This window comes from Curtobacterium sp. NPDC098951 (assembly GCF_044759965.1).
GTDB lineage: Bacteria > Actinomycetota > Actinomycetes > Actinomycetales > Microbacteriaceae > Curtobacterium.
Window position 1 is genome coordinate 388,495 of the sequence record NZ_JBIWAG010000003.1, and the last position, 57,037, is coordinate 445,531.

At 69.4% G+C, this 57,037-nt stretch carries 60 protein-coding genes (2 of these 60 running past the window's edge); 52 read left to right on the top strand and 8 right to left on the bottom strand.

The features are described 5' to 3' along the window. The 6 genes from ACIQUC_RS10865 to ACIQUC_RS10890 all read right to left on the bottom strand — a co-directional run. Window positions 1–79: the 5' portion of an Nramp family divalent metal transporter gene (locus ACIQUC_RS10865; RefSeq protein WP_402266638.1), read on the bottom strand. It extends 1,172 nt beyond the left edge of the window; only the first 79 of its 1,251 coding nucleotides appear in the window; it begins with the start codon at window positions 77–79; its stop codon lies off the left edge, out of view. A 114-nt stretch (window positions 80–193) separates the two neighbouring features. After that, window positions 194–889 (bottom strand): CGNR zinc finger domain-containing protein, encoded by a 696-nt coding sequence (locus ACIQUC_RS10870; protein WP_402266641.1) that lies wholly within the window; start codon window positions 887–889, stop codon window positions 194–196. Between the two features lie 47 nt (window positions 890–936). Continuing rightward, on the bottom strand, window positions 937–1,413 hold the full coding sequence (locus tag ACIQUC_RS10875; RefSeq protein WP_402266644.1) for a SprT-like domain-containing protein: 477 nt from the start codon (window positions 1,411–1,413) through the stop codon (window positions 937–939). Beyond that, on the bottom strand, window positions 1,410–2,249 hold the full coding sequence (locus tag ACIQUC_RS10880; RefSeq protein ID WP_402266647.1) for a hypothetical protein: 840 nt from the start codon (window positions 2,247–2,249) through the stop codon (window positions 1,410–1,412). Before ACIQUC_RS10880 ends, ACIQUC_RS10875 begins: the two co-directional genes overlap by 4 nt. Before the next feature lie 133 nt (window positions 2,250–2,382). Beyond that, complete coding sequence (locus ACIQUC_RS10885) at window positions 2,383–3,144, bottom strand: hypothetical protein (protein WP_402266650.1); 762 nt, start codon at window positions 3,142–3,144, stop codon at window positions 2,383–2,385. 200 nt (window positions 3,145–3,344) lie between these two features. After that, window positions 3,345–4,187 (bottom strand): spermidine synthase, encoded by an 843-nt coding sequence (locus tag ACIQUC_RS10890; RefSeq protein ID WP_402266653.1) that lies wholly within the window; start codon window positions 4,185–4,187, stop codon window positions 3,345–3,347. A 132-nt stretch (window positions 4,188–4,319) separates the two neighbouring features. Here ACIQUC_RS10890 and ACIQUC_RS10895 point away from each other — a divergent pair, with 132 nt between their 5' ends. The 6 genes from ACIQUC_RS10895 to rpoC all read left to right on the top strand — a co-directional run bounded on the left by ACIQUC_RS10895 (window position 4,320) and on the right by rpoC (window position 15,375). Beyond that, window positions 4,320–4,829 carry a hypothetical protein gene (locus ACIQUC_RS10895; RefSeq protein WP_402266656.1) on the top strand — a complete coding sequence of 170 codons (510 nt, stop codon included), beginning with the start codon at window positions 4,320–4,322 and terminating at the stop codon, window positions 4,827–4,829. Next, the gene (locus ACIQUC_RS10900; RefSeq protein ID WP_402266659.1) at window positions 4,826–6,043 is read left to right on the top strand and encodes a sensor histidine kinase; all 1,218 of its coding nucleotides are present in this window, start codon (window positions 4,826–4,828) and stop codon (window positions 6,041–6,043) included. Before ACIQUC_RS10895 ends, ACIQUC_RS10900 begins: the two co-directional genes overlap by 4 nt. Then, window positions 6,040–6,711, top strand: a complete 672-nt coding sequence (locus ACIQUC_RS10905; RefSeq protein WP_402266662.1) for a response regulator — start codon at window positions 6,040–6,042, stop codon at window positions 6,709–6,711. Before ACIQUC_RS10900 ends, ACIQUC_RS10905 begins: the two co-directional genes overlap by 4 nt. A 368-nt stretch (window positions 6,712–7,079) precedes the next feature. Further along, window positions 7,080–7,607: a hypothetical protein gene (locus ACIQUC_RS10910; RefSeq protein WP_022906903.1), complete on the top strand. Its 528-nt coding sequence runs from the start codon at window positions 7,080–7,082 to the stop codon at window positions 7,605–7,607. A gap of 355 nt (window positions 7,608–7,962) precedes the next feature. Beyond that, window positions 7,963–11,451 (top strand): DNA-directed RNA polymerase subunit beta, encoded by a 3,489-nt coding sequence (gene rpoB, locus ACIQUC_RS10915; RefSeq protein WP_402266665.1) that lies wholly within the window; start codon window positions 7,963–7,965, stop codon window positions 11,449–11,451. Window positions 11,452–11,493: 42 nt separating this feature from the next. After that, window positions 11,494–15,375, top strand: coding sequence for a DNA-directed RNA polymerase subunit beta' (gene rpoC, locus ACIQUC_RS10920; RefSeq protein WP_402266668.1), 3,882 nt, complete (start codon window positions 11,494–11,496; stop codon window positions 15,373–15,375). A 146-nt stretch (window positions 15,376–15,521) separates the two neighbouring features. Here rpoC and ACIQUC_RS10925 read toward each other — a convergent pair whose 3' ends face one another. Then, window positions 15,522–15,917, bottom strand: coding sequence for a VOC family protein (locus ACIQUC_RS10925; protein ID WP_022906901.1), 396 nt, complete (start codon window positions 15,915–15,917; stop codon window positions 15,522–15,524). A 78-nt stretch (window positions 15,918–15,995) separates the two neighbouring features. On the opposite strand from ACIQUC_RS10925, the gene ACIQUC_RS10930 reads away from it, so the two are divergent. The 20 genes from ACIQUC_RS10930 to ACIQUC_RS11025 all read left to right on the top strand — a co-directional run bounded on the left by ACIQUC_RS10930 (window position 15,996) and on the right by ACIQUC_RS11025 (window position 37,674). Next, window positions 15,996–17,018, top strand: a complete 1,023-nt coding sequence (locus ACIQUC_RS10930) for a GNAT family N-acetyltransferase (RefSeq protein ID WP_402266671.1) — start codon at window positions 15,996–15,998, stop codon at window positions 17,016–17,018. Window positions 17,019–17,226: 208 nt separating this feature from the next. After that, window positions 17,227–18,897 (top strand): GspE/PulE family protein, encoded by a 1,671-nt coding sequence (locus ACIQUC_RS10935; protein ID WP_402266674.1) that lies wholly within the window; start codon window positions 17,227–17,229, stop codon window positions 18,895–18,897. 16 nt (window positions 18,898–18,913) lie between these two features. Beyond that, a complete protein-coding gene (locus ACIQUC_RS10940) occupies window positions 18,914–20,584 on the top strand; it encodes a PilT/PilU family type 4a pilus ATPase (RefSeq protein WP_402266677.1) in 1,671 nt (556 codons plus the stop codon). Beyond that, entirely contained in the window at window positions 20,584–21,807 is a 1,224-nt protein-coding gene (locus tag ACIQUC_RS10945; RefSeq protein WP_022906897.1) for a type II secretion system F family protein, read from the top strand. The genes ACIQUC_RS10940 and ACIQUC_RS10945 overlap by 1 nt, the downstream gene beginning before the upstream one ends. Window positions 21,808–22,000: 193 nt before the next feature. Next, on the top strand, window positions 22,001–22,432 hold the full coding sequence (locus ACIQUC_RS10950; RefSeq protein WP_402266680.1) for a type II secretion system protein: 432 nt from the start codon (window positions 22,001–22,003) through the stop codon (window positions 22,430–22,432). Between the two features lie 75 nt (window positions 22,433–22,507). After that, window positions 22,508–23,971, top strand: a complete 1,464-nt coding sequence (locus tag ACIQUC_RS10955; RefSeq protein WP_402266683.1) for a prepilin-type N-terminal cleavage/methylation domain-containing protein — start codon at window positions 22,508–22,510, stop codon at window positions 23,969–23,971. Continuing rightward, window positions 23,968–24,672 (top strand): type II secretion system protein J, encoded by a 705-nt coding sequence (locus ACIQUC_RS10960; protein WP_022906894.1) that lies wholly within the window; start codon window positions 23,968–23,970, stop codon window positions 24,670–24,672. Before ACIQUC_RS10955 ends, ACIQUC_RS10960 begins: the two co-directional genes overlap by 4 nt. A gap of 47 nt (window positions 24,673–24,719) precedes the next feature. Next, window positions 24,720–26,549: a hypothetical protein gene (locus ACIQUC_RS10965; RefSeq protein WP_402266687.1), complete on the top strand. Its 1,830-nt coding sequence runs from the start codon at window positions 24,720–24,722 to the stop codon at window positions 26,547–26,549. Continuing rightward, on the top strand, window positions 26,516–27,391 hold the full coding sequence (locus tag ACIQUC_RS10970) for a prepilin peptidase (protein WP_022906892.1): 876 nt from the start codon (window positions 26,516–26,518) through the stop codon (window positions 27,389–27,391). The genes ACIQUC_RS10965 and ACIQUC_RS10970 overlap by 34 nt, the downstream gene beginning before the upstream one ends. A gap of 36 nt (window positions 27,392–27,427) precedes the next feature. Continuing rightward, window positions 27,428–28,480: a type IV pilus assembly protein PilM gene (gene pilM, locus ACIQUC_RS10975; protein ID WP_402266691.1), complete on the top strand. Its 1,053-nt coding sequence runs from the start codon at window positions 27,428–27,430 to the stop codon at window positions 28,478–28,480. After that, the gene (locus ACIQUC_RS10980; protein ID WP_022906890.1) at window positions 28,477–29,211 is read left to right on the top strand and encodes a hypothetical protein; all 735 of its coding nucleotides are present in this window, start codon (window positions 28,477–28,479) and stop codon (window positions 29,209–29,211) included. Before pilM ends, ACIQUC_RS10980 begins: the two co-directional genes overlap by 4 nt. Continuing rightward, window positions 29,208–29,921 (top strand): hypothetical protein, encoded by a 714-nt coding sequence (locus ACIQUC_RS10985; RefSeq protein ID WP_402266694.1) that lies wholly within the window; start codon window positions 29,208–29,210, stop codon window positions 29,919–29,921. Before ACIQUC_RS10980 ends, ACIQUC_RS10985 begins: the two co-directional genes overlap by 4 nt. A gap of 176 nt (window positions 29,922–30,097) precedes the next feature. Continuing rightward, complete coding sequence (locus ACIQUC_RS10990) at window positions 30,098–30,796, top strand: hypothetical protein (RefSeq protein ID WP_402266697.1); 699 nt, start codon at window positions 30,098–30,100, stop codon at window positions 30,794–30,796. 25 nt (window positions 30,797–30,821) lie between these two features. Then, window positions 30,822–31,280 (top strand): DUF6121 family protein, encoded by a 459-nt coding sequence (locus tag ACIQUC_RS10995; protein WP_022906887.1) that lies wholly within the window; start codon window positions 30,822–30,824, stop codon window positions 31,278–31,280. Between the two features lie 34 nt (window positions 31,281–31,314). After that, entirely contained in the window at window positions 31,315–32,463 is a 1,149-nt protein-coding gene (locus tag ACIQUC_RS11000) for a hypothetical protein (protein ID WP_402266700.1), read from the top strand. Window positions 32,464–32,877: 414 nt separating this feature from the next. Next, entirely contained in the window at window positions 32,878–33,246 is a 369-nt protein-coding gene (gene rpsL / locus ACIQUC_RS11005) for a 30S ribosomal protein S12 (protein WP_017885540.1), read from the top strand. A gap of 4 nt (window positions 33,247–33,250) precedes the next feature. Continuing rightward, window positions 33,251–33,721, top strand: coding sequence for a 30S ribosomal protein S7 (gene rpsG, locus ACIQUC_RS11010; protein WP_022903294.1), 471 nt, complete (start codon window positions 33,251–33,253; stop codon window positions 33,719–33,721). Between the two features lie 87 nt (window positions 33,722–33,808). Beyond that, window positions 33,809–35,923: an elongation factor G gene (gene fusA / locus ACIQUC_RS11015; protein WP_022906885.1), complete on the top strand. Its 2,115-nt coding sequence runs from the start codon at window positions 33,809–33,811 to the stop codon at window positions 35,921–35,923. A 133-nt stretch (window positions 35,924–36,056) separates the two neighbouring features. Further along, complete coding sequence (gene tuf / locus ACIQUC_RS11020; protein WP_022906884.1) at window positions 36,057–37,244, top strand: elongation factor Tu; 1,188 nt, start codon at window positions 36,057–36,059, stop codon at window positions 37,242–37,244. A 172-nt stretch (window positions 37,245–37,416) separates the two neighbouring features. After that, window positions 37,417–37,674, top strand: a complete 258-nt coding sequence (locus ACIQUC_RS11025; RefSeq protein WP_022906883.1) for a hypothetical protein — start codon at window positions 37,417–37,419, stop codon at window positions 37,672–37,674. Window positions 37,675–37,737: 63 nt separating this feature from the next. On the opposite strand, the gene ACIQUC_RS11030 is transcribed toward ACIQUC_RS11025, so the two are convergent. Continuing rightward, on the bottom strand, window positions 37,738–38,325 hold the full coding sequence (locus ACIQUC_RS11030) for a GNAT family N-acetyltransferase (protein ID WP_402266706.1): 588 nt from the start codon (window positions 38,323–38,325) through the stop codon (window positions 37,738–37,740). A gap of 248 nt (window positions 38,326–38,573) precedes the next feature. On the opposite strand from ACIQUC_RS11030, the gene ACIQUC_RS11035 reads away from it, so the two are divergent. The 26 genes from ACIQUC_RS11035 to map form a co-directional block, all read left to right on the top strand. Beyond that, window positions 38,574–42,254: an Ig-like domain-containing protein gene (locus ACIQUC_RS11035; RefSeq protein ID WP_402266709.1), complete on the top strand. Its 3,681-nt coding sequence runs from the start codon at window positions 38,574–38,576 to the stop codon at window positions 42,252–42,254. Between the two features lie 99 nt (window positions 42,255–42,353). Beyond that, complete coding sequence (locus tag ACIQUC_RS11040) at window positions 42,354–43,328, top strand: DNA topoisomerase IB (RefSeq protein WP_402266712.1); 975 nt, start codon at window positions 42,354–42,356, stop codon at window positions 43,326–43,328. A gap of 80 nt (window positions 43,329–43,408) precedes the next feature. After that, entirely contained in the window at window positions 43,409–44,221 is an 813-nt protein-coding gene (locus tag ACIQUC_RS11045) for a DarT ssDNA thymidine ADP-ribosyltransferase family protein (RefSeq protein ID WP_402266715.1), read from the top strand. Between the two features lie 521 nt (window positions 44,222–44,742). After that, window positions 44,743–45,051, top strand: a complete 309-nt coding sequence (gene rpsJ / locus ACIQUC_RS11050) for a 30S ribosomal protein S10 (RefSeq protein WP_022903286.1) — start codon at window positions 44,743–44,745, stop codon at window positions 45,049–45,051. Window positions 45,052–45,064: 13 nt separating this feature from the next. Then, window positions 45,065–45,718, top strand: coding sequence for a 50S ribosomal protein L3 (gene rplC / locus ACIQUC_RS11055; RefSeq protein WP_022906340.1), 654 nt, complete (start codon window positions 45,065–45,067; stop codon window positions 45,716–45,718). A 2-nt stretch (window positions 45,719–45,720) separates the two neighbouring features. Beyond that, window positions 45,721–46,380, top strand: a complete 660-nt coding sequence (gene rplD / locus ACIQUC_RS11060; RefSeq protein ID WP_031261771.1) for a 50S ribosomal protein L4 — start codon at window positions 45,721–45,723, stop codon at window positions 46,378–46,380. Next, window positions 46,377–46,676, top strand: coding sequence for a 50S ribosomal protein L23 (rplW, locus tag ACIQUC_RS11065; protein WP_022903283.1), 300 nt, complete (start codon window positions 46,377–46,379; stop codon window positions 46,674–46,676). The genes rplD and rplW overlap by 4 nt, the downstream gene beginning before the upstream one ends. 19 nt (window positions 46,677–46,695) lie before the next feature. Then, entirely contained in the window at window positions 46,696–47,535 is an 840-nt protein-coding gene (gene rplB, locus ACIQUC_RS11070) for a 50S ribosomal protein L2 (protein ID WP_022906342.1), read from the top strand. 11 nt (window positions 47,536–47,546) lie between these two features. Further along, window positions 47,547–47,828 carry a 30S ribosomal protein S19 gene (gene rpsS / locus ACIQUC_RS11075; RefSeq protein ID WP_022906343.1) on the top strand — a complete coding sequence of 94 codons (282 nt, stop codon included), beginning with the start codon at window positions 47,547–47,549 and terminating at the stop codon, window positions 47,826–47,828. Window positions 47,829–47,853: 25 nt separating this feature from the next. After that, window positions 47,854–48,246, top strand: a complete 393-nt coding sequence (gene rplV, locus ACIQUC_RS11080) for a 50S ribosomal protein L22 (RefSeq protein ID WP_022906344.1) — start codon at window positions 47,854–47,856, stop codon at window positions 48,244–48,246. Then, a complete protein-coding gene (gene rpsC / locus ACIQUC_RS11085; RefSeq protein WP_022906345.1) occupies window positions 48,246–49,043 on the top strand; it encodes a 30S ribosomal protein S3 in 798 nt (265 codons plus the stop codon). The genes rplV and rpsC overlap by 1 nt, the downstream gene beginning before the upstream one ends. A gap of 2 nt (window positions 49,044–49,045) precedes the next feature. Continuing rightward, on the top strand, window positions 49,046–49,465 hold the full coding sequence (gene rplP, locus ACIQUC_RS11090; RefSeq protein WP_022906346.1) for a 50S ribosomal protein L16: 420 nt from the start codon (window positions 49,046–49,048) through the stop codon (window positions 49,463–49,465). Beyond that, window positions 49,465–49,785, top strand: coding sequence for a 50S ribosomal protein L29 (rpmC, locus tag ACIQUC_RS11095; RefSeq protein WP_022906347.1), 321 nt, complete (start codon window positions 49,465–49,467; stop codon window positions 49,783–49,785). The genes rplP and rpmC overlap by 1 nt, the downstream gene beginning before the upstream one ends. Further along, window positions 49,785–50,069 (top strand): 30S ribosomal protein S17, encoded by a 285-nt coding sequence (gene rpsQ / locus ACIQUC_RS11100; protein ID WP_022906348.1) that lies wholly within the window; start codon window positions 49,785–49,787, stop codon window positions 50,067–50,069. Before rpmC ends, rpsQ begins: the two co-directional genes overlap by 1 nt. A 31-nt stretch (window positions 50,070–50,100) precedes the next feature. Further along, on the top strand, window positions 50,101–50,469 hold the full coding sequence (rplN, locus tag ACIQUC_RS11105; protein WP_017885523.1) for a 50S ribosomal protein L14: 369 nt from the start codon (window positions 50,101–50,103) through the stop codon (window positions 50,467–50,469). Window positions 50,470–50,472: 3 nt separating this feature from the next. Then, window positions 50,473–50,832 (top strand): 50S ribosomal protein L24, encoded by a 360-nt coding sequence (gene rplX / locus ACIQUC_RS11110; RefSeq protein ID WP_022906349.1) that lies wholly within the window; start codon window positions 50,473–50,475, stop codon window positions 50,830–50,832. Further along, window positions 50,832–51,422 (top strand): 50S ribosomal protein L5, encoded by a 591-nt coding sequence (gene rplE / locus ACIQUC_RS11115; RefSeq protein WP_022906350.1) that lies wholly within the window; start codon window positions 50,832–50,834, stop codon window positions 51,420–51,422. The genes rplX and rplE overlap by 1 nt, the downstream gene beginning before the upstream one ends. 153 nt (window positions 51,423–51,575) lie before the next feature. After that, window positions 51,576–51,974 (top strand): 30S ribosomal protein S8, encoded by a 399-nt coding sequence (rpsH, locus tag ACIQUC_RS11120; protein ID WP_022906351.1) that lies wholly within the window; start codon window positions 51,576–51,578, stop codon window positions 51,972–51,974. Between the two features lie 6 nt (window positions 51,975–51,980). Continuing rightward, a complete protein-coding gene (rplF, locus tag ACIQUC_RS11125; protein WP_031261772.1) occupies window positions 51,981–52,517 on the top strand; it encodes a 50S ribosomal protein L6 in 537 nt (178 codons plus the stop codon). Window positions 52,518–52,519: 2 nt separating this feature from the next. Next, window positions 52,520–52,894, top strand: a complete 375-nt coding sequence (rplR, locus tag ACIQUC_RS11130; RefSeq protein ID WP_031261773.1) for a 50S ribosomal protein L18 — start codon at window positions 52,520–52,522, stop codon at window positions 52,892–52,894. After that, window positions 52,891–53,691, top strand: a complete 801-nt coding sequence (gene rpsE / locus ACIQUC_RS11135) for a 30S ribosomal protein S5 (RefSeq protein WP_402266728.1) — start codon at window positions 52,891–52,893, stop codon at window positions 53,689–53,691. Before rplR ends, rpsE begins: the two co-directional genes overlap by 4 nt. Then, window positions 53,691–53,876, top strand: coding sequence for a 50S ribosomal protein L30 (rpmD, locus tag ACIQUC_RS11140; RefSeq protein ID WP_022906355.1), 186 nt, complete (start codon window positions 53,691–53,693; stop codon window positions 53,874–53,876). Before rpsE ends, rpmD begins: the two co-directional genes overlap by 1 nt. Then, entirely contained in the window at window positions 53,873–54,337 is a 465-nt protein-coding gene (rplO, locus tag ACIQUC_RS11145; RefSeq protein WP_022906356.1) for a 50S ribosomal protein L15, read from the top strand. Before rpmD ends, rplO begins: the two co-directional genes overlap by 4 nt. Window positions 54,338–54,484: 147 nt before the next feature. Further along, on the top strand, window positions 54,485–55,807 hold the full coding sequence (gene secY / locus ACIQUC_RS11150) for a preprotein translocase subunit SecY (RefSeq protein WP_022906357.1): 1,323 nt from the start codon (window positions 54,485–54,487) through the stop codon (window positions 55,805–55,807). Further along, window positions 55,804–56,394, top strand: a complete 591-nt coding sequence (locus tag ACIQUC_RS11155) for an adenylate kinase (RefSeq protein WP_402266733.1) — start codon at window positions 55,804–55,806, stop codon at window positions 56,392–56,394. Before secY ends, ACIQUC_RS11155 begins: the two co-directional genes overlap by 4 nt. Window positions 56,395–56,455: 61 nt before the next feature. Further along, window positions 56,456–57,037: the 5' portion of a type I methionyl aminopeptidase gene (gene map, locus ACIQUC_RS11160; RefSeq protein ID WP_042723668.1), read on the top strand. The gene runs 198 nt beyond the window's last position; the window shows 582 of its 780 coding nt (coding positions 1–582); the start codon lies at window positions 56,456–56,458; the stop codon falls past the right edge of the window.

Consider the following 57,037-nt stretch of genomic DNA (forward strand, 5'->3'; position numbering starts at 1 on the left):
CCGGGCCGAGGAGCGTCAGGCCGGCGGCGCGTTTCCGGGACGTCGTCGCCTCGGCAGGGCGGGTCGCGGTGTCGGTCATGGGGACCAGTGTGCCAGAGGATTCGGCGTGCCGAATCCTTGTTTTCGAGGCGCGCACGAATCGGTGCGCATCTGCGCGGAGCGGCGCGGAGCAGACCGGGAGGCGCGGGTCTCGTCAGACCGCCGCGCGCCGCGCCCGGTGCGCCCGCACCTTCGCCCGGTTCCCGCACCGCTGCATCGAGCACCACCGTCGGGTGCCGCCGCGGGACGAGTCGTAGAACACCAGCGCGCAGTCGTCGGCCGAGCACCGGCTCAACCGCGTCGGCTGTCCGTCCGCGGCGACGTCGTCGAAGCCGACCTCGGTGAACAGCGCCACCGCGTCACGTGCGACGCTCGACAGCGCCTGGGCCAGTCGCACCCGGTTCGCTCCGGCGCGACGCCGCCCGCCCGGGAGGCTCGGCGGCACGTCGGGCAACGCCGCGAACAGGTTGACCGTGTCGATGTCGTCGGGCGCCGGTCGGGAGCGGCCGGTCCCGGCTCGGAGTCCCGCGGCCACCGCCGTGCGCTCCGCCGCGGTCGACGCGGGACCCGGAGCGGCTGCGACGGCCAGCCGGGCGATCGCCGCGCGGAGGGCACGGGCGTCCTGCAGCTCGCGGGCCGTCGCCCCGACGTCGATGGGCTCGGTGTGGTCGCTCAGCCACTCGTCGAGGTCGGCCGGGGTCACCAGCAGCTCGCCGAGCTGCGCGCGCGGGCGACGGTCGTCCGGGTCGTCCGCGAAACCGCCGGTGTGCGCGAAGTCGAGGGCGATCCGTCCGGCGTCGAAGAACCAGGTGGAACCGGTGTCCGTGCGGATGTGCTGCCCCGTGTGCATCCGCCCAGGCTAACGGGTTACCGGCGCGCCTCCGCCAGCGATCGGCATCATGCGGTAGCCCGGCGCTCCTCGGGGGCACGGCGGTTCCACGAGATCACGTTGCGGGCGTCGAAGCGTCGGGAGCACCTCGCGCACGCCAGCGGTCGCGTCGGGGTGCGGTAGCGGAAGTGCTCGTGGCCGGCGGGACACGTGCCGATCCACGGCGCGAGTTCGCTCGCCACGGGACCGTCGTACAGGCGTGATCCCGTGTACCCGATGGCCTTCGCGGTGCGGCGCCAGGCCGGCCCGTGCCCGGCGCGGGCACCGGCCAGTGCGTGCGCGATCTCGTGCAGGAGCACCTGGTCGACGTCGTCGTCGGAGAACCGCACGGCCAGGTGCCGACTCACCGTGATGCGCCGGCGGGCGAAGTCGCACTGCCCTGCCCGGGTCTTCGCGTGGTCGAAGCAGAACGACCAGCTGCCCGTTCCGAGGTGCGCGGTCATCAGCCGCTCCGCGCGGGACCGGACGGCCTCGAGCGTCGTCACCGGTCGTCGTCGGGTTCGTCGCGTCCGGCCTGGCCCTTCTGCGCCGCTCGTGCGGCGATGCGGCCCCAGAGTTCGTCGGCCTCGGTCCGGGCGGCGTCGGGCGCGCCGAGCACACGACGTCGGACCGGCGGGGTCTGCTGCGCCGGCTCCGGGGCGCGGGGTGCCACCGGCTCGTCCTCCTCCGCGCGGCGAGCGGCGACGTCGCGGGCGGTGCGGGGCTTGTCCTCGACGCGGGGCTGCGCGACCGAGGCCCGGAGCGCCGCCTCGACCGCCGTCCGCAGCGCCTCGGTGCGCTCCGACGGGGCACCGGCCTGACGGAAGGCCTGGTACGCCCGGGACAGCGCGGCACGGGCCTCGTCGAACCGGGAGAGCTCGAACAGCGACCAGCCCTCGAGCTCGGCCGCCGCTCCCTCGAGCTCCGGCCACTCCTCGGTCCGCGCGGTGTCCCGCGCCATGGCGGACTCGACCGCAGCGCGCTCGTACCGACCGAGGTCGTGGAGCACGTGGGCGCGACGGATCCGCGCGGACACCTTGTCGGAGCGCTCGCCGGTGAACATCGTCAGCCGGAAGACCTCTTCCGCGATGACGAGGGACTCGTCGAGCCGACCGAGCAGGCGGAGGAGTTCGGCGCGTTCGGCCAGGGCGTCGGTGCTGCGGCTCTGCCCGAGGTCGCGCAGCCGCTGCTGCACGGCGTCGGCGTCGACCGCGGGGCGCAGGCTGATCGGAGCGAAGGTGCTGCCGGGGCTGACGCCGGCCGTCACGGGCGCCGCATGACGCGGTTCCCGGGCGCGGTCGGTGCGGTCGGGCTGCTGGCGGTCGTCGGGCGGGAGGGACATCGGTTCGAGGGTAGCCGCGCTGTCCCGAGAGCGAGCGGTGCCACGCGCACGGGGGGCACGGACGTGTCCTCGGTCGAACGGCGACGGCCCGCCGTGCGGGTGCACGACGGGCCGTTCCGGGACCACGCTCGGATCAGGGCGCGACGCCCGAGTTCGCGACCGAGACGGCGGCGACCGCTCCGTAGGTGACGAAGAAGGCGATGGGACCGAGCACGGCGAGGATGAGCCCGAAGACGCCCCACGCGCGACCGCGCTTGGTGACGATCGCGATGATGCCCTGCACGATCGCCCAGATGCCGAGGACCGAACCGATCACCGCGATCACGCCGCTGATCAGGATCGTCGGGGAGCTCGTGACGTCGTCGAACGCCTGCGGGTCCGTCGTCGACCCGCCGTTCTGGATCATGTCCTCGAACGCCCGGCTGTCGACGATCGCGGAGCCGAAGAAGTAGCCGCCGACGATCCCGAGGGCGAGGGCGATCAGTCCGAGCAGGAACGCCACGACACCGACGGTCTTCTTCTTGGCCTTCGGCTCCTCGTAGCCCTGCCACGACGGGGCACCGGCGCTCGCCGGAGCCGCCGCGTACGGCTGCTGGCCGTACTGATCGTGCCCGTGCTGGGGCTGGCCGTACTGCGTCGACCCGTACTGCGGGGTGTCGCCGCGGCGCGGCTCGCCCTGCTGGTCGTGGTCGCCCCAGCGCGGAGCGTCGGCCTGCGGTGCCTGCTCGCCGTACCGCGGTGCCGGCTCGCCGTACTGCGGTGTCGAGGCGGGCGCGGGATCGACGCGCTCGCCGTAGCGGGGCGCGTCGTGCGCGGGCTGCTGCGGCGCTCCGCCCCAGCTCGGCGCCTGGCCGTCGCCCGTCCGGTCCTCGTTGCTCCGGTCGTCGTTCGTCATCAGGGTTCCCCTTGCTCGGTCGCGCACCTGCGCGGTCGTTCAGACCCATCCTGGCAGGGACACCCTCCGCGTGTGCGGGACCGGCCCGATCGCGCCCGGAGCGCCCAGGGCCGAGCACCCAGCACCCAGCACCCAGCGCCCAGCGCCCAGCGCCCAGCGCCCAGCGCCGCCAGCGCGCCCGCTGCGGGGGCCGACCCGTCTCAGCCGCCGAACACGCTCCGGTTCGGCTCCGGCGACGCCACCGCGGTCTGGTCGGTGACGATCGGCGCCCCGGCGACGAACGCGCGCAGCTCGGCCCCGTGCACGACCTTCGCCGGCATCGGGTCCGACGAGTACCGCCGCGGCATGTCCGCCACGGGCAGGTCCGTCGGCGACCCGAGGAGCACGATGTTCCCGAACCGCCGCCCCTTGAGCATCCCGGTGTCCGCGACGGCGGCGACCGACGGCAGCACCGCCTGCAGGGTCGATGCCTGACCGCGGGCGAACGCCAGCCCGGCACCGTCCGCCACGTTCACGGCGACGATGCCGGTGGGCGACAGGAAGGCCGCGACCTCGCGGTAGAACTCGATGCTCGTCACGTGTGCGGGGATCTGCGAGCCGCCGAACACGTCGACGACGGCGAGGTCCACCGTGCCGCGCAGCCCGGCGGGGAGCTTGCCGAGCACCTCGCGGGCGTCGCCGTACCGCACCCGGATCGAGGCCCCACGGGGGAAGGGGAGCGCGTCCCGGACGTGGTCGACGAGGTCCCGCTCGAGCTCGATGACCTGCTGTCGGGACCCCGGCCGCGTCACCGCGACGTACCGGGGGAGCGTCAGGGCACCGGCGCCGAGGTGCAGGGCCGTGACCGGGCCGTCCGGCAGCAGGTCGATCGCGTGCCCGATCCGCCGGATGTACTCGAACGCCAGGTGCGTCGGGTCCTCGAGGTCGACGTGGGACTGCGGCGTCCCGTCGACCACGAGCGTGAAGGACCCCGGCCGGTGCCGGTCCGGCTCGACCACCGCGTACCCCGCACCGATCCGGAACCCGTCGAACGCATCAGCCATGGCACCAATCGAACACCACCTGGATCCCCACCCGGGTCCCCACCCCTGGTTGGTGGGCGGACGGACGCTCGCGAACGAGGCTGGTCCCACCGGTCGGGAACGGCCCGCCGGACCCCCACCGGAAGGACGATCATGTCGGTCCAGCTCCTCGCGAACATCCTCATCGGGATCGCCCTGGTCGCGTTCCTCGGCTACCGCCAGGCGACCTGGCAGTACCTCGACCCGACCCGCATCTGGCGCACACCGCTGGTCATGGCGGTCGTCGGCGTGGTCGTCCTCACCCAGACCCGATCGACGATCACCACGACGGACGTGGTGCTGCTCGGCATCGAGGCCCTCGTCACGGTGGGCGTCGGCCTCACCATGGGCAGCATCACCCGCTTCCGCACGGTCGGCACCCCGGACCGCAAGGGCCGCACGATCCAGTCCCGCACGGGTGCGCTCGGAGCCGTGCTGTGGATCGTGCTCATCGCGGTGCGCATCGGGCTCGACGTACTCGGTGGCCACCTCGGTGCCCACCTCCTCACCTCGACCGGCACGATCCTGCTCGTCCTCGCCCTGAACCGCGCCGCCCGCGCCCTCGTCATCGACGGGCGGATCCCCCGCGGCGACCGCCGACCGAGCGGCATGATGGTCCGGTGACCCTGCTGACCGGCAAGGACGAGACCGACCTCCCCGGAGGCCGGTCCCGTTCCGGTGCCGCCTGGGGACTGAACGGCCTCGGCATCGCGATCGTCGCGTTCTGGTTCGTCCGGAACGGTGTCCTGCTGCACCACCCGGCGTGGGTGTGGATCCTCGGTGCCGTCGCGCTCGCCGCGTGGGCCCTCCGCGAGTTCGGTCGGACGCCCCGGGTCCTCCTCGTCGCCGGCGTCGTCATGATCGCCGCGGGGTCGGTCGTCGTGGTGCCGACGGACTCGCTCATGATCGTCCCCGTGATCGTCGGGGTCGTGCTCATCGGCGCGAACCTCCGCGTCCCGGTCTGGACGAGCGCCGTGGCCGCGCTCGCCGCGATCGTCGTCATCGCCGTCTCCGCGTCGATCGCGCACGCCTCGGTCCAGTTCGTCCTCGGGACGAGCGGTGGCCTGCTCCTCGGGGTCCTCATCGGCTTCAGCCGCCGACAGCTCCGGATCGCGGCGGACCGGGCACGGGCTGCCGAACGGGAGCAGCAGCGCGCCGAGCTCCTCGCCGACCGGTCCCGCGCGGCCCGCGACATCCACGACGTGCTGGCGCACTCGCTCGGCGGCCTGGTGCTCCAGCTCGACGCGGTGGAGGCCCTGCTCGAGGCCGGCCGGGTCGACGACGCCACCCGGCGCGCGGCCGAGGCGCGGGCGCTCGCCGCGGACGGACTGGCCGAGGCGCGACGCGCGGTCCACGCCCTCCGCGACGATGCCGGGGCGGATGCGGGGACGGACGCCGCGACGGACGTGCCGCCCCCTGCCGAGCCGAGCCGCGCCTCCCGTCCGGCGACCGGGGACGCACCCGACCTGGACGCGCTCGTCGCGGCTCACCGCTCGTTCGGCGGCGAGATCGTGACGCAGGGGGACACGGCGCTCACGGCCCTCGACGCGGCGCACCGCGCCGCCGTGGTCCAGGTGGTCCGGGAGGCGCTCAGCAACGCGCGCAGGCACGCACCCGGCCGTCCCGTGTCCCTGTCCGTCATCCGGGACGGCGACGCCGTGGACGTCGTGGTCGCGAACCCGCTGTCCGGCGGCGGGCACGGGCTGCTCGGGATGCGGGAGCGCTTCGCCGAGCTCGGCAGCGGTGCCGCGGTCGAGGCGGACCGGTCGGACGACGAGTTCGTCGTGGCGATGCACCTGCCCGTCGACCGGCTCGCGGTCGAGGGGGACCGGTCGTGACCATCCGCGTGCTCGTCGTCGACGACCAGGCCATCGTGCGCGACGGCCTGGTGACGGTGCTCTCGCTCGTGGACGACCTCGAGGTGGTCGGCCAGGCGTCCGACGGGGCCGAGGCGCTCGACCAGGTGGCGCGGCACGCGCCGGACGTCGTGCTCATGGACCTGCGGATGCCCGGCGTCGACGGTCCCGCCGCGACGGCGCGCATCACCGCGGAGCACCCGGGGGTCGCGGTGCTGGTCCTCACGACCTTCGCCGACGACGCCTCGATCCTGACCGCGCTGCATGCCGGTGCGCGCGGGTACCTGACGAAGGACGCCGGCCGCGCGGAGATCGCGACCGCGATCCGCGCGGTGGCCTCGGGGCAGTCGACCTTCGACGCAGCCGTGGGTGCGCGGCTCGTGGCGCAGCTCGCGGGCGGCGGCTCGCTCGCGGCCTCGCCGGGTCCGGGGCCGGCGTCGTCGCCGGACGCCGGGCTCCGTGACCGGTTCCCGGCGCTCACCCCGCGCGAGGCCGACGTCCTCGAGCGCATCGCCGAGGGCCGGTCGAACCCGCAGATCGCCGCCGAGCTGTTCCTCACCGTGCCGACCGTGAAGTCCTACGTGAACCAGGTCTTCACGAAGCTCGGCGTCCGCACCCGCGCGGAGGCCGTGGCCCGCGTCCTGCGCTGACCCGGCTCCGCGTTCCCGGCTCGTCCGCAGCCCGCCCCGGCGCCTCCCGAGGCCTGCGAGTGGATGCGTGCACATGGACGACCAGCGGACGCCAAGGGTCGTCGCCTACCGTTCACCGGGTCGTCACCTCGGTGCGTCGAACCGTGCAGTGCCCCACACCCCACGGTTCCGCACCCCGCTCGTGACCGCGGCGTGACCGTCGGGCAACCCCACTGCCCGTGGTGTGCGCGCCGTCGGCGTGCGCCGGGCTCCCCGCTCTCCTGCGCGCCGCCCGTGGCCTGCCCGCCGTCGCGCGACCACCGATCACACAGCGTGCGTCATGGAGTCCATGGGCACGCACGGACCCGATCCCGCGAGGAGCCGACCCCATGACCGACACCGTGAGCGTCCCCACGTCCCGGCTGACCACGACCCACCGACCCACGCCGACGACCCGCGCCCTGCGACCGTCCGCCCACGCCGAGCGCGAGTACGCGCCGACCTGGATGCGTGCGGTGGGGGCGGTCCTGCTGGTCGGCGGACTCGGGCTGACCGCGGCGGTGCTCGGCTGGCCGGGGGACGCGCCGGAGGCGTCGCTCCTGGTGCCGGCGCTCGTCGGGATCGCGGCCGGCTTCCTCCTGCTGGTCGCACGCTCGGGCTACGACGTCACGGACACCCACGTCGTCCTGCGCTTCCGGCCGCTCCCGGCCCGTCGGATCCCGCGCGACCGGATCGTCGACGTGCGACTCGTCGAGGCGGACGCGTCGACGTACGGCGGCATCGGCCTCCGGATCGGCCGCGGCGTCCGCGCGCTCATCCTCACGCCGGGCCTCGGGATCGAGTTCACCGACGACCGTGGACGCGTGACGTTCGTGCGGACCCGGCAGCCCGAGCGAGCCTTCCGCGCGCTCCGCTGACGGGCGCTCGGGCGGGAATGCCGAGGTCGTCCACCGGCTTATACACGGCACTGCCGAATTCGGTCAAGCCAGGACTGGACATCCGCGACGAGGCCGACCTATGATGGCAGTTCGCGCTCCCTGGCATCCGTGTCGTCATATTGCGGTCGACGCAGCGTTCTTCCAGAACGTGCCCTGGTGGTGCCGGTCCCGTATATGTCGGCGGGTCCCGTCCACCCAGATCATCGCACACGTGCACAGCTCACCGGCCGTCGCGTGATCGCGTGTCTTCGAGGGGTGCGCCGAAGCGTCAATCCACTCACCTACGTGCTGCTCGTCAGTACCGGCCCGACGGGGCCTACCGGAGGTCAAACCCTTGGCTGCTGCGCCCAACGCATCCACCAACCCCAAGAACGGTCGCAACCACTCGCGACTCTCGTTCGCCAAGATCACGGACACCCTCACGGTTCCTGATCTGCTCGCACTCCAGACGGAGAGCTTCGACTGGCTCGTCGGCAACGACGTCTGGAAGGCCCGCCTGGCCGAAGGTCAGGAGCAGGGTCGCACCGACCTCGCGCTGCACTCCGGCCTCGAGGAGATCTTCGAGGAGATCTCCCCGATCGAGGACCTCGGCGAGACGATGCAGCTCGGCTTCACGTCGCCCGAGCTCGAGGACCCGAAGTACTCCATCGACGAGTGCAAGGAGCGTGGCAAGACCTACGCCGCCCCGCTCTACGTCAACGCCGAGTTCATGAACCACATGACCGGTGAGATCAAGACGCAGACGGTCTTCATGGGCGACTTCCCGCTCATGACCGAGCGCGGCACGTTCATCATCAACGGCACCGAGCGCGTCGTCGTCTCGCAGCTCGTCCGCTCGCCGGGCGTGTACTTCGAGCGCCAGCAGGAGAAGACGTCCGACAAGGACATCTACTCCGCTCGCGTGATCCCGTCGCGTGGTGCGTGGCTGGAGTTCGAGATCGACAAGCGCGACCAGGTGGGCGTGCGCATCGACCGCAAGCGCAAGCAGTCGGTCACGGTCTTCCTCAAGGCGCTCGGCATGACGAGCGAGGAGATCCTCGACGAGTTCAAGGGCTTCGCGTCGATCGAGTCGACCCTCGAGAAGGACGCCATCCTCACCAAGGAAGAGGCGCTCAAGGACATCTACCGCAAGCTGCGTCCGGGCGAGCAGGTCGCCGCCGAGGCCGCGCGCGCGCTCCTCGACAACTTCTACTTCAACCCGAAGCGCTACGACCTCGCCAAGGTCGGCCGCTACAAGGTCAACCGCAAGCTCGGCATCGACGCGCCGCTCAGCGACTCGGTCCTGACCGTGCAGGACATCGTCCGCACGATCAAGTACCTCGTCTCGCTGCACGCCGAGAAGACGAACCTCGACGGCGTCCGCGACGGCGAGCCGGTGCAGCTGCGCCTCGACGTGGACGACATCGACCACTTCGGCAACCGTCGCATCCGCGCCGTCGGCGAGCTCATCCAGAACCAGGTCCGCACCGGTCTGTCCCGCATGGAGCGCGTCGTCCGCGAGCGCATGACCACGCAGGACATCGAGGCGATCACGCCGCAGACCCTGATCAACGTGCGCCCCGTCGTCGCCGCGATCAAGGAGTTCTTCGGGACGTCGCAGCTGTCGCAGTTCATGGACCAGAACAACCCGCTCGCGGGCCTGACGCACAAGCGTCGTCTCTCGGCCCTCGGCCCGGGTGGTCTGTCCCGTGAGCGCGCCGGCGTCGAGGTCCGTGACGTCCACCCGTCGCACTACGGCCGCATGTGCCCGATCGAGACCCCGGAAGGCCCGAACATCGGCCTGATCGGCTCGCTCGCGTCCTTCGGTCGGATCAACTCGTTCGGCTTCATCGAGACGCCGTACCGCCGCGTCGTGAACGGTCAGGTCACCACGACCATCGACTACCTCACGGCCTCGGAAGAGGACGACTTCGTCGTCGCCCAGGCGAACGCGCCGCTCACCGACTCCTTCCACTTCCAGGACGACAAGGTGCTCGTCCGGAAGAAGGGCGGCGAGGTCGAGCTCGTCGGCAAGGACGAGGTCGACTACATGGACGTCTCGCCGCGCCAGATGGTGTCGGTCGCGACCTCGCTCATCCCGTTCCTCGAGCACGACGACGCGAACCGCGCCCTCATGGGTGCGAACATGCAGCGCCAGGCCGTGCCGCTCCTCCGTTCCGAGTCGCCGCTCGTCGGCACCGGCATGGAGGGCTACACCGCCATCGACGCCGGTGACGTCGTCACCGCCGACAAGGCCGGTGTCGTCTCCGAGGTCTCGGCCGACGCCGTGACCCTGCAGCTCGACGAGGGCGGCACGCAGACCTACTACCTGCGCAAGTTCGACCGCTCGAACCAGGGCACGAGCTACAACCACCGTGTGGTCGTCTCGGCCGGCGAGCGCGTGGAGCAGGGCGAGGTCATCGCCGACGGCCCCGCGACGGAGAACGGCGAGCTCGCGCTCGGCAAGAACCTCCTCGTCGCGTTCATGCCGTGGGAGGGCTACAACTACGAGGACGCGATGATCCTGTCGCAGAACCTCGTGAAGGACGACACGCTCTCCTCGATCCACATCGAGGAGTACGAGGTCGACGCCCGCGACACGAAGCTCGGCAAGGAAGAGATCACCCGCGACCTCCCGAACGTCAGCCCGGACCTCCTGGCCGACCTCGACGAGCGCGGCATCATCCGCATCGGTGCCGAGGTCCGCCCCGGCGACATCCTCGTCGGCAAGGTCACGCCGAAGGGCGAGACCGAGCTGAGCGCCGAAGAGCGCCTCCTCCGCGCCATCTTCAACGAGAAGTCGCGCGAAGTCCGCGACACCTCGCTGAAGGTGCCCCACGGTGAAGAGGGCACGATCATCGGCGTCAAGGTGTTCGACGCGCAGGACGGTGACGACGAGCTCGGCTCCGGTGTCAACCAGCGCGTGGTCGTCTACATCGCCCAGAAGCGCAAGATCACCGCGGGTGACAAGCTCGCCGGTCGTCACGGCAACAAGGGCGTCATCTCGACGATCCTGCCGGTCGAGGACATGCCGTTCCTCGCCGACGGCACCCCCGTCGACATCGTGCTCAACCCGCTCGGCGTCCCCGGCCGCATGAACTTCGGCCAGGTCCTCGAGATCCACCTCGGGTGGCTCGCGAAGCAGGGCTGGAACGTCGAGGGCATCCAGGAGTGGGCGTCCGCCCTCCCCGAGGCCGCCCGCAGCGCCGAGCCCGGCACGAAGGTCGCCACCCCGGTGTTCGACGGTGCGTACGAGCGCGAGATCGAGGGCCTCCTCGACTCGACCCTCCCGAACCGCGACGGCGAGCGCCTGATCGGTTCGTCCGGCAAGGCGCAGCTCTTCGACGGCCGCTCCGGCGAGCCGTTCCCGGAGCCCGTCTCGGTCGGCTACATGTACATCCTCAAGCTGCACCACCTGGTCGACGACAAGATCCACGCCCGTTCGACCGGTCCGTACTCGATGATCACGCAGCAGCCGCTGGGTGGTAAGGCGCAGTTCGGTGGACAGCGCTTCGGCGAGATGGAGGTGTGGGCGCTCGAGGCGTACGGCGCCGCCTACGCCCTCCAGGAGCTCCTGACGATCAAGTCCGACGACATCCTCGGCCGCGTGAAGGTCTACGAGGCGATCGTCAAGGGCGAGAACATCCAGGAGCCCGGCATCCCGGAGTCGTTCAAGGTCCTCATGAAGGAGATGCAGTCGCTCTGCCTGAACGTCGAGGTCCTCTCGGCCGACGGCCAGGCGGTCAGCCTCCGCGACACGGACGACGAGGTCTTCCGTGCCGCTGAAGAGCTCGGCATCAACATCTCCTCGCGGTTCGAGTCGTCGTCCGTCGACGACATCTGATCCCGCCCGTACTCGTAACGAATCCAGCTAGAGAGAAGAACATTGCTCGAAGCAACTTCATTTGACGCACTGCGGATCGGTCTCGCCACGGCCGAGGACATCCGCCAGTGGTCGTACGGCGAGGTCAAGAAGCCGGAGACCATCAACTACCGCACCCTCAAGCCCGAGAAGGACGGTCTGTTCGGCGAGCAGATCTTCGGTCCGTCCCGCGACTGGGAGTGCGCCTGCGGCAAGTACAAGCGTGTCCGGTTCAAGGGCATCGTCTGCGAGCGCTGCGGCGTCGAGGTCACCAAGTCCTCGGTCCGCCGTGAGCGCATGGGCCACATCGAGCTCGCCGCGCCCGTCACGCACATCTGGTACTTCAAGGGCGTCCCGTCGCGCCTCGGGTACCTCCTCGACATGGCGCCGAAGGACCTCGAGAAGGTCATCTACTTCGCGGCGTACATGATCATCGACATCGATGAAGAGGGCCGCCACGCGGACATGCCGGGTCTCGAGAACGAGATGCGCCTCGAGATCAAGAACCTCGAGGGGCAGCGCGACTCGATCATCGCCGACCGCCTCAAGAAGCTCGAGGACGACCTCGCAGCGCTCGAGGAAGAGGGCGCCAAGGCCGACGTCAAGCGCCGCACCAAGGACACCGCCGAGAAGGAGATGTCCCAGGTCCGCAAGTCGTTCGACGAGGACATCATCCGCCTCGAGCGCGTGTGGGAGGACTTCCGCAACCTCAAGGTGGGCGACCTCAAGCCCGAGGACGCCGTCTTCCACGAGCTCCAGGACCGCTTCGGGATCTACTTCGACGCCTACATGGGCGCCGAGGCGATCAAGCTGCGGCTCGAGGCGTTCGACCTGGCCGCCGAGGCCGAGGCGCTGCGCCTGCAGATCGCCGAGGGCAAGGGCCAGAAGAAGATCCGCGCGATCAAGCGTCTGCGCGTCGTCAGCTCCTTCCTCGCCACCGGCAACTCGCCGGCCGCGATGGTGCTCGACGTCGTGCCGGTCATCCCGCCGGAGCTGCGCCCGATGGTGCAGCTCGACGGTGGCCGCTTCGCCACGAGTGACCTCAACGACCTCTACCGTCGTGTGATCAACCGCAACAACCGTCTCCGCCGCCTGCTCGACCTCGGTGCCCCCGAGATCATCGTGAACAACGAGAAGCGCATGCTGCAGGAAGCGGTCGACGCGCTGTTCGACAACGGTCGTCGTGGTCGTCCGGTCACGGGTACCGGCAACCGCGCCCTGAAGTCCCTGAGCGACATGCTCAAGGGCAAGCAGGGTCGTTTCCGCCAGAACCTGCTCGGCAAGCGCGTCGACTACTCGGGCCGTTCGGTCATCATCGTCGGCCCGCAGCTGAAGCTGCACCAGTGCGGTCTGCCCAAGCAGATGGCGCTCGAGCTCTTCAAGCCGTTCGTGATCAAGCGCCTGATCGACCTGTCGCACGCGCAGAACATCAAGTCGGCCAAGCGCATGGTCGAGCGTTCGCGTCCGCAGGTGTGGGACGTGCTCGAGGAGATCATCCGCGAGCGCCCCGTGCTGCTGAACCGTGCGCCGACGCTGCACCGTCTGGGCATCCAGGCGTTCGAGCCGCAGCTCGTCGAGGGCAAGGCCATCCAGCTCCACCCGCTCGTGTGTGCTGCGTTCAACGCGGACTTCGACGGTGACCAGATGGCCGTGCACCTGCCGCTGTCGGTCGAGGCCCAGGCCGAGGCCCGCATCCTGATGCTCGCCTCGAACAACATCCTCAAGCCGTCCGACGGCCGCCCGGTGACCCTGCCCGCACAGGACATGATCATCGGTCTGCACCACCTCACGACCGTCCGCGAGGGCGCCGTGGGTGAGGGCCGTGCGTTCTCGTCCGTCGCCGAGGCGATCCTCGCGAAGGACCAGGGCACGCTGCACCTCAACGCGCTGGTGAAGATCCGCATGGCGGACGTCCACTTCGCCGAGGGTGAAGCACCCGAGGGCTACGAGCAGGGCGACACCGTGCTGCTCGAGACGACCCTGGGCCGTGCGCTCTTCAACGAGACCCTCCCGGCGAACTACCCGTTCGTCCAGAAGGTCACCGACAAGGGCGTGCTCTCCGCGATCGTCAACGACCTCGCCGAGCGCTACTCCAAGACCGAGACGGCCGCAGCGCTCGACCGGATCAAGGACGCGGGCTTCTACTGGGGCACGCGCTCCGGTGTGACCGTGGCGCTCTCGGACGTCGTGACGCCTCCTCGCAAGAAGGAGATCATCGCGGGCTACGAGGTCCAGGCCGCCAAGGTGCAGGGCGAGTTCGACAAGGGTCTGATCACCGACTCCGAGCGTCGCGCCGACCTGATCAAGATCTGGACCGAGGCCACGAACGAGATCGCGCAGGAGATGCGCGACAACTTCCCGGTCGACAACACCATCAACCGCATGGTGTCGTCCGGTGCTCGTGGTAACTGGCTCCAGGTCCGCAACATCGCCGGTATGCGTGGTCTGGTGAACAACCCGAAGGGCGAGATCATCGCCCGCCCGATCATCAACTCGTACCGCGAGGGCCTGACCGTGGCGGAGTACTTCATCGCCACGCACGGTGCTCGCAAGGGTCTTGCCGACACCGCGCTCCGGACCGCGGACTCCGGGTACCTCACCCGTCGTCTCGTGGACGTCTCGCAGGACGTCATCATCCGCGAGGACGACTGCGGCACGACGCGGGGCCTCGAGCTCCCGATCGCGACCGTGGGCGCCGACGGCAAGCTGGTCCGCGACCCGCGCGTCGAGAACACCGTGTACTCGCGCACCCTGGCCACCGAGGCCGTGGACGCCGAGGGCACGGTCGTCGCCGAGGCTCGGGAGGACGTCGGTGACGTGCTCCTCGAGAAGCTGCTGGCAGCCGGTGTCGAGAGCATCAAGGTGCGCTCGGTCCTGACCTGCGAGTCGAGCGTCGGTGTCTGCGCGAAGTGCTACGGCCGTTCGCTCGCCACGGGCAACCTCGTCGACATCGGCGAGGCGGTCGGCATCATCGCCGCCCAGTCCATCGGTGAGCCCGGTACCCAGCTGACGATGCGTACCTTCCACACGGGTGGTTCGGCGTCCGCCGACGACATCACCCAGGGTCTGCCGCGTGTCACGGAGCTCTTCGAGGCGCGTACCCCCAAGGGCGCGTCCCCGATCGCCGAGGCCCCCGGCCGCGCCACGATCGAGGACACCGACAAGGGTCGTCGCATCATCCTCACGCCGGACAACGGCGACGAGCCGTTCATCTACCCGGTGCTGAAGCGTGCGACGCTCCTCATCGAGGACGGGCAGCGCGTCGAGCTCGGCGAGCAGTTCATCGCCGGCACCGTCGACCCGAAGGAAGTCCTTCGCGTCAAGGGTGTGCGTGAGGTCCAGAAGCACCTCGTCAACGGTGTGCAGGACGTGTACGGCTCGCAGGGCGTGCCGATCCACGACAAGCACATCGAGGTCATCGTGCGCCAGATGCTCCGCAAGGTCACCGTCGTCGACCACGGCGACACCGACCTGCTCCCGGGCGAGCTCGTGGACCGTTCGCGGTACAACGAGCTCAACCGTGCGGCGCTGCAGGAGGGTCGCAAGACCGCTTCCGCTCGCCAGGAGGTCATGGGCATCACGAAGGCGTCCCTCGCGACCGAGTCGTGGCTGTCCGCCGCGTCCTTCCAGGAGACCACCCGCGTCCTCACGCAGGCGGCCATGGAGGGCAAGCAGGACCACCTCGTCGGCCTCAAGGAGAACGTCATCATCGGTAAGCTCATCCCCGCCGGGACGGGCCTCAGCCGGTACCGTGACGTGGACGTGAACGCGACGGAAGAAGCGAAGGCGGAGCGGTACCCCAACCGCATCTTCGCGGACGACTCGTCGTTCTCGGACGCCGACCTGAGCTTCGTCGACTTCGACAGCTTCTCGTCGGACGACTTCACGCCGGGCACCTACAACTGAGCCTGAGCTCCACCGGAACGGCCCCCGCATCCTCGGATGCGGGGGCCGTTCCCGTCGGTGGCGGTCCGTCGTGACCCGTCGTCGGACGGGAGGCGCGGTGCGGGCCGGCACCGCGCCTCCCGTCTGTCAGGTGGTGGCGTGACGGTTCAGACCGCGCGGTCCGCCCCGTTGTCGCGACCGGAACCGCGGCCGGTCTCGTCGACGAGGGAGAACAGGCTGAGGACGTTGCCGTCGGGGTCGCGGACGTCGAACCAGTCCACGGCACCGTCGACGCACTCCACCGGGCCGATGTCGATGCCGAGCGCGCCGATGCGCGCGTGCTGTGCGGCGACGTCGTCGACGCCGAAGCGGACGCTGACCGGGTTCTCCTCGGCGTCGGGGTCCTCGTAGAGCTGGATCCAGATGCCGCCGACCTCGTACTCGGCGATGCCCTCGTCGGGCTCGAGGTCCGGTTCGGCGCGTTCGAACACGGCGCCGTACCAGAGGCAGGACGCCTCGATGTCGGTGACGGGCAGCCCCACGGTCACACTCGTGATGTCCATGACTCATCTTGTCCCGCACGGGGCCGCACGTCGAGGACTTTCCGCCGTCGGTTCCGCGACTCCTGGCAGGCTGGGCGGATGGCAACGCTGCGCGAACGGATCACCGCCCCGGCCCACCTCGAGCTCCCGGTCCCGATCGCCGGGCTGACCTTCCGAGCGGCGACCCGTGACGACCTGCCCGCGGTGCACGGTCTCGCGGTGGCGGCCGCGGCGGTCGACGACCCCCACGCTCGTCCCTCCACAGCGAGCCTCGAGCGGACGTTCTCCACGGAAGGGCTCGACCTCGAGCGCGACACGCTCGTCGGCATCGATCCTGGTGGGCATGTGCAGGCCTACGGCATCGTCATCGACGTCCCCTCCCGGGTCACCGCTGCTCGGGTGGTGCTCGAGGGTACGGTCCATCCGGTGCTCCGCGACCGGGGGATCGGCCGACGGGTGCTCGCGTGGCTCGTCGGACGCGCCAGACAGCGACTCGCCGCGCTCGAGGTCGACCTGCCGGCGACGATCTCGATCGGCGCGCCGCAGGGGTCCGGCGCCCTCCGGCTGGCGGCCCGCGCAGGGCTCGAGCCGGTCCGGCACTGGGTCGACATGCAGGTCGTGTTCGACGAGCGCGGCGACGTGGAGCTCCCGCCGATGCCCGTCGGGTACCGGCTCCGCCCGATCACGCCCGACGACATCGAGCCGCTCCGGCACGCGAAGAACGACGCCTTCCGCGACCACTGGGGATCGCAGCCGATGGTCGCGTCCGACTGGCACGGGTTCCTCACGGCACCGATCGCCCGGCTCGACCTCGGCCGGGTCGTCGTCGACCCCGTCGGCACGATCGTGGCGTTCGCCCTCGTCGAGGTGGACCCGGACGGGTTCGCAGCGCGCGGCCGGTCGTACGGCTACGTGCACTGGGTCGGCGTCGTCCGCGGCGCCCGGGGCACGGGGCTGGCGCCGATCGTCCTCGACGCCGCGCTGCGGGGCATGCAGGGCGACGGACTCGACGCCGCGGTCCTGCACGTCGACGCCGAGAACCCGAGCGGCGCGGGCCGGATCTACGAGCGGCTCGGCTTCGTCGCCGGACCCGTGCACGTCACCGCGTCGACGTCCCTCTGACGGGGGTCACCCGCGCCGACCGTCCGATGCGGTGCAGGCATCTCGATACCCGCGGGTACCCCTGCACTGGGGCCACGGGAAACCCCCTCGCCCCCTCGTTGTGGGACTGCGGCGGCCGATCCGTGCCGACGTAGCGTGGTCGGGCGCCGAACCCCACCGGCGCTCGTCCCCACGACCCCCGCGCGACCCGAAGGAGGCTCCGCAGCTCATGGCCACGCTGTCCGAGATCCTCATCCTCAACGGAGCCCTCCCGATCGAGCACCTCGACTCGATGACCGGCGACGAGGAGATCGACGACCGGTCGATCCGCTCGCTCGTCGACCAGGGCCTCGTCAGCGAGGCGCAGTACATCACCGCCCGTGCCGCGTCGAACAACTCCAAGACCGTCCCGCTGACGGACTACCCGGTGGACGGCACCGCGGTGTCGATGCTCCCCGCGGCGCTCTGCCGTCGGCACGGGGTGCTCGGCGTCGGGTTCGAGGGCGAGGTCCTCGTGCTCGCGATGGTGAACCCGACGAACGTCCTCGCGATCGACGACGCCCGCACCGCCTCCGGTCGCCCCGTGAAGCCGCTGCAGGTCGACGAACGCGATCTCGCCGCCGCGCTCGACCGCTACCTGCGTGCCGACGACGAGCTCAACGACCTGACCTCCTCGCTCGAGGAAGAGGCGTCGGCGCAGACGCAGCAGCAGGTCGACCTGACCGACGGCGCCCTCGACGACGTCCCGATCGTCCGGTTCGTGAACCTCCTCGTCTCCCAGGCCATCCAGGACCACGCGTCCGACATCCACATCGAGCCCGGCGAGCACGAGGTCCGCGTCCGGTACCGCATCGACGGTGTGCTCCACGAGATGGCGCCGGCGCCGAAGAACATCCAGAACGGCGTCATCAGCCGGCTCAAGATCATGAGCGACATCGACATCGCCGAGCGTCGGAAGCCGCAGGACGGCCGCATGTCGGTGCGGCACGGCGGCCGGCAGATCGACCTCCGCGTCGCGACCCTCCCCACCGTCTGGGGCGAGAAGGTCGTCATGCGGATCCTCGACAACACGAACACGTCGATGTCCCTCAAGGACCTCAACCTGCTCGAGCAGAACTTCCAGGCGTACCAGCGGTCCTACTCGAAGCCCTACGGGATGATCCTCGTCACCGGGCCGACCGGGTCCGGCAAGTCGACGACGCTCTACACGACCCTGAACGCCGTCGCCCGTCCCGAGATCAACGTCATCACCGTCGAGGACCCGGTCGAGTACCGGATGGCCGGCATCAACCAGGTGCAGGTCAACCCGAAGGCGGGCCTGACGTTCGCGTCGGCCCTGCGGTCGATCCTCCGGTCGGACCCCGACGTCGTGCTCCTCGGTGAGATCCGCGACCACGAGACCGCGCAGATCGCGATCGAGGCCTCGCTCACCGGCCACCTCGTGCTGTCCACGCTGCACACCAACGACGCCCCGTCCGCGGTGACACGGCTCACCGAGATGGACATCGAGCCGTTCCTCGTCGGGTCCGCCCTCGACTCCGTGGTCGCCCAGCGTCTGGCGCGCCGGCTCTGCGACCGCTGCAAGGCGCCCGCGCAGTACACGACGGCACAACTCGTGGCGCTCGGTTTCGTCGCGGACCAGGACTCCGCCGTGCCGGAGTTCTTCGGCCCGGTCGGCTGCGCCGTCTGCTCGAACACCGGGTACCGCGGCCGCATCGCCCTGCACGAGGTCATGACGGTGACCGAGGAGATCGAGCGCCTCGCGGTGTCGCGCGCCTCGAGTGCCGAGATCGGCCGCGTCGCCCAGCAGCAGGGCATGCTCACCCTCCGCCAGGACGGGTGGGAGAAGGTCAAGCTCGGCATGACGAGCATCGACGAGATCCTGCGCGTGGTCGCGTAGGCGTGGGAGTGGGACGATGACCGATTCCGTCTACGACATCTCCGTGCCCGGCGACGAGCCGGTCGCCGGATGGCACCCGGGACGCCCCGGCACCGAGGTCGGCGGGCGCCGGGCCGCACGGCTCGCGGCCGCAGCGGCCCAGCAGCCGACGTCGCCGGCCGTGGAGGCGCAGCCCGCCCCCGCCTCGGCCGCGCCGGTCTACGACCTGTCGGGTGACACCGCGTGGCCGGCGCCGTCCGCGACCGCGCCGGGCACCGCGTCCGGACCGCAGCCGTCCCTCGCGAGCGGGTCCTGGCCGGCGCCGTCCGGCGACCCCGTCGCCGTGCCGGTCGCGCAGCCGCACACCCGGCCCGCGACGCCGTCCGCAGCCGTCCCGCCGTCGACCGCGTCCTACGGGTACGCCGACGCGGCGACGCAGCACCTGCCGGTCGTACCCGCCGAACCGACCACGATCCTCCCGACCGTCGCCACCACGGCCACCCGCGTGCCGGCGCCCGCCGGGCACGACGAGATCAACTTCACCCGCCACGCGCGCGAGGTGGCGGACCCCGACCTCATCACCGCGCTCGCCCAGGTCGTCTACCAGGGCGCGTCGGACCTGCACCTCACCGCCGACGCCGCACCCACCGTGCGCGTCGACGGCTCCCTGCGTCCCGCCGTCCCGGGCGGCCCCTGGGCCCGGAACAAGGTGATCGCCGCCCTCAAGACCCTGCTCTCGGTCGAGCAGGCCGGACAGTTCGACCACGAGCAGGAACTCGACTTCGCCTACTCGCTGTCCCCCGAGTACCGCTTCCGCGTGAACTACTACCAGCAGCGCGGCAACTGGGGCGCGGCGTTCCGCATCATCCCCACCAAGATCAAGACCCTCAAGCAGCTCGGGATCCCCGAGCACGTGGGGGAGTTCGCCAAGCTGCCGCGCGGACTCGTGCTCGTCACCGGGCCGACCGGATCCGGCAAGTCGACCACCCTCGCCGCGCTCATCGACCTCGTCAACGAGACCCGTGCCGACCACATCGTCACGGTCGAGGACCCGATCGAGTTCATGCACGACCACAAGAAGGCGATCATCAACCAGCGCGAGGTCGGCGCGGACACCCACTCGTTCGCCGCCGCCCTGAAGCACGTGCTGCGGCAGGACCCCGACGTCATCCTCATCGGCGAGCTCCGCGACCTCGAGACGATCTCCGTCGCCCTCACCGCCGCCGAGACCGGACACCTCGTCTTCGCCACCCTGCACACCCAGAGCGCACCGGGCACGATCGACCGTGTCATCGACGTCTTCCCGCCGCACCAGCAGGGACAGATCCGGACCCAGCTCGCCTCGACGCTCGAAGGCGTCGTCTGCCAGACCCTCGTGCCGAAGGCCAACGGCGCCGGCCGGGTCGTCGCCACCGAGATCATGAAGACCACCCCGGCCATCGGGAACCTCGTGCGCGAGGGCAAGACCTACCAGATCACCTCCGCCATGCAGGCCGGACGCGACATGGGCATGCACACGATGGACCAGGACCTCGCCGAACTCGTCAACGTCGGCACCGTCACGCGTGCCGCCGCGATGGAGAAGGTCCACGACCACGAGGGCTTCGACCGCCTCGTGCAGCGCGTCGAGTCCCCGTCCGACTCCTCCGCCGCCGCGATCGCCGCATCCGAGATCGACTTCGGCGACAAGTACTCAGGAGGCCACTGATGTCGCTCGCCTACGACTACCGGGGGCGCGACGGCGCCGGCAAGCTCGTGAAGGGGCGGCTCGACGCGTCCTCCGAAGGAGCGGTCGTCCAGCGCCTGCGGGGCATGGGGGTCTCGCCGATCGCCATCACCGAGGCGAAGCCCGGCACCGGGTTGCAGACCGAGATCAAGATCCCCGGGTTCGAGAAGGGCGTGGGGCTCAAGGACCTGGCGATCATGTCGCGGCAGGCGTCGACCATGCTGACCTCGGGCCTCTCGCTGCTCCGGGCGCTGTCGATCCTGGCCGACCAGACCGAGAACAAGAAGCTGAAGGTCATCCTCGGCAAGGTCCGTGACGACGTCGAGCGCGGTGTCTCGTTCTCGGAGGCCGTGGCGAAGTACCCGGTCGACTTCCCGCCGATCATGATCAACATGATCCGGGCCGGCGAGACCGGTGGCTTCCTCGACCAGGCGATGGACTCCATCGCCACGAACTTCGAGAAGGAGCACAAGCTCCGGTCCACCATCAAGTCGGCGATGACCTACCCCGTGGTCGTGCTCGTGATGTCGCTGCTCGCGGTCGTCATCATGCTCATCTTCATCGTGCCGATCTTCCAGGACATGTTCTCGAGCCTCGGTGGGAAGCTGCCCGTGCCGACGCAGATCCTCGTGTCGATGTCCCATGCGATGCGCTGGCTCGGACCGGTGCTCGCCGTCGCCGTCGTGGTGGGGTGGCTCTGGTACCGCGCGAACAAGAACACCGATCGCTTCCGGGCGTTCCGCGACCCGTTGATGATGCGGCTACCCGTCTTCGGTCCGCTCACGAAGAAGATCGTCATCGCCCGGTTCGCGCGCAATTTCTCGAACATGATCGGTGCCGGCGTGCCCATTCTTCAGGCATTGCAGATCGTCGGCGAAGTGTCGAACAACTTCGTCGTGCAGAAAGCCCTCGAGCGCGTCGGTGAAAGCGTTCGAAAAGGTGAGTCGATTTCTGCTCCACTCGCGAAGGAAAAAGTGTTCCCGAGCATGGTCTCGCAGATGATGGCCGTCGGCGAGGACGCCGGATCCCTCGAGGTCATGCTCGAGAAGATCGCGATCTTCTACGACGCCGAGGTCGAGGCGACGACCGAGTCCCTGACTGCGCTGATCGAGCCGTTGCTCATCGCGTTCCTCGGTGTCGTGGTCGGCGGGATGATCATCGCGCTCTACCTGCCGATCTTCGAGATCACGTCCCTGGTCAAGTAGTAACCAGTTTCCGCTACCCCTCGTGCGGGGGCGGGAATGCCCCCGCTGCCCCCGGGAGTGGGGGTATTTCCTTGCCCCCTTGCCCCCCGTTCTCGGGATTATGCCCGGAATTGGCCCTGAATACTCTTGTCAGCGGCGGCCGAGCAAGCCCCGAACAATCTTCCGATCGCATTCCCGAAAGAATGGAACCACCATGTACTTCGCGCTCATGGGCAAGCTCGACGCTCGCCGCAAGGGACTCCTCGCCGAGGACGAGAAGGGCTTCACGCTCATCGAGCTCCTCGTCGTCGTGATCATCATCGGCATCCTCGCCGCGATCGCCATCCCGGTGTACCTCAACGTGCAGAACAACGCGAAGGACGCCTCGGTCAAGTCGGACCTCGCCAACGCGAAGACCGCGGTGATCGCGTTCCAGACGGACAAGAACGGCAAGCTGCCGACCGCCACCGAGTTCAACACGTCCGCGACGATGACTCCCTACGGCTGGACGAAGAGCACCGACACGACCTTCACGTACGCTCCCGCCGCGACCGGCTCGTCGTTCTGCATCTCGGCTCGGGGCGCGACGCAGACGGACTTCAAGATCACGGACACGACTGCAGCCGTCGCGGGCACCTGCAACTGATCGACCGACTGAAGGGCGGTCCGTCGAAGGACGGACCGCCCTTTCGCTCACCCGAACACCGACGAGGAGGTGACCATGATCCAACGACTGCTGAACGTCCTCAGCCCGCGCGACGAGCGCGACGCCGAGGCCGGCTTCTCGATCATCGAGGTCATGGTCGCGATGATGGTGTTCGCGGTGATGTCGGTGGGCATCGCCTACGGCATCGCCAACACCCTGCAGCTCACCCAGACGACGCGCGGTCGAGAGACCGCGGTCGCACTGGCGTCACAGGACATCGACACCCTCCGGCAGACGGCTGCGGCGTCGACCGGGGGGATCTTCGACGTGGTCAGCAAGGCGGGGGCCGACAACACGAAGACGGTCGGCAACGTCGAGTACAAGATCGACCGGTCGGTCTCGTGGGTGCAGAGCGACGGCGCGACCGGTGCGTGCGGGTCGTCGACCGGAAAGCTCGCGTACAAGAGCGTCGTCGAGACCGTGAGCTGGCCCAACCCGCGGGGAGCCGGGACGAGCTCCACCTCGGTGACCTCCGCCATCGCGCCGAGCGACGCCGTGACCGATCCCGGGTACGGCACGCTCATCATCTCGGTCGCGACGGCGTCCGGCGCCCCGAACCCGGGCGTCGGGATCACCGTCACCCCGGTGTCCGGCGGCGGCGGTTCGGCGCTCACGACGCCGGTCCGGCCGACCGACGCGCAGGGCTGTTCCTACGCGGTCAACGTCGCCCCCGGGGACTACACCGTCACCGCGAACACCACCGGCGGCATCGACACGGGCCAGGCGCAGCCGTCATCGCAGTCGCCGATCACCGTCTCCGCCGGCGCGAGCTCGCCGGTCCCGTTCGTCTACGACCGTGCGAGCCAGCTGACGCTGCAGTACGCCAAGGACTACAACGCAACGCTCCCCACGAACATGGTGACGGTGCTGTCCTCGACGGTCGGCGGTCTCGACACGATGAAGCCGTGGGACGTCACGAGCACTTCCCTCGTCGTCACGTCGGCGTCCACGCCGAGCATGCCCGTGTTCCCCTTCACCTCGGGCTACACGGTGTACGCGGGCCCCTACTCGAACAGCCCGGCGTCGTCGTCGAGCTGCCTCAGCCCGAACCCGGCGGCCTGGTCCACCCCGAACCCCTCGGGAGCCATCGGTGTGGCACCCCTATCGGTCGCGACCTCACCGGGGACGGCATCCTCCGCCTCCGTGATGATGGGCGTCGCGACGGTGAAGGGCGTCAAGGGTCGCTACGTCACCGCGGTGTCGTCCTCGAGTCCCGCAGCGGGCGACCCGGGGTGCTCCGCCGGCATGACGATGAAGTTCCCGGTGTCGGCGGCCGACACCGCGACGATCGCCCTGCCGTTCGGCACGTGGACCCTCTACTCCGGAACGACGTTCGGCGCGACGACCAAGAACGAGATCGCCTCGAACGCCTCGAACGTGAAGGCCGTCACGAGCGGCAGCGTCAACCAGAAGACCGCGCTCGTGGTCATCAGCTACGACAACACCCTCACGCTCGATCCGAGAGGACAGACGTCGTGACCCGGGTCCTCCGCCGACTGCACTCCGACGAGTCCGGCGTCTCGCTGTCCGAGCTGCTCGTCGCGATGAGCGTGGCGATGATCATCCTCGTCGCCGTCGGAGGGTTCTTCACCGCCACGCTCCGGGCCGGTTCGACGAACACGACGTCCGACCAGAACGCACGGTCGGCCTCCATCGTGATGAACTCGATGACCCGCTACGTCCATGCTGCGAGCCTGCTGCCGAAGTCGGACGGCAGCTACGCGGCGGCGTTGACCGAAGCCGGGCCGACCCGGACGACCTTCTTCGCCTACATCAACCTCGACGGCAACAGCACCGACAAGCCCGTGCAGATCCGCTACTCGCTGAACGCGGCGAAACGGATCGTCCTCGACCAGTGGGACGGCACCGCCAACAACGGCTTCTGGACCTTCCCCGCGACCACCCAGACGCCCACCCGCAGCACCGTCGTCGGCGGTCCGATCGCATCGCCCACGGTCGACGGTGATCCGCTGTTCGAGTACCTGGGTGCCAACGGCGGACCGATCGCGACGCAGGCCGACGGCACGCTCGCCACCACCCAGCTCGGCAACGTGCGGGCCGTCCGTGTGAACCTCGAGCTCGGCTCGTCGACGGCGGGTCTGTCCGGCAACACCCACATCCAGAACACCCTCTACCTCTTCAACGTGGTCTACGGGACGAGCACCGGAGGGACCCCGTGAGGCGCATCCGTGCACTGCTGGACCGGGCGGATCGTGACGAACGCGGGATGATCCTCGGCAACGTGCTCATCTTCGGCACCGTCATGATGGTGCTGGTCGCGACGATGATCGCCGTCTCGACGTCCGGCGCCGTGAAGTCCGCGACCGACCGCAACTTCCAGAACGCCATCGCTGCCGCGTACGCGGGGCTGGCGGACTACCAGTCGAAGCTCTCGAACGACAACGGGTACGCGCTCTACGGCAACGGCGATGCGCAGTTCAGCAAGGACAGCGGCTCGAGCTTCACCGGTCTGAACGGCAACGACGCGTTCTCGACGTGGGCGAAGGTGGTCGGCTCGACGGACCAGTGGTACCGGTACGAGGTCGACAACTCGAACTACTCGGCGAAGGGCGTCCTCAAGGTCCGGGTGACCGGCAAGTCCGGCGGCAGCGTGCGGTCCCTGGTGGCCAACCTCAAGGGCGACGGGTTCATCAACTACCTGTACTTCACCAACTACGAGTCGTCGAACCCGGCGATCACCGGCAGCACCTGCACCACGATGTACCAGTGGCAGAGCGGATCGAAGTGCCAGGCCGTCCAGTTCGCCGGGACCGACGTCCTGAACGGGCCGATCCGCACGAACGACGTGTTCACCGCCGCGTGCTCCACCGTGTTCAACGGGACCGTCGAACAGCACGACACGACCGTCCGCCCTTCCAGCGGTTCGTGCAGCGGTGTCTTCAACGGCGGTGCTGCGACGGCGGTGCCGTACCTCGGCCTCCCCGCGCTGAACTCGAACATGTCCCAGGAGACCCGGACGGACCTCCCGACGTCGGTGCCGCGTCCGGGGTGCCTGTACACGGGCCCCACCAGGGTGTCGTTCCTCGGCAACGGCAAGATGACCGTCTGGTCGCCGTGGTCCAAGGCGACCCAGATCCGGGTGATCGCTTCGACCGGTGAGGTCAAGGAGACGACCGACGTCGCGAAGTCCGCCGCACTGTGCGGGACCGTGTCGGACCTGCAGAGTGCCGCCGGGGCGACCATCCCGACCCTGCCGGCGAACCTCATGTACGTCCAGGACGTGCCGACGGCCAGCAACGACGTCAACTCCTGGGCCGCGAACACGTACCCCTCGAAGTACACGAACACGTACTGCACGACGACGGTCACCGTGCGCTCGAACGGGACGTCGACGACCACGGCGAACCAGCCCTTCAGCAACGGGCAGGGCTTCCCGGCAGCGGGCGAGTGGATCAACGGCGGGTCCACCGGCTCGTACTCGCAGACGGGTTCGGCGTCCGACACCTACAGCTGCTCGGCGGGGGACGTGTTCGTCAGCGGAGCGTTCAGCGGTGCGATGACCATCGCGTCGTCCGGCACCATCTGGGTCACGGACGACGTCACCTACGTCAGTGCGACGAACGACATCCTCGGGCTGGTGGGTCAGAACGCCGTCGAGGTCTACAACCCGGCGCGCTGCACCTCGTACCCGACCGTCTACCAACGTGGTGTCGGCTACGTCACCGACACGACGCGCTGCAACTCGAGCGGGGTCGGACTCCTCAACCGCTCCGGAGGCAACTCGCTCACGATCAGTGCGGCGATCGCGAGCAACGCCGGGACCTTCTGGAACCAGAACTACGACATCGGGTCGAAGTTGGGCGTGCTCAAGGTCATCGGCTCGATCGCGCAGAACTGGCGCGGGCCCGTCGCGACCACGGGCGGCACGGGCTTCTCGAAGAACTACGTCTACGACCAGCGCCTGCTGACCACGGCGCCGCCGAAGTTCCTGCAGCCCGTCTCGACCTCCTACGGGGTCACCACGCAGGTCGAAGTGCAGGCGGCGTTCAAGCCGGACGGCTCGTGCGCGACCACCAGCACGGGGGCGTGCAGGTGAACGGCGTGCGCGAGCTGCTGCCGGTCGTCGTCGTCCTCGCCGGTGTCCTCGGGCTGCTCGTCGGCTCGTTCCTGAACGTCGTCGTCCACCGCGTCCCCGCGGGTCTCTCCGTAGTGTCCCCGCCGAGCGCATGCCCCGGGTGCGGACACGCGATCCGTCGTCGGGACAACGTGCCGGTGCTGTCCTGGTTGCTCCTCCGCGGCCGGTGCCGTGACTGCGCGGAGCCGATCTCGCCCCGGTACCCGATCGTCGAGCTCGCGACCGCACTCCTGTTCGTGGTCGTCGCGGCGGTCGCGGTGTCCGGCCCGGTGGTGATCGGCACGATCCCCGTCCCGGCCGCCCAGGCGGTGCTCCTCGCGGCGCTGCTGTACCTCATGGCGATCTCCGTCGCCCTCGCACTGATCGACATCGAGACGCACACCCTGCCGAACGCGATCGTCTACCCGTCCGCCGTGGTCCTCGCCGCCCTGCTGGTCGTCGCCTCCGTGCTGAGCGGTGACTTCGGCGCCCTCGGCCGGGCCGGCATCGGGGCGGTCGTCCTGGGCGGTGCGTACCTCACGCTGGCGCTCGCCGTCCCGGGCGGGATGGGACTCGGCGACGTCAAACTCGCGGTCGTCCTCGGACTCGTCCTCGCGTACCTCGGATGGGGACCCCTCGCAGTGGGTGCTTTCGGTGCCTTCGTCGTCGGAGGTACCGTCGCGATCGCGCTGGTCCTCACCCGGCGCGCCAGGTGGCGTGGCGGCGTGCCGTTCGGCCCGGCGATGTTGGCCGGTGCCTGGATCGGCATCGTCTTCGGCCACGGCGTCTGGACCGCCTACCTCGGGGTCCTCGGACTCGCCTGACACCTCCTCCGACCACTCCTCGACGAAAGCAGCATCATGGGCAAGAGCATCGTGGGCATCGACATCGCGGGATCCTCGATCCGCGCGGTCGAGGTCGCGAACGCCGACCGCGCACGCCCGACCGTCCTGCGGTTCGCCGAGGTCCCGACGCCGCCCGACGCCGTCAGCCGCGGGGAGGTGCTCGAGCCGAACACGGTCGCGTCGGCGCTGCGCTCGCTGTGGTCGATCGGGCGGTTCCGTTCGCGTGACGTCGTGCTCGGCATGGGCAACCAACGCGTCCTGTCCCGCGACCTCACCGTCCCCGCGGCGCCGCTCGCCCAGATCCGCGAGAGCCTGCCGTTCCAGGTCCAGGACATGCTCCCGGTCCCCGTCGGTGACGCGATCCTCGACTTCTACCCGACCGCCGAGGCGACGGGCGAGAACGGACCCGTCGTGCACGGTCTGCTCGTCGCGGCGATCAAGGACGCCGTCCTCGCGAACGTCAAGGCCGCACAGCTGGCGGGCCTGAACCCGGTCGGCGTCGACCTCATCCCGTTCGCCCTGACCCGGGTGCTCGTCGGACGACCCGGGCTGCACGGCACCACGGCGCTCGTCCAGCTCGGGGCGGACACCACGACCGTGGTCCTCGTGACCGACGGCGTCCCCCAGTTCGTGCGGATCATCCCGACGGGCGGGAACGACGTCACGAAGACGCTCGCCGCCGCGCTCGACATCGAGTTCGGACAGGCCGAGGTCGTGAAGCGGCACCTGGGCATCGGTGGGGACGCGCGCACGCCTGACGACGTGCGTGCCGTGACGGTGATCACCGACGCCGTCACCGAGCTCATCTCGAGCCTGCGCAACACCATCAGCTACTTCGTCAACACGCGCCCTGGTGACCGCGTCGAGCGCATCGTCCTGGTCGGTGGTGGGGCTCGCCTCCAGGGACTGCCGGAAGCGCTCGCCGCACACACGCACCTCCCCGTCCAACGCGGCTCCGCGTTCACCGGCGCCGACCTCGCGCGGTCGATCCCGGTGCAGGACGTGACGGACCACGAAGACGCGATCGCCGTCGCCTACGGGCTGGCAGTGGGGAGCCGAGCAGCATGACCGCCACGGACATCCGGGCCACGGTGCCCGATGAGGCCGTCGGAGCCGGACGCGGCAGCACCGCACGCGGTGGTCGGCCTTCGGTCGCCTCGATCGCGGGCCGCGAGCCTCGGGTCGACCTCCTGCCGCCCGAGGTGCACGCCGAACGGCGCGAGCGGGCGATCGCCCGGCGGGCCTGGCTCGGCGTGATCGTCGCCGCCGCGGTCGCGGCTCTGGCCACGGGGGGTGCCTACGTCCACCAGCTCGAGACCGCGCAGTCGTACCTGTCCGCCCAGAACGAGACGACCTCACTCCTGCAGCAGCAGCAGCGCTACTCCGAGGTCCGCTCGGTCGAGAACGACACGGCCCTGCTCGAAGCTGCACAGTCGGTCGGCGGCTCCACCGAGATCGACTGGAGCTCGACGCTCGCGCAGCTGAAGTCGGTGCTCCCCGCCGGCGTCTCGATCACGGCGATGACGATCGACTCCGCCGACGCCACCGAGTCGTTCGCGCAGTCCACGGTCCCGTTGCAGGGATCGCGCGCGGCGACGATGCAGTTGACGATCCAGAGCCCGGGCATCCCGTCGGTCCCCGACTGGACCGCACGGCTCTCGCAACTCCGCGGGTACGTCGACTCGACGATCACCTCGGTCTCGCTCGAAGAGGACACCGGCCAGTACTCGGCGACCATCCAGGCACACCTCGGCGCGAAGGCGTTCGACGGCAAGTACACGAAGGACGGATCGAAGTGAACAAGAACCGTCTCTCCCTCATCATCGCCCTCGCAGCGACGCTGGTCGTCCTCGCGGGTGGGTGGTTCCTCGGCGCGCAGCCACAGCTGGCGCAGGCGTCCGACAACACCGCGCAGCAAGCCGACATCGACGCGACGAACGCGAAGAACCGCGCCGAGCTCCGCCGACTCGAGACGGCGTACACCTCGCTCGACGCGACCAAGGCCGAACTCGCCGATCTGCGCGCCTCGGTCCCGGCATCGACCGACACCGCCTCGCTCCTCGACCAGTTCAACGGTGCCGGCGCCGCGAGTGGGGTCACGGTCACGTCGATCACCATCGGGGACCCGAAGGCGTACACGCCGGTGACCTCGGCTGCGTCGGCGACGGCGTCCGCGACCGCCGCCCCGTCGGCCTCCCCCTCGGCGTCGTCGTCGGCTTCGCCCGCGTCCGCACCGACGGCAGCGGCGACGCCCGATGCTCCCGCTCCGCACAGCGACGCACAGATCACGGCTTCGAACTTCGTGGTCGTGCCCGTGACCGTGGCGGTCAAGGGTTCCTACGACCAGGCGATCGGCTTCACGAAGGCCGTGCAGAACGGCGATCGGCTGTTCCTCGTGAACGGTCTCGCCGCGACGAGCTCGGACTCCGGTGGCGATCCGATGACGGACCAGTCGTGGTCGCTGTCGGGCTACGTCTACGTGCTCGCAGACCCCGCCGCGACCAACTGAACCGACCCCCACCAACTGGGGTCCGACGCGCCACGCCGAACCCTCTTCCGTCCGGCCTCCGGCTGTGCCTACGATGCTCCCGAGCCCGCATTCGCGGCAGCTCATCCCTCTCTCGAACGGCCGCTCGAAATGGCCGTTCCTCGTCGTGCCCGGAGTCGCGCGTGTTGGCTGGAATCGTGGAGTTCCTCGGTTGGTTCGGAGCTGTAACCGTCCTTGCGGGTTACTTGCTCTTCTCGATGGGCAAGCTCCCGAACGGCCCGGTCTACCAGCTGTTCAACCTCGTGGGCGGGCTCGCCGTGGCGATCAACGTCGCCGCCCACCACGCGATCCCGTCGACGATCGTCAACGGCATCTGGGCGATCGTCGCCGTCGTCGTCCTGGTCAAGATGGCGCGGGCCAAGCGGGCTGCGAAGCGAGGCGCTCCGGTGACCGAGGCGCCGGTGCTCCACACCGAACCGCCGGCGACCACGGCGGTCCTGCCGATCGTCGGGCCGGCACTGCGTGACCACGAGGCGGAGGCGACGCTCCCCGTGACACCCGCGCCGCGCCTCCAGGACGCCCCGCCGGCGACTGCCGACACGACCACGACCGCCGACCGGGCCACGGTGACGGCCTCCGCGGCCACCGAGCCCGCCGCGCCGACCGCCGCCGCACCGATGACGGAGTCCATCCCGGTGATCACCGCGACCATCGCGCTGGCCCTGGTCGCTGCGGCGCAGGAACACGCGGACAGCGCGGCGCAGGACCAGACTGAGCAGGACCACGGGGCGCAGGACGACGCGGAGCAGCGGGACCCGGTCGCGCAGGACCACGCGGACCACGCCGCGCACCCGCACGTCGACGAGCCGCAGCACGCAGCCAGCGCCAGCATCTGAGGCCCGCCAGCGATACGATCACCGCATGTCCCGGTGGTTGATCGCGACGATGACGTCGATCCTGTTCATCGCGCTCGTCATCGCGGTGACCGGCTTCGAGGCGCTCCTCGCCGACGTCGAGGTCATCTCCCAGCCCGACGCCACGCCGTACCTCGGCCCCGCGATGGTGCTCGGCGGTGCGGTGGTGGTGTTCCTCGCCACGGCGGTCGGCTCCCGCGAGGGCAACCCGGGCGTCACGGGCCTCGTGGCCGCGGCGACGAGCTACCTCGTGATGCTCGGCGTCGGTGCGGTCGGGTACAGCCTGATCCGCTCCGACCTCACCGAGCTGGTGGTCTTCCCCGCGGGGTACGCGCTCGGTCCGTTCGTCGTCGGATCGGTCGTGGTGGCGCTGGTGTGCGTCGTCGGCGGGATCGCCGTGACACGGCACCAGTCGCGCTCGTCGGGGGTCCGCCCCGAGCCCGGCGATGACGGTGCCCGCCGGTAGTCTTCCAGCAGCACCAGAGGACGACGGGGGACCGATGACCGACCAGCAGCAGGCCGACGGATGGGGATCCGTCCCGGCAGTGGACTCGATCCGCGGCACACAGGACGCACCGCCGGTGGGCGCGAGCGGACCGCAGCCGTTCCGGCGGGGCGCGCCTCGGCGCCGACTCGGTCGCGGACCGCTCATCGGCATCATCGCCGGCGGCGCCGCCGTCGTGCTCCTCCTCGTCGCCGGCGTGGTCGGCTACTCGGTCGGCACGTCGACGCACGCGCCCGACCGGCCGGTCCGCGCCTTCCTCGACGACCTCACCGCAGGCCGTGTCTCCGACGCGCTGGACGCCGCGGGCATCGACCACGACGAGCGCGACCTGCTCCTCACCGACGCCGCCTACGCGAAGGCGAAGGACCGCATCACCGGGTACCGGATCGCGGCCACGCGTGACGACGGCGACACCGCGACGGTCACGGCGTACCTGCGGCAGGCGGGCCGTGACGTGTCGTCCACCTTCACGCTCGACAAGACGGGTACCGAATGGGGCGTCTTCCCCGTCTGGGAGCTCGAGCCACCCCGTCTCGGCGCGGTGGACGTGAGCCTGCGCGGACCCACCGGGACGAAGGTCTCGGTCGCCGGGCAGTCCGTCGTGACGTCGAAGGACGGCACGGTGACCCTCACGGCGCTCCCCGGTTCGTACGACGTCGCGGTCGACGGCGGCAAGTGGTTCTCGGCGAAGGCGTCGACGGCGACGGTCACGGGCTTCGGGGGCACCGCCTCGAGTCCCGTCTCGATGACGACGGAGCTCACCTCGGCCGGCAAGCAGTCCGCCCAGGCAGCGGTCGACGCCTGGGTCGACGGCTGCATCGCGTCGACCGACGCCGCACCCGCCGGCTGCAGCTTCTACGCCTACGGTCAGGACGCCGCGTACACCTACTCGAACCAGAAGTGGACGCTGGACACCCGCCCGACGGTGTCGATCGGTGCGTGGGCGGCGAACGGGTGGCTCGTCACCACGACCAGCTTCGGCCGCGCGACGTTCACGGCGGACATCTCCGGCCCGGGTGGGGTCGGCACGGCCTCGGCCGGCCCGATGAACGTCAACGCCAGCGGGTACGTCACCGAGTTCACGGACGCGGGTGCGACGTTCCGGTCGGCGGTCGGCAACGGGTCGTCGGACACCGGTTCCTGACGCGCGCCCGGACGACGACGCGGTCCCGGCTCGTCCAGGAGGCGCGGTGCGGCCCCGCCGCGCCGGTCGCGGACGCCCGGGTGCACGTCACCGACCACCGCCACCGGTCCCGCCGGACCGGGCCGGCCGGAGCGCCCCGCGCCCAGCGTGACCATCCGCGTGACGGCTGTTCGCCCAGGGCACTCGTCACGCGCCTCCAGGGCGACGCGCCCGGATTGATTTCGCCGGGTTACGCGGGTAATCTCTTCCGGGTGTGCGCCTTCGGGCGTGCCCGAAAAGTCCGGTCCGACCAACGGTCGGCCGGGACACTCCGTCCCCCACTCGTCATCCGCCGTCAGGCGGTGATCAGCGTGGGACGAGGAAGCCGGCGGTCCGCGCCGGCCGGAGAACACGAGCGAAGAACCAGGAGAACAGTTGCCTACTATTCAGCAGCTGGTTCGCAAGGGTCGTACGCCCAAGGTCACCAAGACCAAGGCGCCCGCCCTGAAGGCGAACCCCCAGCAGCGTGGTGTGTGCACCCGCGTCTACACCACCACCCCGAAGAAGCCGAACTCGGCACTGCGCAAGGTCGCTCGTGTCAAGCTCTCGAACGGCACCGAGGTCACGGCCTACATCCCCGGTGAGGGCCACAACCTCCAGGAGCACTCGATGGTGCTCGTGCGCGGCGGTCGTGTGAAGGACCTCCCCGGTGTCCGCTACAAGATCATCCGCGGTGCGCTCGACACGCAGGCCGTGAAGAACCGTAAGCAGGCACGTAGCCGCTACGGCGCGAAGAAGGGTTGAGCCAATGCCTCGTAAGGGTCCCGCCCCCAAGCGTCCCGTCGTCGCAGACCCGGTCTACGGCGCACCGATCGTCTCGCAGCTCGTGAACAAGATCCTGCTCGACGGCAAGAAGGGCCTCGCCGAGCGCATCGTCTACGGTGCACTCGAAGGCGTTTCCGCCAAGAACCAGCAGGACGCCGTCGCGACGCTCAAGAAGGCGCTCGACAACGTCCGTCCGACCCTCGAGGTCCGCAGCCGCCGCGTCGGTGGCTCGACCTACCAGGTCCCGGTCGAGGTCAAGCCGCACCGCGCGAACACCCTCGCGCTCCGCTGGCTGACCTCGTACGCCAAGGCCCGTCGCGAGAAGACGATGACCGAGCGTCTCATGAACGAGATCCTCGACGCGTCGAACGGTCTCGGTGCCGCGGTCAAGCGCCGCGAGGACACGCACAAGATGGCCGAGTCGAACAAGGCCTTCGCCCACTACCGCTGGTAGTCCCGGCACCGTCCGGGCGCCGGTGGTCATGAACCCCGGCGCCCGGACGGACGCCAACCTCTCCTACAACTCTTCCGGAGGAACCCTGTGGCACAGGACGTGCTCACCGACCTGAACAAGGTCCGCAACATCGGCATCATGGCGCACATCGATGCCGGCAAGACCACGACGACCGAGCGCATCCTGTTCTACACGGGCATCACGCACAAGATCGGTGAGGTCCACGACGGCGCAGCCACGATGGACTGGATGGCGCAGGAGCAGGAGCGCGGCATCACGATCACGTCGGCCGCGACGACCTGCTTCTGGGACAACAACCAGATCAACATCATCGACACCCCCGGTCACGTGGACTTCACGGTCGAGGTGGAGCGTTCGCTCCGCGTCCTCGACGGTGCGGTCGCCGTGTTCGACGGCAAGGAGGGCGTCGAGCCCCAGTCCGAGACCGTGTGGCGTCAGGCCGACAAGTACGACGTCCCGCGCATCTGCTTCGTCAACAAGATGGACAAGCTGGGCGCCGACTTCTACTTCACGGTCGACACCATCGTCAACCGCCTCGGCGCGGAGCCCCTCGTGCTCCAGCTCCCGATCGGTGCCGAGAACGACTTCGTCGGCATCATCGACCTCATCGAGATGCACGCCAAGGTCTGGCCGGGCGACGCCAAGGGTGATGTCACCATGGGCGCCCAGTACGAGGTCCAGGAGATCCCCGCGGACCTCAAGGACCGCGCGGAGGAGTACCGCGCGAAGCTGATCGAGCGCGTCGCCGAGACCGACGACGCCCTGCTCGAGAAGTTCTTCGGTGGCGAGGAGCTCACCAAGGACGAGATCAAGGGCGCGATCCGCAAGCTCACGATCGCTTCCGAGGTCTACCCCGTCCTGTGCGGCTCGGCCTTCAAGAACCGCGGTGTCCAGCCGATGCTCGACGCCGTCATCGACTACCTCCCGTCCCCGCTCGACGTGCCGCCGATGATCGGCCACGACGTCAAGGACGAGGAGAAGGAGATCATCCGCAAGCCCGACGCGTCGGAGCCGTTCTCGGCCCTCGCGTTCAAGGTCGCGGTGCACCCCTTCTTCGGTCGTCTCACCTACGTCCGCGTCTACTCGGGCTCGATCGAGTCGGGTGCCCAGGTCATCAACTCGACCAAGGGCAAGAAGGAGCGCATCGGGAAGATCTTCCAGATGCACTCCAACAAGGAGAACCCGGTCGACAACGTGACCGCCGGCCACATCTACGCGGTCATCGGCCTCAAGGACACCACCACCGGTGACACCCTGTGCGACCCGACCAACCAGGTCGTCCTCGAGTCGATGACGTTCCCGGAGCCGGTCATCGAGGTCGCCATCGAGCCGAACACGAAGGCTGACCAGGAGAAGCTCTCCACGGCCATCCAGAAGCTCGCCGAAGAGGACCCGACGTTCCGCGTCGAGCTCAACGCCGAGACCGGTCAGACGACGATCAAGGGCATGGGCGAGCTCCACCTCGACATCCTCGTCGACCGCATGAAGCGCGAGTTCAAGGTCGAGGCGTCCGTCGGCAAGCCCCAGGTGGCGTACCGCGAGACCCTGACCAAGGTCGTCGAGCGCTACGACTACACGCACAAGAAGCAGACCGGTGGTTCCGGCCAGTTCGCGAAGGTGCAGATCGCCCTCGAGCCGATGGAAGTCACGGCCGAGAAGGTCTACGAGTTCGAGAACGCCGTCACCGGTGGTCGCGTCCCGCGTGAGTACATCCCGTCGGTCGACGCCGGTATCCAGGACGCCATGCAGGTCGGCATCCTGGCCGGGTACCCGACCGTCGGCGTGAAGGCCATCCTCAAGGACGGCGCGGCGCACGACGTCGACTCGTCCGAGATGGCGTTCAAGATCGCCGGTTCGATCGCCTACAAGGAAGCGGCCCGCAAGGCCGGTCCGGCGATCCTCGAGCCGATCATGGCCGTCGAGGTCCGTACTCCGGAGGAGTACATGGGCGACGTCATCGGTGACCTGAACTCCCGTCGTGGCCAGATCGCCTCGATGGAGGACGCCTCGGGCGTCAAGGTGGTCCGCGCGAGCGTGCCGCTGTCCGAGATGTTCGGCTACGTCGGCGACCTGCGGTCGAAGACCTCTGGTCGTGCGGTCTACTCGATGACCTTCGAGACCTACAGCCAGGTCCCGGCCAAGGTCGCCGAGGAGATCATCGCGAAGAACGCGGGGGAGTGACGCTCCAGCGTCACTCCACAGGCGGGGGTGCCCGGCGACGGGCCCCTCGCCACCAAGTACAGTAAAGACACACACTGCACGCCAACGGTTTCGAACCGGGGGCATGCTCTCCGAGTCCTGAGGAGGACCCACAGTGGCCAAGGCCAAGTTCGAGCGGACCAAGCCGCACGTCAACATCGGAACCATCGGTCACGTCGACCACGGCAAGACCACGCTCACGGCGGCGATCACCAAGGTTCTGCACGACCAGTACCCGGACCTCAACGAGGCCCGTGACTTCGCTCAGATCGACAACGCTCCCGAGGAGCGCGAGCGCGGCATCACGATCAACATCTCGCACGTCGAGTACCAGACCGACAAGCGCCACTACGCGCACGTCGACGCTCCGGGCCACGCCGACTACGTGAAGAACATGATCACGGGTGCGGCGCAGATGGACGGCGCGATCCTCGTGGTCGCCGCCACCGACGGTCCGATGCCCCAGACGCGTGAGCACGTGCTGCTCGCCCGCCAGGTCGGCGTCCCCTACATCGTCGTCGCGCTGAACAAGTCCGACATGGTGGACGACGAGGAGATCCTGGAGCTCGTCGAGCTCGAGGTCCGTGAGCTCCTCGGCTCGCAGGAGTTCGACGAGGACGCCCCCGTCGTGCAGGTCTCGGCGCTCAAGGCGCTCGAGGGCGACGACAAGTGGGTCAAGTCCGTCCAGGACCTGATGGCCGCCGTCGACGAGTCCGTTCCGGACCCGGTGCGCGCGACCGACCAGCCCTTCCTCATGCCGATCGAGGACGTCTTCACGATCACCGGTCGTGGCACGGTCGTCACCGGTCGTGTCGAGCGTGGCACGCTCGACCTGAACTCCGAGGTCGAGATCGTCGGCATCCGCCCGACGCAGAAGACCACGGTCACGGGCATCGAGATGTTCCGCAAGCTGCTCGACAAGGCCGAGGCTGGTGACAACACCGGTCTGCTCATCCGTGGCCTCAAGCGCGAGGACGTGGAGCGCGGCCAGGTCGTCGTGAAGCCGGGTTCGGTCACGCCGCACACCGAGTTCAAGGCGAACGCCTACATCCTGACCAAGGAAGAGGGCGGGCGTCACAACCCGTTCTACGCGAACTACCGTCCGCAGTTCTACTTCCGCACCACGGACGTCACCGGCGTCATCACGCTGCCCGAGGGCACCGAGATGGTCATGCCCGGCGACACCGTGTCGATGGCCGTCGAGCTGATCCAGCCGATCGCCATGGAGCCGGGTCTCCGTTTCGCCATCCGTGAGGGTGGTCGTACGGTCGGCGCCGGTACGGTCGAGGAGATCGTCAAGTAACTCCGGTTACCTGCGTCGAGCGGGGTCGGGCCTTCGGGCCCGGCCCCGCTCTGCTGTTCGCCGGGCGGGGTCCGGCGGACAGACGGCCCGATTCGGAGCACGATGTGGGCCAAGCGGCCGGATCGACCGGCCATCGAGCGGCCGGGTCACCTCCGGTCGGCAGGGAGGCAGCATGGCCGGCTTCGACGACATCCAGAAGAACGTCTCCGCCAAGGCGGAGGAGGTCACCGATCGCGCGAAGGCGTTCGTGGACCAGAACAAGGACAAGATCGAGGAAGCCCTGAAGAGCGACAAGGCCGAGGAGGTCTCGGACAAGCTCATCCACGGCCTCGCCGACGGCCTGAAGAAGGTCACCGGCGGCAAGTTCGACGAGCAGATCGACAAGACCGCCGCGGACCTCGACGGCAAGATCGGCAACGACGGCGCGTAGATCCGACGCTCCGGTCGGGACGGGAGGCGCGGCGCACGTCGTGCGCGGCGCCTCCCGTCCACCTCAGGCCGGCTGCACCGCCCGCGTCACGACCCAGCGGTGCGTGCCGATCGCGCGGTCGCGGGTGAACCCGAAGCGCTCGAAGGTGGACAGCGCGCCGTGGAACAGGAACCCGGCCGGCACCGCCCCTGCGGGCTCCGGGTAGCCCTCCACGACACCCCCACCGGCGGCGGCGATGAGGTCGATCGCGCCACCGAGCGCCGCGGTCGCGACCCCCTGTCGTCGGTGCCCCGCTCGGACGTAGTTGCAGCCGATGCGCCAGTCGGGTCCCGCCCCGGCGTGCGACCGTTCGTACTCGCGACGGTTCTTGATGCGCACGACCTCGGTGACCGGACCGAACTGGCACCACCCGACGCACCGGTCGTCGGCGAAGACCAACGCTGCGTGCGTGGTGCCGGCGAGGACCCGGGCGTACTTGCGCGCCCGGTTGCGGCCGGCGTCGCGTGCCGGCCCCTCGTCGTGGAAGCCGATGCAGAAGCACCCGCTCGGGAAGCCGTCGCTCGTGCTGCAGAGCTCCTCGAAGGCGTCCCACGTCGACGGGTCGAGCGCACGCACGGTGTACGACGCCGGGGGTCGGGCAACGGTGACCATGGCCGAAGCGTAGGCCGCCCGACGACCGTCCGGGCGAAGCCGCACAGTTGTCCCCACAAGGTGGGACGCGGTGTACCCCGGTCGGGGTGTTGTTGCGGTTTCCCGCAGCTCGATACCGTCGAGTCGCGGGACCGCACCGGTCCCGTGTGGTGACCCGAACACCCGCCTTCCCCGTCGCAGCGCCCCCTGCCTGCGCGGATGCTGTCGCGCGCGCTCCGGGTCCCTGATCGTCGACCCGAAGGATCAGCGTGTCTGCACAGCACCGTGCCCCCGCGCGCCGCCGCCCCGCCCGCCTGCTCGCGGGAGCTGCCGTCACCGCGCTGGTCGCGGGGAGCGCAGTCCTCCTGACCCCGCAGCTGGCATCGGCCGCCGCACCGTTCCCCGCGACGACGCTCTACGCGACCGTCTCCGGTTCCTCGACGGTCTACGCCGTGGACCGGACGAGCGGCGCCGCGACCCCCGCCGTGACGGCGCCGGGCAACGCGACCGGTCTCAACCAGATCGGCATCTCCGGCGACGGTGACGAGCTGTTCATGACCAACAGCACCACGGTCTTCGAGTACACCGCGTCGACGGACTCCTGGGAGACCGCCGCCCGGCCGAACCCGCCGTTGGTCCCGAACCAGATGGGCGGGGTGGACCCGAAGAGCGGCAAGTTCTTCTTCGGCGGGCTGTCGAACGGCTCGACGTTCAGCTTCACGTCCTACGACCCGGACACGAACACCATCTCGTCGAACGTCACCTCGGTGACGGCGGCGAACCCTCCCGGCGGCAACGGCGACCTCGCCTTCGACCGGCAGGGCAACCTCTACTTCATGTCGAGCAGTGACACCGCGGCGCAGCTGTACCGCGTCGACGCGGCCGACCTCGGTGGTGGGTCCACGACGGCGGTCGCCGTCGGGCCGGTGATCACGCCGGCGTCCCGCCTGACGTCCCTCGCCTTCGGCGACGACGGGTACCTGTACATCGCGGGCTCGACCGCGAACACGTTCCTGCAGGTCAACCCGGTCACCGGGGCCACCGTCGCGCAGCGCAGCATCAACCAGGGCGGCACCGCGCTGGCCGTCACCGACCTCGGCTCCCGGGCCGTCCCGTCGACCGGCGCCGCATCCGGTGGGTTCACGGACGGCAAGGCGAAGCCGAGCGACCAGCTGACCATCAGCGTCGGCGGCGGTGATGTCCCCAAGCCGGCGACCGCCACGACGTCCGACGGCAACGACCAGGTGACGGCGGGTCCGATCATCCTGCTCCCGGGCCAGTCGTACACGGTGACGCAGTCGCCCGGCAACACCTCCACCGACCCGGCGGACTACGACACGTCCTACGTCTGCACGAACCTGACGGACAAGTCCGTCGTCTCCTCGGGGAAGGGCACCGAGGCACCGTTCACGGTCCCGACCTCCGGCGGTGACGTGAGCTGCGCGTTCTCGAACCCGCTGAAGCCGAAGGTCGAGAACAGCTCGTCCACCGCCAACACCCCGGGCCAGCCCGCGACCGTCGACGTGCTGCAGGGCGCGACGGGCGACATCGACCCGACCACCGTGCAGCTGACCGCACCGGACGTCGCCGGCTCGACCGTGCGCGACGGCGGCAAGACCCTCACGGTCCCCGGCCAGGGCGTCTGGACCGTCGACCCGACGAGCGGTGCCGTGACCTTCACCCCGGAGGACGGCTTCACGAAGAACCCGACCCCGGTCACGTACACCGTCGCGGACACCCGCGGGAACCAGACCCAGGGGCAGGTGTCGGTCACCTACCGAGGTGCGGCGCAGGACGACGTGGCGACCACCGACCAGGGCGAGGCCGTCACCATCGACGTCCTCGACAACGACCAGGGGGGCACCGTCGCCACGTCGGTCGTGTTCCCCACCGCCGGTCAGCCCGACGGTGCCACGGTCTCCGACGACGCTCGCACGCTGAGCGTCCCCGGAGTGGGCACCTGGACGGCCGGCCCGACGACCGGTGCGGTGACCTTCACCCCGGAACCGACGTTCCGCGGGGACGCCTCGCCCGTGACGTACCGCGTGGCGGACGCCGACGGCGGCACGTCGACGGCGCAGATCGCGGTCTCCGTCGCGCCAGTCCGTCCCCGGGTAGCCGACGACACCACGACCACGCAGCAGAACACCCCGGTCACGGTCGACGTCGCCGGGGACGCCGCTTCCGGCGTCGAGCGCGGCACACCGATCGACCCGACGTCCGTCGTGTTCCCCACCTCCGGGCAACCGGACGGCGCGACGGTGTCGGACGGTGGGAAAGCGCTCACGGTCCCCGGCGAGGGTGTGTACACGGTCGACCCGGACAGCGGGAAGGTGACGTTCACCCCGGCGCAGGGCTCCACGGGCACCACCGCCCCGGTGACGTACCAGGTCAGTGACACCGGCGGTCAGTCGGCGACCGGCACCATCGTGGTGCGCGTCACCGCGGTCGCACCGACGGCGGCACCGGACAGCGCGACGACCTCGCAGGGCGAGGCGACCACGATCGACGTCCTCCGCGACGACACCGCCGGGAACGCCGGCACGCCGCTCGACCCCGCCACCGTGGTGTTCCCCGCGACGGGGCAGCCCGCCGGTGCGACCGTCTCGGACAGCGGCAAGGCGCTCACCGTCCCCGGTCAGGGCGTGTACACGGTGCACCCCGACGGCACGGTGACGTTCACGCCGGAGCCGACCTTCCGCGGACCCGGTTCGGCCGTCACCTACCAGGTCGCCGACGTGGACGGGACCACCACCTCCTCGACCGTCGCGGTCACCGTCACGCCGGTCGGCCCGGTCGCCGAGGACGACACCGCCGCCACCGCGCAGAACACCCCCGTGACGGTCGTCGCCCCGGGGAACGACCGGCCCGGTGTCCGCGGCGGTACCCCGATCGACCCGACCTTGGTCGTGTTCCCCACCGCCGGGCAGCCCGCGGGCGCGGTCGTCTCCGCGGACGGGCGCGCCCTGACCGTCACCGGCGAGGGCGTGTACACGGCGGACCCGACCACGGGTTCGGTGCTGTTCACCCCGGTGCGGGGCTGGGCCGGCACGGCGTCGACCGTGACCTACCGGATCGGTGACACCGGTGGGCAGACGGCCACCGCCACCATCAGCGTCACCGTCACCCCCGTGGCGCCCACGGCCCGTCCCGACACCGCCCGGACGGCCGCGGACACCGCGGTGACCGTCGCGGTGCTCGGCAACGACGGTGCCGGCAACGCCCGCACGCCGATCGTGCCCGGGTCGGTCCGTCTGGTGGACGCAGACGGCGCACCGATCACCTCGCTCGCGGTGCCCGGGAAGGGGACCTTCACGGTGGACACCACCACCGGTGCGGTCACCTTCGCACCGGTGGCGGGCTTCACCGGCACGCTCGAGGTCCCGTACACGATCACCGACCGGGACGGCGGCACGGCCTCGTCGACGATCACCGTGACGGTGGGTGCGGCCCCGGTGGCGACGAACGACACCCGGACCGGCACGCCCGGCGAGCCGCTGACGGTGGACGTCCTCGGCAACGACGTGGCCGGCTCGACCCCGATCGACCCCGCGTCCGTGCGCCTGGTCGACCCGGAGACGGGCGAGCTCGTCACCACGGTGACGATCCCGGAGCACGGGACCTTCACGGTGGGCGAGGACGGCACGGTCACGTTCACCCCGGTCCCCGGCTTCAGCGGCACCGTGGCGGTCCCGTACTCCGTCGCGGGTGAGGACGGGAGCCGCACCGCCGCGACCCTGACCATCACCTACCCGGCGGCGCCGGTCGTGCCGGGCATCGCGGTGAACCCCGCAGCCGGTGGCGGCGTCGTCGTGACCGGCCCGGACGGCGGGCGGCTCGCCTTCACGGGCACCGACGTCGTCTGGCAGGGCTCCGTCGCGGCGCTCCTGCTCCTGGCGGCCGGTGGCACGGTCCTCGTGCTCCGTCGTCGTCGGCTGACGGGGCGGTAGCCGACCGGACGACGGACAGGAGGCGCGGTGCCGGCTGGCACCGCGCCTCCCGTCCGTCACCGGGTCCGGTCACAGGCGGTGGCGAGTTGCATCGGGGACGTGACACGTCTCCGCCGCTCCGCGACCAACGGTGGCTACCACCGCGTCCGCAGCGGGCGTGGGTTCTCGTACCGTGCCCCGGACGGCACCACCGTGACCGACCCCGCGGTCCGACAGCGCCTCGAGGACCTCGTCATCCCGCCGGCGTGGGACGACGTCTGGATCTCGCCGTACGAGAACGGCCACATCCTCGCGACCGGCATCGACGGGGCCGGGCGGCGCCAGTACATGTACCACCCCTCCTGGCGGGAGCGGATGGACCGGATCAAGTACGACCGTGCCCTCGCACTCGCCGAGTCCCTGCCGGTGGCCCGCCGCGGTGTCACCATCGACCTGCGGCGTCCGGAGCCGGACAAGCAGCGTGCGCTGGCCGCGGCCTTCCGGATGCTCGACCAGGGCTCGCTCCGGGTCGGTTCGGAGCGCTACGCCACCGAGCACGGCAGCCGGGGCCTGTCGACCCTGCTGTGCGCCCACGCGCACGTCTCCGGCAACGACATCGAGCTGGACTTCCCGGGCAAGAGCGGCCAGGAGTGGTCCTCGTCGATCCACGACCCGGACCTCGCGACGGTGATCGCCGGCATGAAGCGACGGGGCCCGAACGCCCGGCTCCTGTCGTTCCGCGAGCGGCGCGGCGCCGAGTGGGAGCCCCTCTCCGCCGAGGACATCAACGAGTACGTCAAGGACCGGGCGGGCGAGGAGTTCACCGCGAAGGACTTCCGCACGCTGCACGGCACCGTCGCCGCGGCGGTCGACCTGGCGGTCACCGGCCCGCAGCCGTCCGACGCGAAGCGGAAGAAGGCCGTGTCGCACGCGGTCAAGGTCGCGAGCGAGGAACTCGGCAACACCCCGACGGTGTGTCGACAGAGCTACATCGACCCTCGCCTCATCGACGCCTACCACCACGGCGAGACCATCGACCCGGCACGGACCCACGCCGCCGAGTCCGAGGTCCGCGCACTGCTCTACCGACAGTGACCGGGAAGGGGCTGCGATGACGTACCGTTGGACCTCGTGCCCGAACACCCCCACCCGGGCACGGAAGGACCCCACCAGTCGTGACTGACGAGTGCATCCACGGATTCCCCACCGAACTCTGCGACATCTGCGCGCCACGCCAGCGCGAGGCGGCAGAGACCCCCACCACCCCGACCCCGCGCCGCACCCGGATCACCACCTCGCTCCGGACCGTCCCCGGTCAGGCGGCGGCCCCGGCGTCCTCGCTGCGGTCCCCGGTGCCCGACCTGCCGGAGGCGCGTGACTTCGCCTCGCTCCGCGCGCACCACGTGACCCACGTGGACAACCTCGACGACATCGTGGGGTCCGGTGCGATCCTCGCGTCGGACGCCGTGACGCCCGTCGTCGACGTCGCCTCCGCCGAGGCCCGGGCCGCCCGCGCCGCCGCGACGGCCCCCGACGGCTCGCCGGTCGCCGCGCACGTGCCCTTCACCCTGTCGCCCGACGCGACGCGCTGGGACGAGCTCCGCACCGGCGCCGAGGGGGAGCGGTGGTCCGACGCGGCCCGCCGGACCCGCGCGACGGAGTACATCATGCTCGTCGTGCCGGTGTCGGCCTTCGGGGCGTCGGTCATCGTCGCCGACCAGGACGCCGACGCCGACGACGTCCGGTTCGCCGTCGGACCGGAGGCCGCGACCAACCTCATCCGTCGCACGGACTTCACCGACCCGGAGATGCACGGCCTCGAGCTGCTCGCGGGCCCGAGCGTGCCGTTCTCCGCCGTCGCGGTGATCGGCGTCCCGAACGACCGCGTCCGCCAGAGCGTCAAGGCGGTCCTCAAGGACCACGGCGGACACGCGCCGCGCGTCGCGGTCTTCCCGCCGTGGTTCGTCCCCCCGGTCGTCGCCGAGTAGTCCGGAACGACCGTTCGCCACATGCCCTCCGGACCCGCTCCGGAGGGCATGCTGCGTGACGGGGGCGAGCCGCGCCTCCTGGCCGTCGATCCGCATGGATCCGCGGGAACCGGCCCGTTCCGACACGCCCGTGAATCGCGACACGCCCGGGTTGCACGGATGCCGTGCCTATGCGAGACTTGTCCGGTTCCGAATTCCGCGTGCGTTCGCGTGCGCAGGATCACTGCTCTGGCAGTGCACAACCCCCCTGTCCAGCAGGGCTGGGTTGGGCCGCAGGCAGCAGAACACGATCGACTCCCCACCAAGCGTGACGGGCACTGCTGTGCCCGGACCGTGCGGGAGACGACATGCCCACGCTGAACGGCCCAGGTCGCTCCGCGCGGTTGACACGAGAACAGCGGTCATCCCCAGCGGATGCGGCCGGTTGGTTCACAGAAAACAGCCAAGCCCTGCAGGAATGCACGGTGACGGCGGCGTCAGGCGGCCCGAGGGTGCGCGGCGCAGAGAGGACAAAGAGACACATGGCGGGACAGAAGATCCGCATCCGGCTCAAGTCGTACGACCACGAGGTCATCGACACGTCGGCCCGGAAGATCGTCGACACGGTGACCCGTGCCGGTGCGACCGTGGTCGGCCCGGTGCCGCTCCCCACCGAGAAGAACGTGGTCACCGTGATCCGTTCTCCCCACAAGTACAAGGACTCGCGCGAGCACTTCGAGAAGCGCACGCACAAGCGAGTCATCGACATCGTCGACCCGACGCCGAAGGCCGTCGACTCGCTCATGCGACTCGACCTCCCGGCCGACGTCAACATCGAGATCAAGCTGTAAGGGGGCTGGACTGATGGCGAACTCAACCAAGACCGTCAAGGGCCTCCTCGGCAAGAAGCTCGGGATGACCCAGGTGTGGGACGAGAACAACAAGTTCATCCCCGTCACCGTGATCGAGGTCGGCCCGAACGTGGTCACCCAGATCCGCAACGTCGAGCGCGACGGCTACGAGGCGATCCAGATCGCCGCCGGCGCCATCGACCCGCGCAAGGTCAACAAGCCGGCCGCCGGCCACTTCGAGGCCGCCGGGGTCACCCCGCGCCGCACCCTCACGGAGATCCGCACCAACGACTCCGCTGAGTACTCGCTCGGCCAGGAGCTCACCGTCGACACGTTCGAGGCGGGCCAGAAGGTCGACGTCGTCGGCACCTCCAAGGGCAAGGGCTTCGCCGGTGTCATGAAGCGCCACGGCTTCGCCGGTGTGTCCGCTTCGCACGGTGCCCACCGCAACCACCGCAAGCCCGGTTCCATCGGTGCTTCGTCGACCCCGTCGCGTGTCTTCAAGGGCATGCGCATGGCCGGTCGCATGGGTGGCGAGCGTGTGACCGTCCTCAACCTCACGGTGCACGCCGTCGACGCCGAGAAGGGTCTGCTGCTCGTCAAGGGCGCCGTCCCCGGTGCTCGCGGTCGCTCCGTCTTCGTCCGCACCGCCGTGAAGGGTAAGTGATCATGGCCACCACGACCGCAACCACGATCGACGTCCTCGACGCATCGGGCGTCAAGTCCGGCTCCGTCGAGCTCCCCGCCGAGCTCTTCGACGTCGAGACCAACGTCCCGCTGATCCACCAGGTCGTCACCGCGCAGCTCGCAGCCGCGCGTCAGGGCACCCACAAGACCAAGAACCGCGGCGAGGTCCGCGGTGCTGGTCGCAAGCCGTTCAAGCAGAAGGGCACCGGCCGCTCCCGTCAGGGTTCGGTCCGCGCACCGGAGCACACCGGCGGTGGCGTCGTCCACGGACCGACCCCGCGCGACTACTCGCAGCGCACCCCGAAGAAGATGATCGCCGCTGCTCTGCTCGGCTCGCTCTCGGACCGCGCCCGCGGTGGCCGCATCTCCGCTGTGGAGGGCTTCGTCGCGGCCGATGTGCCGTCGACCAAGACCGCCCGCACGCTCCTCGAGAAGGTCGCGCCCGTCAAGCACGTGCTGATCGTGCTCGAGCAGGACGACGAACTCACGCTCAAGTCGATCCGCAACCTGCCGAACGTCCACGCGCTCTCGTACGGCCAGCTCAACGCCTACGACGTGCTCAAGGCCGACGCGCTCGTCTTCAGCAAGAGCGCACTCGACGCCTTCATCGCGTCGAAGACCGCGAAGGAGATCTCCGCATGAGCGGCTTCAACAAGGACCCGCGCGACATCATCATCTCGCCGGTCGTCTCGGAGAAGAGCTACGGCCTGATCGACCAGGGCAAGTACACGTTCATCGTGGACCCCCGCTCGAACAAGACCGAGATCAAGCTCGCCATCGAGAAGATCTTCGACGTCAAGGTCGCGAGCATCAACACGCTGAACCGTCCGGGCAAGACCCGTCGCACGCGCTTCGGCATGGGCAAGCGCAAGGACACCAAGCGTGCCATCGTGACGCTCAAGTCCGGTTCGATCGACATCTTCACGGCTGTCGGCTGAGGACCTTAAGGGATTAATCATGGCTATTCGTAACTACAAGCCGACGACCCCCGGTCGTCGCGGCTCGTCGGTCGCCGACTTCGCTGAGATCACCCGGTCGACGCCGGAGAAGTCGCTGCTCCGCCCGCTGCCGAAGACCGGTGGCCGCAACAGCTCCGGTCGCATCACAACCCGTCACATCGGTGGTGGCCACAAGCGCCAGTACCGCGTGATCGACTTCCGTCGTCACGACAAGGACGGCGTCGACGCCAAGGTCGCACACATCGAGTACGACCCGAACCGCACCGCGCGCATCGCGCTCCTGCACTACGTGGACGGCACGAAGCGCTACATCATCGCGCCGAACAAGCTCAAGCAGGGCGACGTCATCGAGCAGGGCCCCGGCGCCGACATCAAGCCCGGCAACAACCTGCCGCTCCGCAACATCCCGGTGGGTACGGTCGTGCACGCGATCGAGCTCCGCCCCGGTGGCGGCGCGAAGATGGCCCGCTCGGCCGGCGCCTCGGTGCGTCTCGTCGCCAAGGACGGCCCCTACGCGCAGCTCCGTCTGCCGTCGGGCGAGGTCCGCAACGTCGACGCCCGCTGCCGCGCCACGATCGGCGAGGTCGGCAACGCCGAGCAGTCGAACATCAACTGGGGCAAGGCCGGCCGCATGCGCTGGAAGGGCGTCCGCCCGACCGTCCGTGGTGTCGCGATGAACCCGGTCGACCACCCGCACGGTGGTGGCGAGGGCAAGACCTCCGGTGGCCGTCACCCGGTCAGCCCGTGGGGTCAGGCCGAGGGTCGCACGCGCAAGCCGAACAAGCCGAGCGACAAGCTCATCGTCCGTCGCCGTAACGCCGGCAAGAAGCGCAAGTAGGAGTTCAGAAGATGCCACGCAGTCTGAAGAAGGGCCCCTTCGTCGACGAGCACCTGCTCCGCAAGGTCGTCACGCAGAACGAGGCCAACACCAAGAACGTGATCCGTACCTGGTCGCGTCGCTCGATGATCATCCCGAACATGCTCGGGCACACGATCGCCGTGCACGACGGCCGCAAGCACATCCCGGTGTTCGTCACCGAGTCGATGGTCGGTCACAAGCTCGGCGAGTTCGCGCCGACCCGCACCTTCCGTGGTCACGTGAAGGACGACAAGAAGGGCCGTCGCCGCTAAGGCGGCGACGCAGAGGAGGAACGAAATGGTGGAGTCGATCGCACGCGTGCGACACATCCGCGTCACGCCTCAGAAGGCCCGTCGCGTCATCGAGCTGATCCGCGGCAAGCAGGCCCACGAGGCCCTCGCCATCCTGAAGTTCGCCCCCCAGGGCGCTTCGGAGCCCGTGTACAAGCTGGTCGCCTCGGCGATCGCGAACGCCCGGGTGAAGGCGGACTCGACGAACAGCTTCCTCGACGAGCGCGACCTCTACGTGAGCCGCGTCTTCGTCGACGAAGGCACGACCCTGAAGCGGTTCCAGCCGCGCGCCCAGGGCCGCGCCTTCCGCATCAACAAGCGCACCAGCCACATCACGGTCGTCCTCGCGACGCCGGATGAGGTCGAGGCTGCCGCGACGAGCAAGAAGGCGAGCAAGTAATGGGCCAGAAGGTCAACCCGTACGGCTTCCGTCTCGGGATCACGACGGACCACGTCTCGCACTGGTTCACCGACAGCACGAAGCCGGGTCAGCGCTACGCCGACTACGTGGCCGAGGACATCAAGGTGCGCGAGTACCTGAAGAAGACCCTCGACCGTGCCGGCGTCGCCCGCATCGAGCTCGAGCGCACCCGTGACCGCGTCCGCGTGGACATCCACACCGCGCGTCCGGGCATCGTCATCGGTCGCCGTGGCGCCGAGGCGGAGCGCGTCCGTGGGGAGCTCGAGAAGCTCACCAAGAAGCAGATCCAGCTCAACATCCTCGAGGTCAAGAACCCCGAGACCGAGGCCCAGCTCGTCGCGCAGGGCATCGCCGAGCAGCTCTCCGCTCGTGTCGCGTTCCGTCGCGCCATGCGCAAGGGCCTGCAGGGTGCGCAGCGCGCCGGCGCCAAGGGTGTGCGCATCCAGGTGTCGGGTCGTCTCGGCGGCGCCGAGATGTCGCGCTCGGAGTTCTACCGCGAGGGCCGCGTGCCCCTGCACACGCTCCGCGCGAACATCGACTACGGCTTCTACGAGGCCCGGACCACGTTCGGCCGCATCGGCGTGAAGGTCTGGATCTACAAGGGCGACATCACGAACAAGGAGCTCGCTCGCGAGCAGGCGAACCAGCGTTCGTCGCGCCCCGAGCGTCGTGGCGGCCCCCGTGGCGAGCGCGGCGACCGCCGTGGCGGCGACCGCGGTGGACGCCAGCAGCAGGCTCCGCAGGACGCGCCGGCCGGCGCAGGAGTTGAGGCGTAACCATGCTTATTCCCCGTCGAGTCAAGCACCGCAAGCAGCACCACCCGAAGCGTTCGGGCCAGGCCACCGGTGGCACCAAGGTGTCGTTCGGTGACTACGGCATCCAGGCGCTCACGCCCGCTTACGTGACCAACCGTCAGATCGAGTCCGCTCGTATCGCCATGACGCGTCACATCAAGCGTGGCGGCAAGGTGTGGATCAACATCTACCCGGACCGTCCGCTCACGAAGAAGCCGGCCGAGACCCGCATGGGTTCCGGTAAGGGTTCCCCCGAGTGGTGGGTCGCCAACGTCAAGCCGGGCCGTGTGCTCTTCGAGCTCTCCGGCGTCAACGAGGACATCGCCCGCGAGGCGCTGACCCGTGCAATCCACAAGCTGCCCCTCAAGGCACGCATCATCAAGCGCGAGGAGGGCGACGCATAATGGCGATCGGTTCCAAGGAGCTCCGTCCGACGGAGCTCGACACGTTCGAGAACGAGCGTCTTGCTGACGAACTGAAGAAGGCCAAGGAGGAGCTCTTCAACCTCCGCTTCCAGTCGGCCACCGGCCAGCTGGAGAGCCACGGTCGTCTCCGTGCCGTCAAGCGCGACATCGCTCGCATCTACACCGTCCTCCGCGAGCGCGAGCTCGGCATCCGTGCCACCCCCGCGCCCGTCGAGACCGCCCCCAAGGCCAAGAAGACGACCAAGAAGGCTGAGAAGCCGGCTGAGTCGGCCGAGGCCGAGACCGCCGAGGAGAAGTAATGGCGAACGAAGAGAAGACCTCCGCCGCCTCCGCTCGCGGCTACCGCAAGACGCGTCGTGGCTACGTCACGAGCGACAAGATGGACAAGACCATCGTGGTCGAGGTCGAGGACCGCGTGAAGCACGCGCTCTACGGCAAGATCATCCGTCGCACGTCCAAGGTGAAGGCCCACGACGAGCTCGGCACCGCTGGTGTCGGCGACCTCGTCGTGATCAGCGAGACCCGTCCCCTCAGCGCTTCCAAGCGCTGGCGCCTGGTCGAGATCCTCGAGAAGGCCAAGTAGGCCCAGGCCTACTTCGGAATAGGAGACAGCAGTGATTCAGCAGGAATCCCGCCTCAAGGTCGCCGACAACACGGGTGCCAAGGAGATCTTGACCATCCGCGTGCTCGGTGGCTCGGGTCGTCGCTACGCCGGTCTCGGTGACGTCATCGTCGCCACGGTGAAGGACGCCATCCCCGGCGGCAACGTGAAGAAGGGTGACGTCGTCAAGGCGGTCATCGTTCGCACCAAGAAGGAGACCCGTCGTCAGGACGGCTCCTACATCAAGTTCGACGAGAACGCGGCAGTGATCCTCAAGGCCGACGGCGACCCGCGCGGTACGCGCATCTTCGGTCCGGTCGGTCGCGAGCTCCGTGACAAGAAGTTCATGAAGATCATCTCGCTCGCGCCGGAGGTGCTGTAAGCCATGGCGAACATCAAGAAGGGTGACCTGGTCCAGGTCATCACGGGTGCCAAGCAGGAGCGCGGCGGTGACCGTGGCAAGCAGGGCAAGGTCATCGAGGTCCTCAAGGACAAGAACCGCGTCGTCGTCGAGGGCGTGAACTTCGTCACGAAGCACGTCCGCGTCGGCCAGACGCAGCGCGGCTCGAAGACCGGTGGCATCGAGCAGCACGAGGCTCCGATCCACGTGTCGAACGTCGCCATCGTCGACCCGAAGACCAAGAAGCCGACCCGCGTCGGTTTCCGCAACGAAGAGGTGGAGAAGGACGGCGTCAAGAAGACCGTCCGAGTCCGCTACGCCAAGAAGTCGGGTGAGAAGCTCTGATGACCGACACGACTGCCGCGCCGGCGACCAAGGTCGAGCCGCGCCTCAAGCAGAAGTACAAGAACGAGATCAAGGCTGCCCTCACCGAGCAGTTCGGGTACGCGAACGTCAACCAGGTCCCCGGCCTGGTCAAGGTCGTCGTGAACACCGGTGTCGGTGAGGCCGCTCGCGACTCGAAGATCATCGAGGGGGCCATCAAGGACCTCACGGCGATCACGGGTCAGAAGCCCCAGGTCACGAAGGCCCGCAAGTCCATCGCGCAGTTCAAGCTGCGTGAGGGCCAGGCCATCGGCGCGCACGTCACCCTCCGTGGTGACCGCGCGTGGGAGTTCATCGACCGTCTCGTGACCCTCGCACTGCCCCGCATCCGCGACTTCCGCGGTCTCAGCGACAAGCAGTTCGACGGCAACGGCAACTACACGTTCGGTCTCACGGAGCAGTCCGTGTTCCACGAGATCGACCAGGACCGCATCGACCGCGTGCGTGGCTTCGACATCACCGTCGTGACCACCGCGAAGTCGGACGACGAGGGCCGCGCGCTGCTCCGCCAGCTCGGGTTCCCGTTCCGTTCTGCCGAGCAGACGGTCTAAGATACTTCGGGCGGTGCGGGCCGGAGGATTCACGTCCTCCGGCCCGCACGCACGAACACACCGATCCAGGGGAACCGCCCCAGGATCACCCGATCGCTCAGGTCGGCATTCGTGGAACGGGTGTCGAAACCAGGCGAAGAATGGACGACCATCATGACGATGACCGATCCGGTCGCAGACATGCTGACCAGATTGCGGAACGCGAACTCGGCGCACCACGATGCCGTCTCGCTTCCCAGCTCCAAGCTGAAGAAGAACATCGCTGAGATCCTCAAGCGCGAGGGCTACATCAGCGAGTGGAAGATCGAGGACGCCCGCGTGGGCGAGACCCTCACGATCGACCTGAAGTACGGCCCCGAGCGCGAGCGTTCGATCGCCGGCATCAAGCGCGTCTCGAAGCCCGGTCTCCGGGTGTACGCGAAGTCGACGGAGATCCCCCAGGTCCTCGGTGGCCTCGGCGTGGCGATCCTCTCGACCTCGTCGGGACTGCTCACCGACCGCGAAGCCGAGCAGAAGGGCGTGGGTGGGGAAGTCCTCGCCTACGTGTGGTGACCGACAATGTCTCGTATCGGACGTCTTCCCATTGACATCCCCGCTGGCGTGACCGTCTCCATCGACGGTCAGAACGTCGCGGTCAAGGGCCCGAAGGGCGAGCTCGCGCTCGTCGTCGCGGAGCCCATCCAGGCCAAGGTCGAGGAGAACCAGGTCCTCGTCACCCGACCGGACGACGAGCGCAGCTCGCGTGCGCTCCACGGCCTGACCCGCACCCTCATCGCGAACAACATCGTCGGCGTGACCCAGGGCTACTCCAAGGGCCTCGAGGTCGTCGGCACCGGTTACCGCGTGCAGGCGAAGGGCAACAACGTCGAGTTCGCGCTCGGCTACTCCCACCCGATCACGGTCGAGCCGCCCGCGGGCATCAGCTTCGCCGTCGAGGGCAACAACAAGCTGACCGTCAACGGCATCGACAAGCAGTCCGTCGGCGAGGTCGCTGCAAACATCCGCAAGCTGCGCAAGCCCGAGCCCTACAAGGGCAAGGGTGTCCGCTACGCCGGCGAGATCGTGCGCCGCAAGGCCGGAAAGTCAGGTAAGTGATCATGGGTCTCCTCAAGACACGAGGGAAGAGCAAGTCGGCCGCCAAGGCGCGCCGTCACAACCGCCTCCGCAAGAAGATCACCGGCACCGAGGCCCGTCCGCGTCTCGCTGTCACCCGTTCGGCGCGTCACGTGTTCGTCCAGGTCATCGACGACGCCAAGGGCCACACGCTGGCCAGCGCGTCGACGATGGAGGCCGACCTCCGTACGTTCGACGGCGACAAGACCGCCAAGGCCCGTCGTGTCGGCGAACTCCTCGCCGAGCGCGCGAAGGCCGCTGGCGTCGAGGCCGTGGTCTTCGACCGCGGTGGTAGCAAGTACGCCGGTCGCGTCGCCGCGATCGCCGACGGTGCCCGTGAAGGAGGGCTGAACCTGTGAGCGACATCGCGAACACGAACGAAGACGCCAACGTCGAGACGACCGAGGCCGTCGAGACGACCGAGGCCGAGGCCACGAGCACCACGGCCCCCGCGGCCAAGGAGCCCGAGGTCCCCGTCGTCGAGCGCCCCGTCGAGACCGCAGCCGGTTCGGCATCGAACAACCGCGACTCCGCCGACAACCGTGGCCGCCGTGGTGGCGGCCGCGACCGTCAGCAGGGTGGCGGCCGTGGCAACGACCGCAACGGTCGGGGTGGCGACAGCCAGTTCCTCGAGCGCGTCGTGACCATCAACCGCGTCTCCAAGGTCGTCAAGGGTGGTCGTCGCTTCAGCTTCACCGCGCTCGTCGTCGTCGGTGACGGCAACGGTCTCGTGGGTGTCGGCTACGGCAAGGCCCGCGAGGTCCCGACCGCCATCTCGAAGGGCGTCGAGGAAGCGAAGAAGAACTTCTTCCGCGTCCCGCGCGTCGGCAACACGATCCCGCACCCGGTGCAGGGCGAGGCCGCTGCCGGCGTCGTGCTCCTCCGTCCGGCCGCTGCCGGTACCGGTGTCATCGCCGGTGGTCCGGTCCGCGCCGTCCTCGAGTGCGCTGGCATCCACGACGTCCTGAGCAAGTCGCTCGGTTCGTCGAACACCATCAACATCGTGCACGCGACCGTCGAGGCGCTGCAGCAGCTCGAGGAGCCCCGTGCGGTCGCAAGCCGTCGCGGTCTCCCCGTCGACCGGGTCGTCCCGGACCGTCTGCTCCAGGCCGAGGCCGCTGCTCTGCGTGCCGCGTCCGAGAAGGCAGGTGCGTGATGGCGATGCTGAAGATCACGCAGACGAAGTCCGTTATCAGCGAGAAGCAGTACCAGCGCGACACGCTCCGCAGCCTGGGTCTCAAGCGCATCGGCCGTACGGTCCTGCGTGAGGACAACGCCCAGAACCGCGGGTACGTCGCAACGGTCGCGCACCTCGTGAAGGTCGAGGAGGTCGACGCATGAGCGACGAGAAGAACGAGCGCGTGCAGGTCCTGAAGCTGCACCACCTCCGTCCGGCAGAGGGCGCCAAGAAGGCGCGCACCCGCGTCGGTCGTGGTGAGGGCTCCAAGGGCAAGACCGCCGGCCGTGGTACCAAGGGCCAGAAGGCTCGTTACCAGGTCAAGGTCGGCTTCGAGGGTGGGCAGATGCCGCTGCACATGCGCACCCCGAAGCTCCGCGGGTTCAAGAACCCGTTCCGTGTCGAGTACCAGGTCGTGAACCTGGACAAGATCGCGGAGCTCTACCCCAACGGTGGCGACGTCACCGTCGCGGACCTGGTCGCCAAGGGCGCCGTCCGCAAGAACGAGAAGGTCAAGGTTCTCGGTCAGGGTGACATCAGCGTGAAGCTGACGGTCTCGGTCGACAAGGTCTCGGCGTCCGCCGCCGAGAAGATCGCGGCTGCTGGCGGCACCGTCTCCCAGTAACCCCCGTCGGCGGCCCGTGCGTTTGCGCACGGGCCGCCGTTACGGTTTCCTTGACAGTGGTCGGCGTCCGCCGGCCAGGTCGGTCCTGCCGACCGCACCGGTGACGGCCCCTCGACGGGCCGCCGGTCCCAGAAGTTCGGAGTCCTCGTGTTCAGAGCGGTCGCGCGCATCATGCGCACCCCAGATCTTCGCAAGAAGATCGGCTTCACCCTCGCGATCATCGCGCTGTTCCGCCTGGGGTCGTACATCCCCGCGCCGTTCGTCGACTACGCATCCGTGCAGACCTGTCTCGCCAGCGCATCGTCGCAGCAGGGTCTCTACGACCTGATCAACCTCTTCTCCGGCGGCGCGCTGCTGAAGCTGTCGGTCTTCGCGCTCGGCATCATGCCGTACATCACGTCGTCGATCATCGTGCAGCTGCTCCGCGTGGTCATCCCGCACTTCGACGCCCTCTACAAGGAGGGGCAGTCCGGTCAGGCGAAGCTGACGCAGTACACGCGCTACCTCACCATCGCGCTCGGCGTGCTGCAGTCCACCACCCTGATCACGGTCGCCCGTTCCGGCGCCCTGTTCGGCACCAACGCCTCGGCCTCCTGCTCGTCGATCATCTCGAACGACAGCTGGTACGCGATCATGCTCATGGTCGTCACGCTGACCGCCGGTACCGGCCTCATCATGTGGATGGGCGAGCTCGTCACCGAGCGCGGCATCGGCAACGGCATGTCGCTCCTGATCTTCACGTCCATCGCGGCGCAGTTCCCCTCGGCGCTCTGGGCGATCGAGCAGTCGAACGGCTTCGAGCTCTTCCTGTTCGTCATCCTCGTCGGCCTGGTCATCATGATGGCCGTCGTGTTCGTCGAGCAGTCGCAGCGACGGATCCCGGTGCAGTACGCCAAGCGGATGGTCGGTCGTCGCACCTACGGCGGCAACAACACGTACATCCCGATCAAGGTGAACATGGCCGGCGTCGTGCCCGTCATCTTCGCCTCGTCGCTGCTCTACCTGCCGGCCCTGGTCGCGCAGTTCAACCAACCCTCCGACGGCAGCGAGCCGGCGGCCTGGGTGACCTGGATCCAGAACAACCTGACCTCGGGTGACAACTGGTTCTACATGGTCCTGTACTTCCTGCTCATCGTCGGGTTCACGTACTTCTACGTCGCGATCACCTTCAACCCCGAAGAGGTCGCCGACAACATGAAGAAGTACGGCGGCTTCATCCCGGGCATCCGGGCCGGCCGTCCGACGGCCGAGTACCTCGACTACGTCCTGACCCGGGTGACGTTGCCCGGCTCCCTGTACCTCGGTCTCATCGCACTGATCCCGCTGGCGGCGCTGGCGTTCTTCGGTGCGAACCAGAACTTCCCGTTCGGTGGCGCGAGCATCCTCATCATCGTGGGTGTCGGCCTCGAGACCGTGAAGCAGATCGACTCGCAGCTGCAGCAGCGTCACTACGAAGGGCTTCTCCGTTGAGCGCACGTCTCATCATCGTCGGACCTCCCGGAGCCGGGAAGGGCACCCAGGCCGGTCGCATCGCCGACGCGTTCGGGATCCCCGCCGTCTCGACGGGTGACATCTTCCGCAAGAACGTCGCAGAGGGCACCCCGCTCGGCGTCCAGGCGAAGGCGATCATGGACGCGGGCGACTACGTCCCCGACTCGCTCACGAACGAACTCGTGAAGTCCCGCCTGCACGAGGCGGACGCCGAGCACGGCTTCCTGCTCGACGGGTACCCCCGCACGGTCGGACAGGTCGAGTACCTCGACGCGCTGCTCGCCGAGCAGGGCACCGGCATCGACGCGGTCATCCAGCTCGTCGCCGACCAGGACGAGCTCGTCGGCCGGCTGCTGAAGCGTGCCGAGGAGCAGGGCCGGAGCGACGACAACGAGGAGACCATCCGTCGTCGTCAGCAGGTGTACACGGAGCAGACCGCACCGATCGTCGGCGCGTACGGCGAGCGTGGGCTCGTCCTCGACGTGGACGGCCTCGGCGGCATCGACGAGGTCGGGGACCGGATCCAGGCCGCGCTGTCCGCACGTGGGCTGACCGCGGGCGTCTGACACGAGCGTGGTGCGCTTCCGCAAGCCGTCGATCTACAAGACGCCGGACGAGCTCCGCGCGATGGTGCGCCCGGGGCTGCTCACGCACGACGCGCTGACGGCCGTCCGTGCGGCGATCCGTCCCGGTGTCACGACGCTGGAGCTGGACACGATCGCCGAGCGGACCATCCGTGAGGGCGGCGGGATCCCGAACTTCCAGCTGGTACCGGGCTACCGGCACACGCTGTGCGTGTCCGTGAACGACGAGATCGTGCACGGCATCCCCGGGGAGCGCGTGCTCCAGCCGGGCGACGTCGTGTCGGTCGACGCCGGAGCCGAGGTCGACGGCTGGAACGGTGACAGTGCGTTCACGGTCGTCGTACCGGGCGGTGACGCCGGGGTCACCGCGGCTCGGCAGACGCTCTGCGACACCACCGAGCGTGCGCTCTGGCACGGCATCGCCGCGCTCGCGCACGCGAAGCACCTGCACGAGGTCGGCGCCGTCATCGAGGACGCCATCGACGAGACCGGTGCGTGGGGCATCGTCGAGGACTACACCGGCCACGGCATCGGACGCTCGATGCACGAGGACCCGCCGGTCTTCAACTACCGCGTGCGCGGTGCCGGCCCGGTGGTCAAGCCCGGGCTCGTCGTGGCGATCGAA

Bases quoted from the DNA above. Each gene is read 5' to 3' on its own strand.
- rplF (WP_031261772.1), top strand. From the start codon at position 51,981: ATGTCTCGTATCGGACGTCTTCCCATTGACATCCCCGCTGGCGTGACC.
- rplR (WP_031261773.1), top strand. From the start codon at position 52,520: ATGGGTCTCCTCAAGACACGAGGGAAGAGCAAGTCGGCCGCCAAGGCG.
- rplB (WP_022906342.1), top strand. From the start codon at position 46,696: ATGGCTATTCGTAACTACAAGCCGACGACCCCCGGTCGTCGCGGCTCG.
- rplD (WP_031261771.1), top strand. From the start codon at position 45,721: ATGGCCACCACGACCGCAACCACGATCGACGTCCTCGACGCATCGGGC.
- rplO (WP_022906356.1), top strand. From the start codon at position 53,873: ATGAGCGACGAGAAGAACGAGCGCGTGCAGGTCCTGAAGCTGCACCAC.
- ACIQUC_RS11025 (WP_022906883.1), top strand. From the start codon at position 37,417: ATGGCCGGCTTCGACGACATCCAGAAGAACGTCTCCGCCAAGGCGGAG.
- rplX (WP_022906349.1), top strand. From the start codon at position 50,473: ATGGCGAACATCAAGAAGGGTGACCTGGTCCAGGTCATCACGGGTGCC.
- rplC (WP_022906340.1), top strand. From the start codon at position 45,065: ATGGCGAACTCAACCAAGACCGTCAAGGGCCTCCTCGGCAAGAAGCTC.
- ACIQUC_RS10925 (WP_022906901.1), bottom strand. From the start codon at position 15,917: ATGGACATCACGAGTGTGACCGTGGGGCTGCCCGTCACCGACATCGAG.
- ACIQUC_RS10995 (WP_022906887.1), top strand. From the start codon at position 30,822: ATGTCCCGGTGGTTGATCGCGACGATGACGTCGATCCTGTTCATCGCG.
- ACIQUC_RS10965 (WP_402266687.1), top strand. From the start codon at position 24,720: ATGATCCTCGGCAACGTGCTCATCTTCGGCACCGTCATGATGGTGCTG.
- rpsH (WP_022906351.1), top strand. From the start codon at position 51,576: ATGACGATGACCGATCCGGTCGCAGACATGCTGACCAGATTGCGGAAC.
- rpmC (WP_022906347.1), top strand. From the start codon at position 49,465: ATGGCGATCGGTTCCAAGGAGCTCCGTCCGACGGAGCTCGACACGTTC.
- ACIQUC_RS10980 (WP_022906890.1), top strand. From the start codon at position 28,477: ATGACCGCCACGGACATCCGGGCCACGGTGCCCGATGAGGCCGTCGGA.
- ACIQUC_RS10955 (WP_402266683.1), top strand. From the start codon at position 22,508: ATGATCCAACGACTGCTGAACGTCCTCAGCCCGCGCGACGAGCGCGAC.
- rplE (WP_022906350.1), top strand. From the start codon at position 50,832: ATGACCGACACGACTGCCGCGCCGGCGACCAAGGTCGAGCCGCGCCTC.
- rpsJ (WP_022903286.1), top strand. From the start codon at position 44,743: ATGGCGGGACAGAAGATCCGCATCCGGCTCAAGTCGTACGACCACGAG.
- rplP (WP_022906346.1), top strand. From the start codon at position 49,046: ATGCTTATTCCCCGTCGAGTCAAGCACCGCAAGCAGCACCACCCGAAG.
- ACIQUC_RS10895 (WP_402266656.1), top strand. From the start codon at position 4,320: ATGTCGGTCCAGCTCCTCGCGAACATCCTCATCGGGATCGCCCTGGTC.
- ACIQUC_RS11000 (WP_402266700.1), top strand. From the start codon at position 31,315: ATGACCGACCAGCAGCAGGCCGACGGATGGGGATCCGTCCCGGCAGTG.
- ACIQUC_RS10880 (WP_402266647.1), bottom strand. From the start codon at position 2,249: ATGTCCCTCCCGCCCGACGACCGCCAGCAGCCCGACCGCACCGACCGC.
- ACIQUC_RS10950 (WP_402266680.1), top strand. From the start codon at position 22,001: ATGTACTTCGCGCTCATGGGCAAGCTCGACGCTCGCCGCAAGGGACTC.
- rpsG (WP_022903294.1), top strand. From the start codon at position 33,251: ATGCCTCGTAAGGGTCCCGCCCCCAAGCGTCCCGTCGTCGCAGACCCG.
- ACIQUC_RS10945 (WP_022906897.1), top strand. From the start codon at position 20,584: ATGTCGCTCGCCTACGACTACCGGGGGCGCGACGGCGCCGGCAAGCTC.
- ACIQUC_RS10930 (WP_402266671.1), top strand. From the start codon at position 15,996: ATGGCAACGCTGCGCGAACGGATCACCGCCCCGGCCCACCTCGAGCTC.
- ACIQUC_RS10885 (WP_402266650.1), bottom strand. From the start codon at position 3,144: ATGACGAACGACGACCGGAGCAACGAGGACCGGACGGGCGACGGCCAG.
- ACIQUC_RS10870 (WP_402266641.1), bottom strand. From the start codon at position 889: ATGCACACGGGGCAGCACATCCGCACGGACACCGGTTCCACCTGGTTC.
- rpsS (WP_022906343.1), top strand. From the start codon at position 47,547: ATGCCACGCAGTCTGAAGAAGGGCCCCTTCGTCGACGAGCACCTGCTC.
- rplW (WP_022903283.1), top strand. From the start codon at position 46,377: ATGAGCGGCTTCAACAAGGACCCGCGCGACATCATCATCTCGCCGGTC.
- ACIQUC_RS10890 (WP_402266653.1), bottom strand. From the start codon at position 4,187: ATGGCTGATGCGTTCGACGGGTTCCGGATCGGTGCGGGGTACGCGGTG.
- rpsC (WP_022906345.1), top strand. From the start codon at position 48,246: ATGGGCCAGAAGGTCAACCCGTACGGCTTCCGTCTCGGGATCACGACG.
- ACIQUC_RS11030 (WP_402266706.1), bottom strand. From the start codon at position 38,325: ATGGTCACCGTTGCCCGACCCCCGGCGTCGTACACCGTGCGTGCGCTC.
- ACIQUC_RS10935 (WP_402266674.1), top strand. From the start codon at position 17,227: ATGGCCACGCTGTCCGAGATCCTCATCCTCAACGGAGCCCTCCCGATC.
- ACIQUC_RS10940 (WP_402266677.1), top strand. From the start codon at position 18,914: ATGACCGATTCCGTCTACGACATCTCCGTGCCCGGCGACGAGCCGGTC.
- rplV (WP_022906344.1), top strand. From the start codon at position 47,854: ATGGTGGAGTCGATCGCACGCGTGCGACACATCCGCGTCACGCCTCAG.
- rpsQ (WP_022906348.1), top strand. From the start codon at position 49,785: ATGGCGAACGAAGAGAAGACCTCCGCCGCCTCCGCTCGCGGCTACCGC.
- rpmD (WP_022906355.1), top strand. From the start codon at position 53,691: ATGGCGATGCTGAAGATCACGCAGACGAAGTCCGTTATCAGCGAGAAG.
- ACIQUC_RS10910 (WP_022906903.1), top strand. From the start codon at position 7,080: ATGACCGACACCGTGAGCGTCCCCACGTCCCGGCTGACCACGACCCAC.
- pilM (WP_402266691.1), top strand. From the start codon at position 27,428: ATGGGCAAGAGCATCGTGGGCATCGACATCGCGGGATCCTCGATCCGC.